The organism is Sphingobacterium sp. NPDC055431 (assembly GCF_053644255.1).
Map to the genome: position 1 here is coordinate 1 of NZ_JBSHLH010000003.1, position 57,671 is coordinate 57,671.

Consider the following 57,671-nt stretch of genomic DNA (forward strand, 5'->3'; position numbering starts at 1 on the left):
AGAAAATTCTGCAGAGCAAACAGTTTATAGAACCTTCATATTCTATAAAAATGATTTTATATAAAATTTACATACTCTAATATAAATTTTATGAAAACACTTATCACAGCACTAACCTTGGTTTTCATCCTCCATTCACCTTCCTTTTCCCAAGAAACCGATCCGAACAAACAACTGATCAAAACTTTCTATAAACAAATATTTGAAAGGCAAAAATCTCTAGAAGAGATCGTCGATAAGTATGTAGTTTATGTAGATTCCAACTATGATGATGCAATCAATTCAGTCAAATATTTCCAGAAAGGGACTCATGAATCCTATGTTGCTGCATTTAAGGAAAACATACTCAACGATAGTATTAAGTTGATTGGATATGAAGAGTTCAAGGAAGAAGATAAGGCAAAGTTTTTGAGATTTAATCCGAAACGTTATCCAGATATCTATAAATTGTCCTTTGCGGATTATCCGCCGATCTATGTCCTGGTAAAGGACCATCAAATTGAATCATTCTTTGGTTTTCAGAAAGCGCAGGACGATGATTATCTTTTTATCATCTATCACTAAAAGGCTGGAAATAGAGCTGTCCTTATAAATACCTTTATCATTAAACTTAGTCGTCCTCTTCATGGTTTCCCTGCCATTAACAAAAAAACTCCTTAGTTCAATTCCCAAGGAGTTTTAGAAAGCTTTAGATTTCCACTCAATATACCCTTCTTCTTTCCCTTAGCCCTTGATCATGGTCAGCATCATTTTGAATGCTGTCGTGGCATATACTTCGTGGGGGATATTTGCTGGTAGGATGATCATTTCGCCTTCCTTGACCACATGGGGTTCACGGGCGATATGGATCAGGGCTTCGCCATCCAATACCTGTAGTGCAGCATCAAAGGGAGCGGAATGTTCGCTGAGTTGTTCGTCTTTGTCAAATGCGAAAAGGGTAATATTGCCAGCCTTACTTTTGATAACCTGTTGGCTTACCACACTGTTTTTTGAATATTCTATTCTTTCTTTTAGTGAAAAAACAAAACCTGTTTCTATTGTTGCCATATTATTTTATGTTTTTCTTTTTTATAATAACCTTTCCAACAAAAGGATTCTTCTTGTTGGAAAGGCTGATAGATTGTATGATGCCTATACACTTAGCATCCTTGTTGTCTGTTGCATAAGGAGCACTTATTGATTTGTCCGATATAATTTAATGATCTTATCATTAAAAATCAATAAAATCATTAGGGTCTTTACCTACAGGAGACTTGGTGGGTTTGGTTATACTTTTATCCTGTACCCATACGGAAGCAATGACCATTACGACAGTTTCATTGGCCATGGCTTCTAATATTTGGATGGTTTTACCAGTTTTGACGTTATAGGTTGCAGACATTGAAAAACCCATGCCTGTTGGCTTTGTTGTGGTGCCTTCCTGTGTAATCTGGAACATATCCTCTAATTTGGCTGTTATGGTATAGAGATCGTTTTCTTTCTTCAGGCCGAAGTTTTCGAAGAAGTAGTAGCTTCCACCTACAGAAAAGTAGAGCTTGGCTTTTTTATCGATTACAAGGTTTGAAGCCATGTATTTATTCTCATTGTTGTCCCATTGAATTGATTTAAGGGATTCACTAAAGTCTTTTGCTGCTTTAAAATCAGGGTTTAAATTGGAACTATATTGTAGCTCTTTATAGCTACTATTATATTTCATGCTGGTCCGCAGTTCTTCTTTGAGCTCTGCTAGGATTTCTGCATCGGTTTTTGGTACCACCGGAGTTACTGTAACTTCATCTTTATTTTCGTTGCATGAAGCGATGCCCAAGGTCATCAGGGCAAAGGCTCCTATAAATAAACGGCTGCTAAATTGTCTTCTGTTCATGATCATTTAATTTTTGTTAATAATATTTTTAAAAGCGGTATCCAATTCCGATTGTCATTTGTGTTGGGTCAGGTTTTAGCTGACCGTTGAGTTTCCAGCCTACCGATTTTGTGAAATCAGGGTTGACCTTTGCTCGGTTTGCCAAGAAATGTTTGAGATCCAGTTGCAGAAACCAACTTTCATGGAGGTGATAGTCGAGACCCAGACCGAAGTGCAAGGCTGAACGGCTATGGTATTCCACAGCATCGGCTGCCCATCCTGGATCTTCTTGGTCAAATAATAAAAAGCTTCGTCCTGCGGCGAGGTATGGTTTTATTTTACTCCATCGATTGAAATGGTAGCGAATGGAAAGGCTTATCGGTGCCAACCAAACCCTACCTAAGGGAATCTCATCTCGCAATACCTTCATACTGGAGTAGTCGCCGTTTTTCATGGACATTCGATAGTGGCCAGCAGAGGTACTGACTTCGGTAGACCAAGAGGGGCTAAGGAACCAGGCAATGCCAAAGCCAGCGGTGGGAGAATTATTCAACTCATAGATTCCGCCGACTTTTTGCAGATGACTGCTTTCATTGGTCCTGGCATATCCGCCAAAGAGCTTTACGGTAAACCTTTTAAAACCCTCATCCTGTGCATAAAGAGCGTTGCTGGTAAACAGATGCACTACTATAACAAGTAGGGGAAGGGTCATATTTCGATTATTTCTGAGCATACCTATTCCTCTATGATCTGTTTGAAATTTTTCCAGCCCGCTGCATTTTTATAGACGATGGAAGTCCCTTTGGGGACGAAAAGTTTCACCTTTTCAAAATCAGGGCTTTTGTTGTATTCAGGTTTTCCCAATGGACTGATGAGGATATCGTTGAATAAGCTGCTTGCTGCTGGCGGTATGGCCCATGTAACATGCACTTCTTCAAGATTGCTCATTCCATTGATAAAGCCTAGACCCAGACTGGAAATGTTTTGATGGAACCATATTCGCTTGATGGTACTTTGGTAAAAGCAGCTTTCTCCGATTTTTGTGATCTGGTCGGGAATATGGAGTTCTTCCAATTGACTTCCACGCATGGCTCGCACACTTAATTCGGTCAGGCTTTGGGACCATTTGATTTTCTTTAGTTTGATTCCGGAAAGGAAACCCTCTCCAACTTGATTTACTCCATCAGGCATCAGCAATTCCTGTATTTTCGTACCTTCAAACGCTGCGGATCCAATGGATATCAAGCCTTCAGGCAGGTTTATGCTTTCCAGATCATTGCTTAGGAAAAAGCATTCATCGGGCACTGCCGTTACTTTTGCTGGGAAAGTAAAGCTGGTCAGATTGCTGTTCGCAAAACAGCCTCGCTCTATTGTTTCAACAGATTCGGGTAGTGAAAGTTCCTGATAAGGATAGTATCTGTAGGCAAATTCCCCGATTTCTTTTACCGTTTTGGGTAATTGATACCTTTCCTTTGCCATGTGCGGAATATCTATAGGAAACACCTGTCCAGTGCCTTGAAAATCTATCCTGAAACTAACGGCTTCGAAGGTCCTGTCACCAATGATTTCTACATCCTGCGGAATAATGATCTCCCGAACCCAGAAGGATTCAGACATGACATTATCGCCAGTGCTTTTGATCTTTTTTGGATAAACGAAATGTTCCAGGTTTTTCAGCTTGTGGAAAGGGGAGTTGATGAATTGGCCTTCAAAGACTTCGGCGTCTCGAAAATCCAATTCCCTTAGCTCGCCATCAAATGTCTCGGCTATGTAGCGCTTTATAATGCCTATATCTTTGTTGTTGATATGTCCTTTGAGGATAAGTTTCTTGATACCGGACCAGTCCATTTGGTCAGCTGCATGCTCGAAATCGCCAGCCTTTTTACCCTCGTAAACAAGGGTTTTGCTGTCATTTTCTGCGATAGTGAAAAAGGAAGGGTTTATTGGGAATTCTTCCTTGTTACAGGAAGCCAATAAAAGCATTGTGGTCAACAAAAAGCTTAGTATTCTGCGCATAGCCATTAGGAATTGGAATTACTATGGAATTAGATTTTTGTCAATACGATTTGAAAAGGGATTTGGAAACCTAATTTTATCCGAATGGAAAAGGCCTGGGCAGAGTTGCCAGTGGTGGTAATTATAGCCGCTGAACCATCAGAATCCTGACTCGGGTTGATAAAAGGAGGAATACTGCTGCCGGGGTTTCCGTTTCTTCTTGCCAATGCTTTTAGGGGATTTCCCTGGCTTATATTTCCTGTTGTTGGGTTGAACGTAAAGCTAACATCTTGCAAGGCTAAGGCCATGGGCATTTGATTTTTCCAATAATGCTTGGTGGAGGCATAGTCGAAATCGCCATAAGATGAAGGTGGATTTCCGGGGTTCAGACCACTGATATTACCGTTGGCATCGCAGAACTCAACTTTTGTTATTTCGGATGTTTTGGCGGATAATTTAATATAATGATACCCATCAGGGTTTAATAGCCCTTTTGCTAGGTTGGTGAATAAATCACCCATGGGGTCAAAGAATACTTTTACTTGGAATATGCCTGTTAGGGAGGTTGCTCCTGTAGATTGGTTTGCGCTCATAATGATGGATTTTTGAATGATAAATAAATATTTTTGATGTCGTATCAGCTATTATGTGAGCTTGTTATATGGGTTTAATTCAGTTTTTGGACAGATTTGATGATCACCACTACTGGTAGTGACACCGCGGGATCCAATTTAAGGTCATATTGCATCGCACCTGATCCGTTTGGGTTCTTATCGATTGTACCGGTCAGCTTGGACTTGCCATTGCTGTGCAAGCCTTTCTTTAGGGCTTCCTCAGGGATTTCAAATCCAGGATCTACATCGGGATCAGCCCCGCCAGCAGGAGGGTCTGCATCAAAGAAGCTTTTGCCCTCTACATTTTGTACCAACAGTCCTTTTGCAGTTTCTGAAATGGTAAAACTGGCATCTACACTCATCTCAAAGGGCATGGGATTAGCGCGGAAACCATTGAAACGGAGTCTCAATACTCCATTGCCTACATCGGAAACTATGCCATCGACGGTGCCGGTTGCAATGGGAATGGTCCCCATCATAGTTGGAATAACTTGAAATCGGTATTGACCTGTCAGACCATATTGTTTGATCAGGGTAGTGCCACCGGTATCTTCATCCTCCTTGCTACAAGAGAAGAGCATCAACCCGCTGAGCAAGAAGAACAAGAAGTAAGTTAGTTTTCTAATTATGCTAGTTGTAAACATGGATTTCTATTTATTTAGAGCCCGTTATATGGGCTTTTATGGGAATTGGCAGCATGAGGTCAAGCAAGACGCTTAGTTTCTTGCTGCTTTGGACGTAATAACCCTGTAGTTCGGCGTCATCACTTTGGGGCAAAGGCGTTCCGATAGCTTGGCCTGAAGCTTCTGCCGTTCGGATCTTTCCATCGGTACCCCTGAGCCAGATCGTGTCTTTGGTGCTGTTTAATTCCAATAGGACATTGATGTTGGCCGTCATTTTAAGCGGCATCATTTCGGTCTGGAAATTCCTATAACCAAATTCTAAAGCTCCGTTGGCTAGCCAACGCATATTAATGGGCCATTTTTGTTCTGTAAAAGTCAGCAATGGCTGCTTGCGGGTTGCATCGTCGTACATGATCATTTTAATCAGGACACTGTCGTTTTTATAGCCTGTATATGCTTCGAAGATTTCCTTTGCCAGGGCCTGCGTCCCATAGTCTTTGCTTAGATAATCAGATCTATCGGGCAATAAGCTAGGGTCGTTCAGGTCAGGCGATAAATAATCGTCGCCTGAACACCCGCAGAGCAGTACCAACATCAACCCTATGAAACCAAATGCCTTCATTTCTAGATCTTTTTTCGAGCAACAATGGCAACGGCATTGATGTCATTCTTATGCTTCTTGAATGTTTGGCGCATCTGAAGGATTCGTTTTCTTAGGTCGCCATGGGTCAATACATTGAAGATGATTTTCATGGTCCGGAATAGGCCTTCATCGGCTAGTACCCGCTTTGGCTCCAAGAGCGCCATGGCATTGCTGTCTACTTTGACAATTTCAAAGCCTTCATCGACCAGCAATTGGCTCCATTCAGAGATGGTCAATGGGCGCGCATGCACACGGATATTGGAGCTGAGGTCTTTGTACACGCTCTGTTTTATTTCTTCACTGATATTTTCTGGTTGAAGGCCCAGTTCATGGATACCGTAGTAGCCACCGGGTTTCAAAAGGCGTGAAGCTTCTTTTATGATCGCTTTTTTATGTTCCAGCGGTTGCATGGTCAACATCGCCTCACCGTAGACTTTTGATGCATAGCCCGAAGGGATCGTCGTATCGGAAGCATCTGCGACAATGAACTTAACCTTATCGTATTTTACGTTCTTACGGGCTAATTCTGCAGCTTGTTGATTGTTGTCCACCCCGGTATAGCTGTTTGGTTTTTTTGCACAGGCAATCGAAGCTGTAAAGCCGAGACCTGGAGCAAACTCCACGACATCGTCTGCGGAGTTGATGTCCATATTGTCCATCAGTTTTTTCGTAAGTTCACGACCACCGGGACGCAACACCTTCTTACCTACCTTGGCAAGTATCCAGTGTCCTTGTTTTTCATTTAATTTTTCTTCTATTGACATTTTTTGTATTGAGTTTTGAGAGCTTAGGATTATGAATCCTGCCCTCTTTGTTTTACTTCTATCTTAAAATTTATAAGTGAGTCCTGCATAAAAAGCCCTAGTCTGCCCCGGCATGAAAAACGCCACATTGTTCACCGTAAATTCGGGGAACGGAATAGGAGGGAGCAAGATCTGGTCGCTGATGATGTAGCTCGAAGCATAATATCTGTTCAGGATGTTCTTACCTTCTACGTAGAATGAAAAGTTTTTCCAGCCATCAACCCCCGCACGCATGCCAAGGATGGTAAACGGCTTCTGAAAGACTGAATTCGTATGGTCTATCGGACTTTTTAGGGGTTGGCTTTCGGCATTGAGCGAAACAAAGATCTTGCCCGGATTTTTATATTCAATGGCGGCGGTCAGGTAATGGGGTGGAACGCCAGCCAGTTTTTTGCCTTCGTAATCTCCCGCAGAAAAGAAAAAGTCACTGTAGGTGTACATCCCTTTCGCCGAAATTTGATCTTTTGGATAGAGGATTCCTTGGAAAGGAATGCCCATAGCTGCAAACTCAATCCCTTGATGTATCGTCTGGGGATAGTTCTTGGTTTGCTTCACCCCAAGCACAAAATCCTTCACTTCCAGCAATTCATTCTTTACCCAAGAACGGTACAGGGAGATATTCCAGCTGTATCGAGTGTTCTCATGCCTTGTGCCAATTTCTACAGTGGTAGAAGATTGTTTGTCCAATTTGATAGCAAAGAACTCTTTCGGGCTGGTATTGATGTTGGCTGTTACTTTTGTGCCGACCAGTTCATCGAAGGTTGGAGGCTCATAGCTTGTGCTGACATTGCCAAAAAACTGGATATCCTTGTTCCGACCGGCATTGTAAATTGCGCCAATCCTTGGATTGACAGATCTGAACTGCTGGTCTAGCGATTGGCTGTAGGAGTGGAAATAGCGGTACTTGTGCGATGAATGGCTGTACCAAGGACGTAATTCGGGATCTGGGAATACATCTTCGCTGTTCCGTTCGTTATTGACCGCTTGAATATTAGCAATCAGCTGGAAGCGTTCATTAAAACGATGTTGATATTCCGTGTAAAACGTGAGGTTTACTGCATTCAGCTTGTCCTTGCTGAACATGTAGGAATCCAATCCATTGACATTGATATGCCCTCTGCGGTCGATATTGCCATGGCTTTCTAGGAAACCGACCATGAGTCGGCCTTTATCCATCCTATGTTCGGCTTGAATGCTGATTCCTCCATCAGTTCCCGTTGATCTTTGGGTCGACAATACAATGGGAAATACAAAACGATCTTTGATGAGCTGGTAATAAGCCGAAACAGTAATATCGGTATTCGCTGATATGCGGAATGCAGTACGTTTGGCAATCCGTAATACTTCAGCGTCACGTCCCGGCTTGTCGCGTTCGATATTGGGCCCCATAAAATAGGGCAAGGCAATTCCTTTGGTGATTTGTGAAGGGTCCTCCAAAAGCATTTGAATGGTAAGAGGACCCGGTACATCGAAATTGATATATGAATAATTGAGTAAAATACGACTGTCAATATTGTTGGAAAAACGATGGCCGAAATTGCCGGCTACATTCATCTTTCTATTATTATTGTGCTGACGAAAACCATCTTGATGGCTCCCAGAGACTGAAAGGAAGGCGTCTGACTTTCCCCAATAGTTTCCTGCCATCAAATTGCCCTGCGTATAGCCGAAAGATCCGCCTTCGACTTTTGCCTGCAAGCCCGGAGCAAATCGACCGGTATGGGAATTGAAATTAACGGCACCTCCAAGCGTTGCTGCTCCATAGCGGAGGGCATTGGCGCCTTTGAAAGTTTCAATCGATTCGGTAATAGCTGGATCCATTACACCGATGATAAAGGAACCATCAGCAAAATTAATGGGGATGGCATCTTGCAATAGATATACACCCCGGCGTTGGGGATTGCTTTGGATGCCTGAACCACGTATGCTCAAGCGAGGTTGGTCATTGGCTCCAAAAAACTCTTGTATGACCACTCCTGGCTCATATTTCAAGGCATCCTTAATGGTTTCCAGACGCTGCACCTCAGGAGTCATCACAGCCACTGAAGTTCCCCCTGCAATCTGCTTATGTTCCAGTTTGATGGTTTTGAGTGATGGGGCAGCGGATAATATCTTTTGTCCCTTAATGTCTACTTCTTGGATCTCTATCCGTTTTTCTTTCAGATAGATGTCGTAAGAATGCTTGTTGTTTTCATTTCCAGCTATCCTAAAGATTCCTTCAAAAGATTGGTAGGATTGGTGGCTAAAAACGAGGGTATGGCTTCCTTCGGGCAGGCTGAGTTTGAAGGACCCTTGGGCGTCCGTTTTGGTCGAGATCTTATGGTCGGTTTTTAAAATGATACTTACATTAGGAATGGGTTCTTTGTCATTGGTCAGTACTTTTCCTTCGATCAAGAATTGCTTTTGAGAGATGGATATGTTTCCAAAAACTATTTGACATATTGTATTCATCATTACCAATAGAAAGCAGCACCTAAAAATTCCTAGCATATAAATTATTCCGACTCGTATCCTGATAATCTTCATTCAATTGTAATAAGCAACCGAACGCATGATGTTATTTAGATTTATACTAAATATAAATTATCTTTACAAAGATATCTAAAGTGAGATTTTTTGAGTGCCCAAAATGGAAGTAAAAGTGCCCAAAATAGAAGTTTTTAGTAACCGCTATTGCTGATGGAATTGATATGGACCAATCGGAAAGAGGCTGAAAAAGCCAGCATCGTTGTTAATGATGTTTACGACCTAGGGTCTGAGCTGAAAGAACTGCTATTGGGCAATGAGGAGCTTTCAGACGGCCTATTTAGGCTGTTCCATACGGATGGACTGATTCTTATAGATGTCCATTCTCATCTTTCTCAGCGGGCTACTGCAAACTTGTCTTTCAAGGATAATGTGTTGCTCATTGTTTTTCATCTTGAGGGCGATGTAAGGATCATGGACATGGTGAGCAGTCATGACTCTGGTCTAAAGTTACAAAGAGGGGAACATAAATTCGAGATTTTTAATACCAATAATTTAAAGATAATCTATGAGCCTGCTTTAATGCTTAATTCCTTTATCGTCGTTCTTTCTCCGGAGTTCAGCCATCGCATTATCCCTCATAACTACAGCAATCAGGATGATCTGATAAAGGCCGTTATGGAGGGGGAGAGAATTAGTTTAGCTTTAGATTTTGCGCCATTGAGCCTTGATATGAAACAGATAATCGAGAAGGTTCGTAATTGTAGTCGGAAGGGTTCTTTCCATCGTCTTTGCCTTGAAATAAAGATTGCCGAATTGCTGATGCTGCAATTGGAACAGCAAGCTAGTTTGCATTCAGAACAATTGGCAAGACCGGCCATGCATGATGCGGATTTTGAAAAAATAGAAGAAGCGAAAAACATTTTGGAGGATCAATATATCCAACCGCCAACCATAAAGGACTTAGCAGGGATGGTTGGTCTGAACGAGACAAAGCTCAAAACTAATTTTAAGAAGGCCTTTAACAGTACCATCCATGCCTATACACAACGGATAAGGATGCAAAAGGCGCATGAACTTCTTACCCAAAAGAATTTATTGTTGAAAGAAATTGCCATGCAAGTTGGCTATCAAAAGCCTTCCAATTTTACCAGTGCTTATAAGGAGTTTTTTGGAATACATCCGGGTGATGTTGCTCGAAATAGGAAAAGAAGGGAATATTAATGATCATCTGTTTTCTTATAGAAAACATAATATTGAGTATTGCTTTTCTTTTGAATTGAAATTTTAAATTGCAACTCAAATAAGGGGTATGAAAGAAATCTAGGTGCTCAAATCATTATTTAGAACTAGGTCCTTGTAAACGGCCCTGTTTGTCGGTTGTTCTTTGAAATTGTCGAAATTTCGCATTTATTGCTGTTGAATGTGGAAGTTTAATCTTCGTTACTTTTGGAGCCCAAAAGTACCAAACCGACGAAGGAGCTCAGGGATACCAAATACAACTCGAATCCGTAAATCCTTTGGTTCATTTAAGGATTATCGATCTCATTGTTACTTTTGAAGCGCAAAAGTAACCAAAACGCTTCGGCCCATTTAAGGTGGCTTTTCGCACTGTCCTTCGCACATGGATAGAATGCCTTGTTGTCGGGAATATCTTCCTTCAAAATTCTCCCCTTAGATGGAGAATTTTTTGAAAGCATTCCAAGGCCAATCCCATCGCACGAGGCATCGGCATTCTTTCCATCTTTCCGCCAAGGAAATGAGCCGGAGGCTAAAGTGCTTCCTCCGGAAGAATGAATGTTCCTTGATTTACTAACAATGCAGAATCTTAGCAAGAAAAGAACCCTAGAGGGGTTCAATTATTTTAGCAATCCCATCGCACAAGTCGACGGCATTCTATCCATTTTTCCGCCAAGGAAATGGACTGGGGGCTAAAGGGCTTCCTCCGGAAGGTGAAATGTTACTTAACTAACTTTCAATGCAGAATCTTAGCAAGAAAAGAACCCTAGAGGGGTTCAATTATTTTAGCAATCCCATCGCGCAAGGCATCGGCATTCTTTCCATCTTTCCGCCAAGGAAATGAGCCGGAGGCTAAAGTGCTTCCTCCGGAAGGTGAAATGTTACTTAACTAACTTACAATGCAGAATCTTAGCAAGAAAAGAACCCTAGAGGGGTTCAATTATTTTAGCAATCCCATCGTACAAGTCGACGGCATTCTTTCCATCTTTCCGCCACTGGAAATGAGCCGGAGGCTAAAGTGCTTCCTCCGGAAGAATGAATGTTCCTTGATTTACTAACAATGCAGAATCTTAGCAAGAAAAGAACCCTAGAGGGGTTCAATTATTTTAGCAATCCCATCGCACGAGGCATCGGCATTCTTTCCATCTTTCCACCAAGGAAATGAGCCGGAGGCTAAAGTGCTTCCTCCGGAAGAATGAATGTTCCTTGATTTACTAACAATGCAGAATCTTAGCAAGAAAAGAACCCTAGAGGGGTTCAATTATTTTAGCAATCCCATCGCACTGGGCATCGGCATTCTTTCCATCTTTCCGCCAAGGAAATGAGCCGGAGGCTAAAGGGCTTCCTCCGGAAGAATGAATGTTCCTTGATTTACGGAAAATGCAGAATCCTAGCTAGAAAAGAACCCTAGAGGGGTTCAATTATTTTAGCAATTCCATCGCACAAGTCGACGGCATTCTATCCATTTTTCCGCCAAGGAAATGAGCCGGAGGCTAAAGGACTTCCTGCGGAAGGTGAAATGTTTGTTTTGAGTAAGTCCCAGCGGGGGTGGAATCTTTATAGAAATTGAATCGCTTAACGGACAACACACAGCGTGGGTGAAATATTTTTCTGAAAATCCCTACTGAATTCATTTCAATTCTGAACGATTAAGAAGACTCTGTACGGATCCCCAACCACAGACTATTTCATGCTGCACCGAAGGTGCAGGAACTGTACGCCAATACAATCATTATTTGTATAGTTCCGAGACCCTTCCTTCCTTTGGATGAAACAGGAAAGGGATTTTTCTCTATATTTAAATTATGAAACCATTGTTGCTAGCTATTCTATTTATTTTCATTTCTTGCCAAACTAATTATGTTGGAAAGAAAGAACCAAAATCTTTATACATAAATACTACCATTCCAGCTAAGAGCTCTTTGGAGATTTCAACTGAAGATAAAAAATCATTTTCTATAGATGGGCAAAACATCTCGAATGATCCAATTACTGTGTCAATAGCTGCAATGGATTCCACTATGACAAAAAACAACAAATACTCGTTTAAAGTAGAGGATAATGGAATTGTATTATTAATAAATTCTTCAAATCAGGACGCTGCAATAAAGGTTAGGATCTATAATCATTCCTCAAAAGTACTACAGAAAGCTAGTGCCTTATAATGGAATCTGATGCAGATTGTTGAGTATTGGTATAATTTTTTCCTTTACATCAACAAGCTGGCACAAGTATCGAATAATTCAAGTACAAATATTAATCAAATATATCTACCTAATGACAAAAAATAAAAAACTACCCGAACTAAGCTTAGAAGAACTTTATTTAGAGAAAAAGAAACGCAAGGGGATGCTAACGGTGCTTGGAATTACCATGCTAATCGTATGTTTCGCACTTGTGGTTCTTGCTATCAAAAGTGGAAATTACGCACTCATTGCAGTTGCCTGCGGTAGTTTCATTACTCTATTGCCAAGTTTCACCTATTTAAGTCAACTCGAAACTGAGATTAAAACCCGAGAGCAAAAGTAATTCAACAGTCTGCTGTCTGTAAGTGCTTAGGAAATGAAAGGCATAAAAAGAAAAGAGCTGCCCATTACAGGCAGCCCTTCCTTATTAAACTCATAGGTAATCAACATTTTTCCGTTCCGCAGCACTCTATTTCCGATTTTATCCCCAAAGCCTTCAAGATGTTGTTCAGTAGGCACCATTGGGTAATGGAAAATTGCAATAGGTTTGCACCTACAAATACGGCGAGCCATATCCAATTGATATTGATAAAATAGGCTCCTAAGCTGGATATTAAAACCATCGCCCCAGCGATCATTTTAATGTAGCGTTCTCTAGTCATATTTGATGTTTAACTGGTTAATTTGATTTTTCAATAGAACTGATGGCGATATGCACTTTCGAGTGCAGGTCCATCGTCCGGTTTAACTCTTCCACGGCGGAGAAAATCTGATCAGATTGCTCATCCTGCACAAAGGCAAAGAATAACAAGGATTCGGTCTTGTTCATTTCTGAAGCGAACCAATTATCCTTCACAGCATCCTTTGTACTATCCCTATAACCTGTTACGGCGCTATAGGAATAGGTGATCACCTTATTTTCTGCCAGCAAATTTTTGACGCTGTATTGATAGCTATTTGCTGCTGTAATGATTAATAGTTTCATAATAATAGATCTTAAAAATTAATCCTTATTGTTAGCCCACTTCTTGCGTTCGACGATATAGTATACCAATGGCACGACGAACAAGGTCAGGATCGTGGATACGATGGCTCCACCCACCAGGGAGATGGCCAGACCTTGGAAAATAGGGTCGAAAAGAATAACCGATGCTCCGATAACAACCGCTCCAGTCGTCAAAAGGATAGGCGTGGTCCGAACAGCACCAGCATCAATGATGGCCTGTTTCAGTGGAATTCCATCCTTCAGCCTGATCTCGATAAAGTCGATCAGAAGTACGGAGTTCCTCACCATGACCCCAGCTAAAGCTATCATCCCAATAAATGAAGTAGCGGTGAAGAAGGCCCCCAGTAACCAGTGGCCGAGTACAATTCCGATCAGGGATAATGGGATGGCCACCATCATGACGATCGGTGTTTTGAAATCTTGGAACCAGCCTACGATCAGCATGTAGATAATGATGATCACGACCATGAAGGCAATTCCTAAGTCGCGGAACACCTCTAGGGTAATTTGCCATTCACCGTCCCATTTCACCGTAAAATTGCTGGTCTCCTCAGGTTGCCCCATGTACAGATCGGAGATTTCATATCCTGTAGGCAATTTCATTTCCTTCAAGGTTTTCTCCATACCCAAGATGGCATAGGCAGGGCTTTCCAGATCACCGGCCATATCTGCCAGGACATAGACCACGCGCTGCTGGTCCTTCCTGCTGATGGATTTTCTCAATGTATCCTGTTTTACTTGGACGATATCACGGACAGGGACCATATTGCCTTGCTGACCTTTGATCTTCAGGTTCTGTATATCCTCAATGTTCGTTTTGTCCTTATCATCTAAGGCCATCACGATGCCCACCGGATTAACCGACTTTTCATCGTATAGATTAGAAATAGGGTATTCACGCAATAGGTAAGTCAGGTTGCCGACCACTTGTTGTGGTGCAATACCATTCAACATGGCTTTCTCCTTGTCTACCTCTAATTTATATTCGGTCTGCACATCTTCAACTCCCCAGTCCACATCGACTACATCGTTGGTCTTTTTTAGGATTTCCTTGACCTGATAGGCCACTTTGATCTGCTCCTGATAGTCAGGGCCATAGACTTCTGCAACAATGGTGGAGAGTACCGGAGGACCTGGAGGAACCTCGACAATCTTCACATTGGCATGGTGCTTTTGTGCAATGGCCTGTATAGCTGGTCTAATGCGCTTGGCAATAGCATGGCTCTGCTCATCACGATCTGTTTTGTTCAACAAATTAACCTGGATATCCGCCATGTTACTTCCACCGCGCAGGTCATAATGGCGAACCAAGCCATTGAAGGTAATAGGAGCCGAAGTTCCAATGTAATTCTGATAGTTTACAACCTCAGGTACAGTAGTTAAATATTGCGAAATCTCCTTGGCAACAGCCGATGTCCTTTCTAATGTCGTACCTTCTGGCATATCGATCACTACCTGGAATTCATTCTTGTTGTCAAACGGAAGCATCTTTACTGCGACAGATTTAGTGAAGAACATCCCCACCGATCCAAACAGAAGTACTACAGTAAGCCCTAGTACTAACCAACGTTTCTTGGAGTTGTCGAGTAAGGGTTTTTCAAACTTGTTATAGATCTTATAGATCCAACTGGTCTGATGCCCCTGTTCCTCTTTTTCATGTTGTTTCTCTTTTTCATTCAATAAATGGTAGCCTAGGTAAGGCGTAATGGTCAAAGCAACAAATAGAGAAAGCAACATGGCAATGGATGCACCAATTGGCATAGGACTCATATAAGGGCCCATCATGCCTGAAACGAAGGCCATCGGTAGAATAGCCGCAATCACGGTAAAGGTTGCCAAGATGGTCGGGTTACCTACTTCATTGATCGCATAGATAGCGGCATCCTTGAATGGCAGTTTCCGCATCTTGAAATGCCTGTGCATATTTTCTGCAATGATAATACTATCATCCACTACGATACCGACGACAAAGACCAGCGCAAAAAGGGTAATCCGGTTCAAGGTGTAGCCCAGCATATAATAGCTAAAGAGTGTCAGAGCAAAGGTCAACGGTACAGAAAGGAACACAACCAATCCACCTCGCCAGCCCATAGCCAACATCACCAATGCTGTAACTGCGACAATAGCTACTCCAAGGTGGAACAGCAATTCATTTACTTTATGTGAAGCTGTTTCGCCATAGTTTCTGGTTACTTCTACTTTAACATCCTTAGGGATCAAGTTATCCTGTAATTTCTCAACACGCTGCAGGATCTGTTCTGAGATCTGCATCGCATCGGCACCCTGCACCTTTGCAATAGAAAGGGTGACAGCAGGGTATTCCGATGGATTGCTCTCGAAGTTCTCATTGTTCTTGCTGTATCCAAAGGACACATAGCTTTTGGCTGTTCCAGCAGCATCATTGATCTGTGCAACCTGTTTTAAGTAAACTGGCATCTGTTGGTGCACACCAACCACCAAGTTTTCCATATCTTCTTTTGTTGCCAAGAATTGTCCAGTAGTCAATAAAAACTCCTGATCGTGCTGAACAAAGCTACCAGATTGCATGCTGCCATTATTGGCCTGGATCATCTGCATGATATTCAAGGCATCAACACCATTTTCAGCCATCTTATCCTTGTCCAGGATTACCTTTAGCTCACGACTACGGCCACCAATCTCCTTAATGGTAGAGACGTCCTTGATCTTTTTGATTTCTGAGGATACCTCTTCGGCCATCTGACGGATCTGGAAGTCGTCATATCGATCGCTCCATAGGGTCAGTGCCAACATAGGCACATCGTTTATCGACCTTGTTTTTACTATAGGAGGATATACGCCCTGAGGGAATATATGCTGGTTTTTTATCAGCTCATCATAGAGTTTTACATAGGAACGTTCAATATCTTCGCCAACATAAAATTGGACGATGATCATCGCTTGGCCATTCATGGCAGTACTATGTAGGTGCTCTACACCTTTGATATTGGAAATGATTTTCTCCAAGGGTTCCAATACCCTTCTTTCAACCTCCTCTGGACTAGCTCCAGGATAACCGACCATAATGTCGGCCATCGGGACGTTGATTTGAGGTTCTTCCTCTCTAGGGATCAAGGAAGAACTATATACACCGATGATCATCAAACCGACCATCAACAGGATGGATAGTTTGGAGTTCAAGAACATCGAGGCTATTTTACCTGATATACCACTTTGCATTGCTCTGAATTTAAATTTTAAAGAATTCTGTCTGTTCTGATGGTCTATTTAGCCTTGATTTGAACGCCGTTGAATAGGCGACCATCTGCTTTTAGCACATACTTTTCATTCTCGGATAATCCGGAAAGGACCTCAACATCATTTCCAAAGGTCTTACCCAACCTTACCCATCTCAATAGAGCAATGTTCTGGTCATTTAGGACATAGATTCCTTTCAGTTGCCCTTCTTCAATGATTGCTTCCTTCGGGATAAGGGTCATGGTAGTTGCAGCATCAGCCGAAGCACTGCGTTCTATTGGGAATACCGCTTGGACAAACATGCCCGAAAGGATCTCAGCCGGTTCATCCAAGTTGATCTTAACGATGTATTGGCCACCCGTATTCTGAGCAGAACTACTCATTTCGGCTACTCTACCTTTAATGGTTTTTTGAGTGGATTTTATGGTTACATCGGCCTGCATGCCATTTTTAATATTCAAGATCTCACTCTCCGAGACCATGACTACGGCTTGGAGTTTGGATGCACCTTCCATACTGATTATCGGCATGCCGGGATTCGCCATATCACCTTTCTTCATGAATGTCCCGGTAATGACACCACTGAAGGGTGCCGTGATATTGGAATAGGAGAATTGAGCCATTACTTCATTACGCATCTGTTTGGCAGCTTCCAGTCCAGCCTTGGCCATTTCCATGCGGGTGCTCATATCATCCAGTTCCTTTTGGCTAGCGCTTTTTTGTGCAAATAAGGCCTGAAATCGTTCGTAATCTTTTCTGGCATTGTTGTAGCCGGCATTCGCTTGCGCAATTCCTGCCTCTGCCTGTGCTTTTTTAGCGCTCAGGTCATTGCTGCTGATTCGAGCCAATAGTTGCCCTTGAGAAACCTTTTGTCCGGTTTTAACGGTGATATCAGTTACGAATCCCATTAAACGGGTGCTTATCATGGCGCTGTTCTCTGCTTCAATTTTACCGCTGGCGGTTACATATTTTCCTTGGTTTGTTCCTGCAGTCTGTCCTATAGTTGCAGCAATGGCAGGAAGTTCTACCTTCTTTGGCTCTGTTTGATTAGAGCAGGAAGAAAGGGAACCCAAAAGGGCTAAAAAGCTTATAGATGTTAATATTGTCTTCATTTTATGAGTTAATTTGATGGTTGAGTTAAAAACTTGATTTGTATGATGGAAAGGTTGTATTCTTTGATCGCTTCCAGCAATTCCACCTGTTTCTCGAAATCCTTTGCTTGGGCAACCAATAGGTCAGAGGTTTTTTCCAGACCTTGGCTGTAGCGGTTTTCCAAAATCCTTAAGGATTCGGAAGCCTGCTTTTGTGCAGTCTCCGTCAATCGGATCTTGGCTTGGTTGGCTACTAGATCACGTTTAGCTTTCTGCAATTCCAATTCATGTTTTTCAACATAGACCAGCATTTCAGATTCAGCTTTGGCATAGGAGATCTGACTTTGTTTGATTTTATTCTGGGTTTCATTTCCATTGAATACATCCCAAGAGAGCGAGATTCCAGCTAGGTAGCCATTTGCACCGAAGCCAACAATCTTCTTGTCGTTGAAATTATATTCTCCAAAGGCATTGATCCTAGGCAGAAGTTTTTTCCTGTTCATATCAATCATCTGTCCCTGAGCCGCTAGACCAGAAACCATGGCCCTGATATCTGCTCTTTCCTGTGAGAATGTCAATTGATCAGTAGCTAAGCTCATGCTAGCTAGAGGCGTGTCAGGTATGTAGATTTCATTGGCCGGCTTGCCCATTAACCAGTTGAGGTAATCGGAAAGGTTAGAGATATGGTTATCGACTTCAATACCTTTGTTCTGAACCTCGGATAATCCTACCTGCACCAAATAGACATCTGAAGTCTTGGCATATCCTTGTTGCTCCATGTTTTTGGTATTTCGCAATACCTCTTCGTAAGCAATCTGTCCCTTTTCTACAGCCTTCTTAGCTTCATATAAGAACTGAAGGTTGCTATATGCTTTTTCGATTTCCACAATCAGCATCTCCTCCGCAAATTTCTTTTGGTATTGATTGGCTGCAATTTTTTCTTTCAATGCTTTTCTTGCCGAATAGACATCGAAATTCAAAAGGGGTTGTTGAACGGCTAGTTTGGTATTGAAATGAGCCATATCATCAGGGTTATTCAACAGGTCTGGATTGAAGTCTGCTGCGGTCACCGTTTTTTGTTGAAGCTTAAACCCGAAAGAATTCAAGGGGTCATTGGTAAAAAACGCCGTGTGGCTCACAGAAACCTTCGGGAGAAATCCAGATTTCGTTCCTTCCAGTTCTGCATTTGAGAAATCAATATCTTTTTGTTGTACCCGAAGCTGCGAATTATTCTGCTTCATTTGGCTGATCGCTTCTTCTAAGCTTAGTGGCTGCTGTGCCAATAAATATGAGCTCCATGAAGAAAGGATAATAATTAGTACTATAAATCTTTTATACATACCTGATCGTATTTAATTAATAATGCAAAATTCAGATATGGCGAAGTGATTCTAGGTTACAGTAGTTACACAAGGAAAAAAAATAATGATTATTTTTTAAAGGGATAAAATGTAGCTGAGTTTAAAGAAAATGGGCATTTTTGATTAATAGAGCGTCTTTTTGAAAGTTTAATTTGCAGACTTTTAAACAATTACATACTTTTGCCCATAATTCTTTGATTTAATCATCCATTAATCTAAAGAAATCATGACAGAGCACAACAACATATCATCCCTTTCGCTCATTGCCTAAAAAGGCAGTCAAATCCCTTATATTTTAATATATAGTGAGTATTGTTTATCAACAATGCTGCTGCCTTAATATCCTTGGGTTTTCTGAGCACTTTCAAAAGGGTATATCCTGATCAGGGACGAACAGAATCAGAAAATCAAATTCAAAAACATGTAATTCATTGCGATGAGCAATTTGGATTGGTCGTGCGGTATGAAATCTGCACGACGCAAAAAGCAACTTGTCAGGAAAGACCGAGACAGAAGGTTGATTGCATTGTGGCGGCATTATAGCAAACTCAGTAAATACAAATGGAGCTTGCCTTTCGTCGAACTTGAACAGCCTTATCAACGTGGTTGGAAGCGATATTTTGTGTTGCAGGATGATTTAAGGTATAATCCGAAAAAGGATTTCTACGAAGCTTTATTGGAAAAGATCAACACGGTGGAATACCATCATGATAAGGATTTTAAGTATAAGAAACGAAAAAGAAAGCGGTCAGGTTATGAATATAGAAGACAATACCTTCGTGAGTTCGCTTCATATGAATGGCTTGAAAATAAAATGAAGTTGACTGAAGAAGAGAAAGCCTATTTCATGGAAGTGGAAACCTACAATGTATATGCAAAACGGACGAGTATCAGCTATGTGTTTACCGAACCATGGCGCTATAAGTTGAAAGTTTCTCCACATTTTGTGACGCATGCAAGAAAGCTCGATGTTGAAGTAGAGCAAGAGTTGGCATTAGTCAATAATCATATCAACAGGAATTTTCTATGGCCTAGGATCGATCGCTTGACTTCCGGTAAAGGCTATCGAGGTAATCGCTTTCTTGACGAGAAAACGAAGTATAAAAACAAGATTAAAAACATTCCTAGGTACAGTTCCAAAGAACGATTCCTGGAATTAGATATTTAGAGCCAATGGGCAATTTAAGAACAAAAGATTTAAGTAAGATAGGTTATCACAATGATCAGCTGAGAAGCTTGGTCATTAACATAGCCAGCAAAAATTTCAAGCATCACAGTAAACAAGAATTGCTTGATTTGCTTGTGGATATAAAAAATGATCCAGAGGCATTTTTAGAAAACGAAGAGACTCGTAAAATAGCAGAAAAGGTTATCGGAAAAGTGAAGGAGGTAAATTTTAAAGCTTATGAACTAAGAGAAGAACCAAGCTCCTGCAAGGTTTATGGTAGTAAGGGGATTGAGTCTTCTGCCAAACAGCAGATGGAGATAGCCTGCATGTTGCCAGTAAGTGTACAGGCTGCATTAATGCCGGATGCCCACATGGGTTTTGGTTTACCGATAGGTGGGGTTTTGGCAACAGATCAAGCCATTATTCCATACGCTGTGGGGATGGATATTGGATGCCGAATGGCACTCTCCATTTTAGATGCTGCAGAAGGATTTAGCAAAAGAAATGAGTTCCAGATCATGCAAGCCATGAAAAACCATACTCATTTTGGTATGGAAGGAGGCTTGGCAATCAGGCAGGATCATGAAATCCTTGACCATCCGCTATTCAATGAAATTCCTATTCTCAAGCCTTTGCGAGGAAAGGCCGCCAGACAATTGGGGACTTCAGGCAATGGCAACCATTTTGTGGAGTTTGGAGAAATCGAGTTATTGGAAAATAATAGTCTTGGCCTGGAGCCCAAGGTCTACACCGCTTTGCTAACGCATTCTGGTAGCCGAGGGCTAGGAGCTGCAATTGCCAAACAGTACACCCATATCGCTATGGAAACCTGTAAATTGCCTCGGCATGCACAGCAATTAGCTTGGTTGGATATAGATACTGAAGCAGGACAGGAATATTGGCTAGCCATGAATTTAGCCGGTGATTACGCCAAAGCTTGTCATGATCGAATCCATAAAAACCTGTTATCTGCCTTGGGACTGAAGGCGATGGCATTGGTGGAGAACCATCATAATTTTGCTTGGAAGGATAGTCTTTCTAATGGAAAGGAGATCATAGTACATCGAAAAGGTGCAACTCCTGCCCATCAAGGAGAATTAGGAATCATCCCTGGAAGTATGACAACCGCGGCATATTTAGTTTCGGGCAGAGGAAATGAGCATGCCTTAAATTCGGCTTCCCATGGAGCTGGTCGTGCAATGAGTCGCCAAAAAGCAAAGGATAATATGACAAATTCTGCTATGAAGAAGCTGATCTTCAATGCAAATGTTAAACTGATCGGGGGATCGGTGGAAGAGAATCCTTTGGCTTATAAGGATATTGAACAGGTTATGCTGGCACAAAAGGAACTAGTCGATATTCAAGGTAAGTTTATACCAAAGATTGTAAGAATGCACAAGGAGTAAAGTTTTAAAAAATAATTAAGGCGGCAAGAAATTGCCGTCTTATTTTTATTCGTTTGTTTTTAAAGGAACTAGTCCTAAAATTAACTTATATTTAAGAAGTGAAAAACACATTAATATCTTTAGGATCCATCTTTATTGCTTTTTCAGTCGGTTTCCTACAAGGCTGTTCGGAATCGAAACAAAAGGATTTAATTGAAAAAAAACTAATCTCTTATCAAGGTAGAGATACCGTCACGATTGATTTGATGCTACATCAGAAGCGTTTTGTAGGGAAGTATACTGTTACTGGTCCTGGTGAATATCTCGTAACTGGGGAGGTCGAGGGCGAGATCAAAGCGGATACATTGTTGGGAAGCCTCTATTATACCCCGTTTGGTTGGCGTGATAAAAAACGTAAAGCCTTTGCATTACTGGCCAAAAACGATCAATATCTTTCGGGTAAAGGCACTGAATTGATCTATATGGGCATTCCTTATTTTGTGCCGAATACAGTTAGCTTCGGTCCTGAAAAAGGAGTCTATCAAGTTGTTAAGTAAATTATAATTCTATTTGCAACTTATTTAAAATCAATATACTACCTCAGATTGATCTTAAATTTTAGTAACTTGGGTTAATAAACTCATTAAGATTATTTTGCATTGCTATGTAATAAATTGCATTGCTATTCTGTCTTTGAATTATGACCAAGACTAACATTATTATCCTAATCAGCTTTATTGTATTAAAGTTTATCCTGCAATATTCTTTGGTTCACCCAATCTATGACCTCCAACGTGACGAGTTTTTACATTTAGATCAAGCCAATCATCTGGCATGGGGTTTCCATTCTGTACCACCGATGACTTCTTGGATTTCCCTAATCATAAAGTTCTTGGGCAATGGAGTCTTTTGGGTTCGGTTCTTTCCTGTACTTTTTGGAGCATTGACGGTATTGGTAGTTTGGAAGGCCATAGAAGAATTAAAAGGAAATCTATTTGCATTGTTATTGGGCGGTACTTGTGTCACCTTCTCCGTTTACCTGCGATTGAATAGCCTTTATCAGCCTAATTCATTGGATGTGCTCTGTTGGACCTTGATGTTCTATTTCTTGATCAAATACCTGAACAGATATGAAAGCAAATGGCTTTTTTACCTATGCCTATCCTTTGCTGCAGGATTCTTGAACAAATACAATATCCTATTTCTTGTGCTGGGATTGATACCAGCCTTTATGCTTGTGCCAGAAAGGAGAATCTTTGGGAACCGTATTTTATATTTCGGTATCCTTGTGGCATTCCTCTTGGTCCTTCCCAATATCATTTGGCAATACAGTAATGATCTCCCTGTCTTGCGCCATATGAAGGAATTGTCCGAAACCCAACTCGTTCATGTGGACAGGTGGGGCTTTATCCGTTCTCAATTGATGTTCTTTCCAGGTACCTTTCTGTTGTTTTTTATTGGGCTTTATGGCCTGATGAAATATCCAGCGTTTAAAAAATACAAGGTTTTCTTTTGGACCTTTTTCTTTGTCCTCGCCATATTCCTGTTCTTAAAGGCCAAGGATTATTATGCATTAGGACTTTATCCTATTTATTTTGCCTTTGGAGCAGTATACTTATCGAATTTATTAGAAAAGAAAGTTTGGACAAAAGTGTTAAAGCCAGTCATCTTAGTTTTATGTCTTGTGCTATTCCTTCCTTTGTTTTTTATTGCCTTTCCGAATAAAACCCCTGAATATATAGTGAAACATCCAGAATATTACAGAAAGTTTGGAATGTTGCGATGGGAAGATGGACAAGAGCATCAATTGCCACAGGATTTTGCCGATATGCTGGGCTGGTCTGAATTAGCTCGTAAAGTAGACTCTTTGTATAAAACAATGCCTGAACCTCAAAATACCCTAGTATTATGCGATAATTATGGACAGGCCGGAGCAATAAATTATTATTCAAGGTTAGGCATCAAAGCCGTTTCTTTTAATGCCGACTATCTGAATTGGTTTGATTTGGATATCCCTTATAGAAACATCATACGTGTTAAGAATGCTTCCGAAGTTGAGAAAGAGTTAGCCGAAACTGGGGCCTTCTTTGAGAGGTCACAATTAGCTGCTTCAATTGACAACCCCTATGCAAGGGAATATGGAACAGGCATCTTTTCTTTTATAGGTGCAAAGCTGAATGTAAATGAACGTATTAGGAACGAAATCGAAGAGGAAAATACTTATTGATCTCTTTGATATAAGTTTTGTAGAATTATATTTACCTATTTATTAACAATGTAATAATAATTTAATTCTATTTCTATTGGGTTATATCTTTGTTGGTTGTATGATTTCATATCAAGCAGGCTTGATGGTTATTGGATTTTTATGGTTAAAAAAAGTGTATTAGAAAAGCTTTCAGACAAGGAGCTTGAAGGATTTATCCAACCTGGCTCGAGAAAGGTTCCTGAGGCAAAAAAGATGGCTTATGAAATTTTGGTTGAAAGAGGACGCATGTTTTCAGAGGAGGAGAAAATCAAGGTTGAAAGTTTAATCGAAGAGCAGATCCAAACTGAATACCAAGAAGATCTAACCAGAAGAAAAGCAATGGATATGCAGTTGACAGATGATCAAAGTGCTGTGGCACTGTATACCAATTTTTTCATCTTCGTCATCAGTATAATATTTGGTGTTTTATATGGCTTTATTCTGGCAATGATAAATTATATAATCCTGAATAAGTATGGTTTAGCTTTTCTGTTATTGGCAATCGGTATTACTGCATTTTCTATTTCTAGTTATTTTATTGGCTTACTCATGACAAAGGTCTCTTTGTCAAATGATATTTTAGGTTTTATTGTTGGGGTTTTTGTTTCTGCCTTCGGTTTGGCTATCATTTCCTTGTTCAATAAGAACTTTATTCCGAAAGACCTCGAGTACAGGACAAGATCAATCCTCATTCCAACAATTATTTGTATTGGTCTTTATATTCTAATCAATTTCTATAAATAAGTAAGGCTTGGTTTATATGCAAAAAAGAGTGAACATGGGATATATCCTTAATGTTCACTCTTTTTTTATGCTTTTTATTTCTTTTTCAGCAAGATGGTGAAATGTCTCAAGATCTCTGACTCCCACACGATTTCTAGACCTGATTTAATATCTTCTCTTCTTTCAAAGATGTTTTTTAGGGCCGCTGCGACGTAATCCAGATGTTTGTAGCTATAGGTCCTTCTTGGTATTGCCAATCGAAGTAATTCTAACTTTGGAAAACGATCCTTTCTTGTTTCCGGGTCTCGATCTGCAAGCAAGGTCCCAATTTCAACTCCGCGAACACCGGATTCCTTATAGAGCTCGATCGCTAGAGTTTGGGCAGGATATTCCTCGCGAGGTACATGGGTCAGGAAGTTTAAGGCATCCACAAATACAGCATGCCCTCCAATAGGTTTTTGGATCGGGATTCCGTATTCAATAAGTTTATTGCCTAGATACTCTACTTGGTCGATCCTAGCTTTTAAATAGGGGAGCTCGGTCGATTCCAAAAGCCCTTGTGCCAACGCTGCCAAGTCTCTTCCTGCAAGACCTCCGTAAGTGATAAATCCTTCGTAGATAATTCCCATATTGCCACAGGCACGGTAAAGCTGTTCGTTTCGCATCCCTAAAAGCCCACCTATATTCACCAAACCATCTTTTTTGGCAGACATCGTAAATCCATCCCCATAGGAGAACATTTCTTTCACGATTTCCTTGATAGTTCTGTCTTTGTATTCAGCTTCGCGCTCCTTGATGAAATATGCATTTTCGGCAAATCTAGCTGCATCAAAGAATACCGGGATTCCATATTGCTCAGATAGGGCCTTGACATCCTTAATGTTTTGCATAGATACCGGTTGACCCCCAGAAGAGTTACAGGTAACCGTAATCATGCAGAACGGAATGTTTTCTTTAGGATGGGCCTTATAGACTTCTTCGAGTTTTTGGAGGTCTATATTGCCTTTGAAAGGATGTAGATTATTGATGTCAAATGCTTCATCAATGGTGCAGTCAATTGCATGAGCCTTGCGGAATTCGATATGTCCTTTAGTCGTGTCGAAATGAGAGTTTCCAGGTACCACATTGTTTTCTTTCACGAGGATGCTGAAAAGTACATTCTCGGCAGCTCTTCCTTGGTGTGTTGGCAAGAAATAGGGAAATCCAAGTGTATGCCGTACGACTTCACGGAGCTTCAGATAGGATTGAGATCCAGCGTAGCTTTCATCACCCATCATGATTTCTGCCCATTGTCGGTCAGACATTGCTCCCGTTCCGGAGTCCGTTAATAGATCAATAAAAACACGGTCGCTTGCTAAGTTAAATAGATTGTTTCCTTCCTCTTCGATCCACTGTTCACGTTGTTCTCGGCTAGACATAAAGATTTCTTCAACCATCTTTACTTTATAGGGCTCTGCCCATGGTAGTTCCATAAAATTTATATTTGGTTCACTGTTGTTAAAGTTAAAAAATTAATCTAGGATATTTTAAGATTGCCACTCCCATGTTATGGAACAATTTTGTTATCAATGGATAAATATGAAATGGGTAGGGATTATTGTTGTTGATTTTATATAAATTAGATGGGAAATATTCGTCTCATAGACCATCACCTAAACTTTAGAAAACATGAAATCATTCTTGTTCAGTATTTTCATAATAGTTTGTACCACCCCATTATTTGCGCAAAAGCCATTAAAGTTGGCGGTAGCTGGATTGAGCCATGGACATGTGGATTGGGTATTCAATCGAAAGGATAAGCAGGATATGAAGGTTGTTGGGATCTATGAAACCAATCCGGAATTGGTTGAGCGATATATCAAACGTTATCAATTGGATAGATCCTTGTTCTTTACGAATTTGGACGAGATGTTGAACAAGGTCAAACCGGATGCGGTTTCGGCTTTTGGAGCGATCTCAGAGCATATCACGGTAGTAAGGGTCTGTGCACCCAAAAAAGTCCATGTTATGGTAGAGAAGCCTTTAGCGACCAACCTTGCCGATGCCAAAGAAATTGAAACCTTGGCAAAGGATAACAATATCCATGTCCTGACCAATTTTGAAACTTCTTGGTATGAAAGTAATCAAAGGATTAAAGGTCTTTTGACTGAAGGGAAATTAGGAGAGATCAGGAAAGTCATGGTTAATGATGGTCATCAGGGACCTAAAGAGATAGGAGTAAGCAAGGAGTTCTTCGAGATATTGACTGACCCTGCGAAAAATGGGGCAGGAGCCTTGGTTGATTTTGGTTGCTATGGTGCCAACTTGATGACTTGGTTGATGAATGGCGAAAGACCTACCTCAGTGACTGCGGTAGTGCAACAGAATAAGCCCGAGATATATAGAGAGGTAGATGATGAGGCAACCATCATTCTGCAATATCCCGAAGCCCAATGTGTCATTCAAGGATCTTGGAATTGGACCTATTCACGTAAGGATATGGAGGTTTATGGAAATAAAGGCTATGCCATAGCCACCGATGCAAAAACCTTAAAAACGCGCTTGCAAGAAAATCAACCTGAGGAGATAGAGAAATTAGATGCTCGACCAGCTCCATTCAATGACCCATTCTCCCTGCTTGCGGCAGTGGTGAACGATTCAGTTGTTTTGAATCCATTGGATCAATATGGTCTGCAAGTCAATGTTACCGCTGTTGAGATCTTGGATGCAGCAATGAAATCTGCGAAGGAGAAACGGACCATTGTTTTAGGGGATAAATAAGTGGGGAAGATATTGATGTTATTATTTTCAATTGCATTTGTAAACAGTTCTTTCAACTTTTCCCTTTTCCTTTCGTTTTGAGGAACGAAATATCTTCGAAGAATACATGCGAATCATTATTATTCAATGAAGATTGCATTGGCGTACAGTTCCTCTACCTTCGGTACAGAATGACAAGACCTGTTGGTGGAGAACCGTACAGATTCTTCAAAATCGTTCAGAATCACAATGTGCTAAGTGAATTTCGAACAAGGTTAATATGAAAATGTAAGATAAATCTCTAAGAGTTTCCTGTCAGGTAAATGGACAGTAAAGGTGGTCGTAATTCTTCCAACCACCTTTATAGAAATCCATTTTTTTCTTCGCTATGGCTGAGTTGGCTGATCTGTTGGTGTCTCATCCTTGACTTCATCCTTACCGGAAAACCACCATATTGCAGCTCCTACGAGTACGAATGCTATTTTAATTAACCATGCTGTTCCTTCTCCCCAATTGTAGATCCAAAGCAGGATGCGAGGTACTGCATTGAAGAAATTCATAATGATGGCCAATATGCCATAAATAAATAAAATTGAACCGATATTTTTCATGCTATTTTGATTTTGTTTATGATTGAAATTTGAACCTTTTAAGGCATATTAACCCGTGTGATTAAAGGTTAATCAAATGTAGGGATGTTTCATTTTTCGGAACATCCCTGAAATCAGGTATTTATCCAGTTGGGGTGGGGTCTTTCTGTTCTGTAACCTTTTCGTGTCACCCTGACCGTTTCCGGAAGGGTCTCGGAACTATACATTCATCATTTGAAATGGGTTCCTCATCTTACGTTAACAGAATGACAAACACCTCAAAAAAAATCAAAAAATAGATTCTTTGTTTCACTCTGAATCCCTCTTTAGCGCTTTTTCTTCTGAACTATTTTGAAGAATCACTACGGTTCTCCTCCAACAGGTCCTGCCACGCTGCACCTAAGGTGCAGGAACTGTACGCCATTGAAATCCTTATTGATTTATTAAAACAAAATGACTGTTAAGTTCCGAGATGTTTCGTGCCTCAACATGTCATCAAGGCAAAAAGTGCACAAACCTTTCGCCAATGCAAACCTTTATGATTAAAACTTGATTTTCGTATTATTCTGAGATCCTTTCTGCGTCAGGATTACAATGTGATAGTAAGAGAAATGCAGGAATCGTTCGCCCCCACGATCCTTATTAAGCATGTGTTATTTTGATGTTTGTCAATTATTTCTTAACTTATTTATAGACGGCTTAGGCTTAAATCTGATCCAATCGAAGTATTTGGACTATTTACAGAGCATAAAAGAAAGGAGTTTGGCTTTGAGTTTAAAGATAAAAAGGATAGATAGCATTCTTGAGACTATTAAGAAAAGTGAGATAGAAATAGTGAAGGACTATTATAGCAACGTGGATATCAACAAGCCCGATCGATTCAACCGGACCTTGTTGATGAATTCTATTTTGTACGGTGAAATGGAATTGGCTAAATGGGCCATTAACCGACATGCCGATGTCAACCATCAGGATAAAAAGGGTTTAAGTGCTTTGCATATCGCAGTTGAAAGAAATCAATACCAGTTAGTTTCCTTCATGTTGCAAAAGCGGGTAGCCGTTGATCTTCAGGATCATTTTGGAAATACCGCACTTTGGCGTGCGATGATGGACAATGTTGATGTCAATATTATTTACATTTTATTCCAATATCAAGCTGACCCAGACCTTAAGAATAATTATGGGATTTCGGCACGCGATCTCCTCAGTGAAGAGAATCGGAATTGGGAAATCCTCCATAAGATTTTTAATGAAGTCAGTCCAGCTAATTAAGGATTTAAAGCGTTACCGATTTATAAAAAGATTACCCTTTACGTGATCATGCCATTTCTTGATCACGGCACAGGTCTCGTATGCCTCCTGACGGACAAATTGTTGCAGAAGGGTTTCTAGGGTTAGGATGAATTCCTCGAGATGGATAAAATTGCCTTCTTCATCGCGATAGTCGGTAAGGATATCCAGTAGAAAACAATGGGTTTCGAACTCACGGAACTTGTTCTGATAGTTCTGATCTGCCCTCAACCAAAGTTTTTCCAATTGAAATCCCGACTTGATATGCATATGACAGGCGTCCTCATATTCTGACCGGTGCGTCTTGAGTTCCTTTTTCATTTTTTCGACACTGATTTGCAAATTATCATACATGGATGATAAATGAATCTGTACCTCTCGTTGTTTTGAAATAAGTGGCATAATGATGGAATTTGGATGCTCGCAAAATTTTCAACAAGTGTAACCCCAATTTTGTTTTAATAATTTATTGATTTATTGTGAATTAAAAAATCAACAGCTAATTACAGCAGCAAAAAGAATATATTTGAATATATGAACGAAGCTAGGATAAATGGAATTCAATTGGAGATATGCTCCAATTCGATATACTCGGCAAAGCAAGCCCAGGCCGGTGGTGCAAGTAGGGTAGAGCTGTGCCAAAATCTGGAAAATGGCGGTACAACGCCTTCATATGGGCAGATCAAATTGACCAGGGAGTCCCTAAAAATTGGAGTCCATGTATTGATCAGGCCGCGGTCAGGTGATTTTCTCTATACAGAGGAAGAGTTTCAGGAAATTGTTGAGGACCTCCGTTACTGTAAGGAGGTCGGTTGTGATGGGGTTGTTGTCGGGGTATTAAGGGCAGATGGTTCTGTAGACTTGGAAAGGATGAAGGTTTTAGTGGAGGAGGCCAAACCCATGTGTGTCGTGTTCCATAGGGCTTTCGACCGTTGCAAGGATCCTAAACAAGCATTGGAAGATATCATTGCCTTGGGCTGTGACCGAATATTGACTTCTGGCCTGCAAAATACAGCATGGCAAGGACGGGACCTTTTAAAAGAGTTGATAGTACAGGCTGCTGGCCGGATAGAGATTATGCCGGGGTCGGGGGTTGATGCAGGCAATGTGAAGGAAATATTGAAATACACAAAGGCGAATAGTATACATTCTTCAGCAAAGGTCGTGGTAAGATCAAAGATGGAATATAGATCGGACACGGTAACAGGGATGGACGAGGATGAAATCTATAGTTCGAAAGAGAAGGTCGAGCAGATCGTAGAGCAAATAAAAAGCCTGTAGAATGTCTACAGGCTTTTTAATATAATGTTTTCTAAACTTATTTAGCGTCTGCTGAAAGTTTATCTAAGATATCATTATTCTTAGTGATTTGGCTGTTCTTCGGCATTTTGCTTTTTGAACCTGGTTCAATATTACGGCCAAGTTTTAAAAACTGTACTTCAACGCGTGCAACAGTTTTATTTCTTCTATCTTTTCTTTTTAAACGTGTAACTCCCATTGTGATCAAATATTTTTAATTGTTATTAACGAGGTCGGAAGCGGATTCGAACCGCTGTAGGAGGTTTTGCAGACCTCAGCCTAGCCACTCGGCCATCCGACCCTTTTACCCTTACAGGCATGCAAAAATAGGATTAAATTTTAAAATAAAAAAACCTTTTTCGCTTTTTGTTTTTCTAATTGCTTTTAGCCCCCTTAAAGCCTTGATTTTGAATTTAATGCTTAAAAATTAGCTTTGGAGGAAATGGATGTTTCATAAATTTTTTAAAATTAATAGTTTGATTATTAATTATTTGCGCGAAATAAATTTGCTAAAATAGAGTTTGGTCTAAACTTTGCAAGACTTGGGTGTCTCTCGATAACATGTGTTAGGAGGAGCATAACAAAAAGATAAAATAATAAGACTATGAAAAAATTATTACTTTCATTTGGTGCTGCATTTTTATTAGCAGCTGGAGCTCAAGCTCAAACTAGTTATGGTTTAAAAGCTGGTGTGAACTTAGGTAAATTCTCTAATCAATCTGATCTAGCGAAAGACTACCAATCTAATAATGTTTCATTCTATGTAACTGGTTTTGCTGATCTACCTGTAGCTCCTCAGTTCTCCATTCAACCAGGAGTTTCCCTACAAGGAAAAGGAAATAAATACAAATTTGATGGTGATGGACTGGATGGTTCTTCAACTACGAATTTAATGTCAGTTGAGATTCCAGTAAATGCAGTTTACTATATTCCTGCAGGTTCAGGTAATGTATTCTTAGGTGCTGGTCCTTATGTAGGATTCAACGTTTCTGGAAAAGCTAAAAACAAAGGTAATTTAGGTGATTTTGGTGCTGAAGGAGAACGTGATCTGAAATTCTCTGGTGATAACAAAGACATGAACCTAATTGATGCTGGTGCTAACTTTATGGCTGGTTACAAATTCAACAACGGTTTATTGGTTAACGCTGGATATGGTTTAGGATTAACTAATCTTAACCCTAATTCGAATGGAGATAAATTCTCTACTCGTACATTATCATTTGGATTAGGTTTCCAATTCTAGTCGAAATTGAAAAGGCTTAACAGCCTTAGTGAATAAATTATTGGGCAGTCCTGTTGGGCTGCCTTTTTTTGTTGTATCATTTGGGTTGATATTTAATTTAAAATGGAGCCTATTATTTTGGTTTAAATTCTTGTATGAAGAAAATAATGTAATTGTGAAATAATGTTAATTAACTAAACGATAACAATTAACTTGGTCGATGCTGTTTAGTTTTGGTTCATAAACTAAAAATATTAAGTATGAAAACATTTTTATCCTTACTTGGCATCGCTGGATTGTCAATCTGTGCAGCAAATGCCCAAACTTCCTATGGCCTTAAGGCCGGAATGAACCTTGGGAAAATCACGAGCTATGATTCCCAAAAATTTAATCCTTCCTATTTTGTGACAGGTTTCGCAGATATACCGTTATCTGGTAGATTTTCTATCCAACCCGGGATTTCCCTACAAAGCAAAGGGACTAAATTTGTAGACGCCATTCCCAATTGGGATCAAACCGCAACTGACCTCAATACCTCTAGTCTCAATGTGATGTCCATCGAAATCCCAGTCAATGCAGTTTATTACATTCCTGTTGGGACTGGCGATGTTTTCCTTTCTGCAGGTCCTTATTTAGGCTATAACCTCAGTGGAAAATTGAAAAATTCAACGCGTAATTCAAAGACAGCCAGTTCACGGGATGTAGAGTTCAGCGGAAATAATAAAATGATGAATCGTTGGGACGCTGGGGTAAATTTTGCAGTAGGGTATAAGCTTTCCAATGGATTCTTGATCCAAACTGGCTATGGACTAGGTTTGAGCAACCTGAATGCAGCAAGTAAATCCAAAGATTTCTCAGGCAGAACGTTGAACTTTGGTGTAGGATTTCAGTTTTAGCTTTCATAGTATTGAGATTTGAGATTTGAGATGTGAGATATTAAGGGTAAAATCCTTTTGCTTATTAGCTATTGTTTTGTTGTATGCTATGCTTCAGATTGGTGTCTAAAAATTCTTTCAAATTTCTCATGTCTCATATCTCAAATCTTGAAAAAAACAAAAGCCCATTTTTCAATGGGCTTTCTTGTTTTTTTCAAAAGAAATCTATCACACTTTGATTTCAACTTCAACACCTGAAGGTAATTCTAATTTCATCAACGCATCAACTGTTTTTGAGTTAGATGAGTAGATGTCTAACAATCTCTTGTAAGAACATAATTGGAATTGCTCACGTGCTTTTTTGTTAACGTGTGGAGAACGTAAAACGGTATAGATTTTTTTCTCAGTAGGCAATGGAATAGGACCACTAACAACTGCACCTGTAGGTTTTACTGTTTTTACGATTTTCTCAGCTGACTTGTCAACCAAGTTGTAATCGTATGATTTCAATTTGATTCTGATTCTTTGGCTCATTATATGAATTTGTTTTTAAGATGACCCCTGGTTAGAGCTATTTGCAACCAGGGATCGGTTTGTTTTTATTCGTATGAATTAGTCTTCGATACCTTTAACTTTTCCTTTAGACTTCGCGATTACGTCATCTTGAACGTTACGAGGTGCATCAGAATAGTGATCGAATTCCATTGTAGAAGTAGCACGTCCTGAAGTGATGGTACGTAATTGCGTTACATATCCGAACATTTCAGAAAGAGGTACTAATGCTTTGATTACTTGAGCACCATTACGTGAATCCAAACCTTGCATTTGACCACGACGACGGTTCAAGTCACCCATTACATCACCCATGTTTTCTTCTGGAGTCAATACTTCCACTTTCATGATAGGCTCCATCAATACTGGAGAACATTTAGGAAGTGCTTGACGGTAGGCCATCTTCGCTGCTAATTCGAAAGATAGAGAGTCTGAATCGACTGCGTGGAATGAACCATCAATCAAACGAACTTTCATACCTGACAATTGGTAACCAGCTAAAACACCATTTTTCATGGAAACTTCAAATCCTTTTTGAACTGAAGGGATATATTCCTTAGGAATAGAACCACCAACGATCTCATTAACGAATTGAAGAGGGTTTTTAACTACATCCCAATCCTCATCTGCAGGAGAGATAACAACTTTGATATCCGCGAATTTACCACGACCACCTGATTGTTTTTTGTAAACTTCACGGTGTTCAGTAGTTCCGTTGATAGACTCTTTGTAAGCTACTTGAGGAGCACCTTGGTTAACCTCTACTTTGAACTCACGTCTCAAACGGTCGATCAAGATATCTAAGTGAAGCTCACCCATACCTGAAATAACTGTTTGACCAGTATCTTCATCAGTTTTAACTACGAAGGTTGGATCCTCTTCCGCTAATTTGTTAAGTCCGATACCTAATTTATCAACGTCAGCTTGAGTTTTAGGCTCGATCGCCAAACCAATAACTGGCTCAGGGAATACCATAGACTCAAGAACGATTGGGTTTTTCTCATCACAAAGGGTGTCACCAGTTTTGATATCTTTGAAACCAACAACAGCACCGATATCACCAGCTCCGATTCTTTCGATCGGGTTTTGTTTGTTCGCGTGCATCTGGAAGATACGAGAGATACGCTCTTTGTTTCCTGAACGAGTGTTCAATACATAAGAACCAGCATCTAAGAATCCTGAATATACACGAGTGAAACACAAACGACCTACGAATGGGTCAGTAGCGATTTTGAAACCTAATGCAGCGAATGGTTCAGCTTCAGAAGGTTTACGGGTAATCTCTTCACCAGTACGTGGGTCAGTACCTTTAACAGCTTCTTGATCCAATGGAGAAGGCAATAACTCCATAACGAAGTCAAGCATTGTTTGAACACCTTTGTTTTTGAAAGATGAACCACAAACCATAGGAACGATAGCGTTATCCAATACTGCTTTACGTAAAGCGTCTAAGATTTCACGTTCTGTTAATGAATCTGGATCATCGAAGAATTTCTCCATCAATGACTCATCATATCCAGCAACAGCTTCTAATAATTTTTCACGGTATTCAGCAACCTCTTCAAGCATATCGTCAGGGATTGGAACTTCAGTAAAGGTCATACCTTTATCAGCTTCATTCCAAACGATACCACGGTTGTTGATCAAGTCAACAACACCAGTGAAGTTGTCTTCAGCACCGATAGGCAATTGAAGCGCTACAGCTTCAGAACCTAACATATCTTTAACTTGCTTAACTACTTTTAAGAAGTCAGCACCAGAACGGTCCATTTTATTGACGAAACCAATACGAGGAACTTTGTATCCGTCAGCTAAACGCCAGTTAGTCTCTGATTGAGGCTCAACACCATCAACAGCAGAAAACAAGAATACTAATCCGTCTAATACACGTAATGAACGGTTTACTTCTACAGTAAAGTCAACGTGTCCCGGTGTATCAATTACGTTTACTTGGTATTTTTTGTTACGGTAGTTCCAGAATACTGTTACAGCAGCAGAGGTAATGGTGATACCACGCTCTTGCTCTTGTGCCATCCAGTCAGTTGTAGCAGAACCTTCGTGAGTTTCTCCTAACTTGTGGTTAACACCTGAGTAGAATAAAATACGCTCTGTAGTTGTAGTTTTACCAGCATCGATGTGTGCAGCGATACCAATATTTCTTACTAATTTTAAATCTTTTGCCATGTTTTTTATTGCAGTTTGCCTATTGGCTGATTGTTATTTCCTTTGAAATAAATACACCGACTTTGATAATTGAAAATTCCATTATCTAAAGTCGGTGTAAACATATTTGATTCTTTTTGTTCAAAATTAGAATCTGAAGTGTGAGAACGCTTTGTTAGCTTCCGCCATCTTGTGCGTATCTTCTTTCTTCTTAACAGCAGCACCTTCACCTTTAGAAGCTGAAATGATCTCTCCTGCCAATTTCTCAAACATAGTTTTTTCACCACGTTTGCGAGCATAAGAAATTAACCATTTCATACCTAAAGCGATCTTGCGCTCAGGACGAACTTCCATAGGTACTTGGAAGTTTGCACCACCAACACGACGAGATTTAACCTCTACGGCTGGCATTACATTGTTAAGAGCTTTTTTCCAAGTCTCAAGACCATTCTCTTGAGTCTTTTGCTCTACTAATTCAACTGCATCGTAAAAAATTGAATAGGCGATAGATTTCTTACCGTCTACCATCATGTTGTTTACGAAACGAGTTACCTGAACATCGTTAAACTTTGGATCAGGTAAAATGATTCTCTTTTTTGGTTTTGCTTTTCTCATTTTCTTTTCCTCCGTTTATTTTTTCTTACCTTTTGCTGGTGCAGCAGCTGCTTGTCCTGGTTTAGGACGTTTTGTTCCGTATTTAGAACGACGTTGGTTACGACCGGCAACACCTGAAGTGTCTAAAGCACCACGAATGATGTGGTAACGAACTCCTGGTAAATCTTTAACACGACCGCCACGAATTAATACGATCGAGTGCTCTTGTAAGTTGTGGCCTTCTCCTGGGATGTAAGCATTCACCTCTTTACCGTTTGTTAAACGAACACGAGCTACTTTACGCATTGCTGAGTTTGGTTTTTTAGGGGTAGTAGTGTATACACGTGTACACACACCTCTTCGCTGTGGACATGAGTCCAACGCTGGTGACTTACTCTTGTCTACCAGAGCTACTCTACCTTTTCTAACTAGTTGTTGAATAGTAGGCATTTACCTGTTTTTCTTTTTTGTTTTTGTTAAAAAATGTTTTTAAGTCCGCAAAGATATAAAGAATAATCTAAACTGTAAAGAGTTGTGTGCTAAGTTTTTTGAAATAAATGCCTATTTGTCAAAAATTTATTGTTAAATCTCCGTAACCCCGTCTGAGCCAAATAAAAATGCCCTTTAGAAAACTAAAGGGCAAGTATTTTATTTTGATAGGATATTCCTAAGGTCTAGCTCAATAACGTGAAGTCAATCTGTCTTTTTTCAAGATCCACTTTCTTGACCTTGATCTGAACCTCATCCCCCAATTGGTAGACTTTTTTCTTTCGCTGACCAATGATGGCGAAATTCTTTTCGTCCAAGGTGTAAAAATCGTCAGTGATATCTCTCAAACGTACCATCCCTTCGCATTTGTTCTCTTCGATCTCTACGTACATACCCCACTCGGTCACGCCAGAGACGATTCCGGTGTATTCTATGCCGATCTGATCCTGTAAGAACTCGGCTTGTTTGTACTTGATGGAAGCTCTCTCTGCCTCTGCAGCTTTCTTTTCCATTTGCGAGGAATGTTCAGACATTTTTTCATAATGTTCCGCATTCACGTTTTTACCACCGTCCAGATAGAATTGAAGCAGTCTGTGTACCATCACGTCTGGATATCGACGGATAGGGGAGGTAAAGTGGGTGTAATAATCAAATGCCAGCCCGTAGTGAGAAGTCTTCTTGGTGGTGTAGATGGCCTTCGCCATCGATCGGATCGCCAATGAGGTCAGAAGGTTCTGTTCTTTGGAGCCTTCGATTTTTGTCAACAGCGCGTTTAAGGACTTTGCGGTCTCTTTGTCGGTCTTGATGCTCAGGCGGTGCCCAAACCTAGAGGCAAACAGAGAAAAGCTGGTCAGGGTCTCCGGATTGGGTACATCGTGGAATCTGTAAACGAAAGGAAGCTTGTTCTTTCCTTTTCCCATTCTCCCGATGAATTCAGCGACCTTGCGGTTGGCCAACAACATGAAGTCTTCGATCAACTTGTGGGCTTCTTTTCTCACTTTGGTGTAAACGCCAAGAGGTTTTCCGTTTTCGTCGAGATTGAATTTTACCTCTTCGGATTCAAAGCTGATCGCTCCAGCCTTAAATTTACGGTCTCGTAGGATAAAGGCGAGTTCGTTCAGCTTTATGATTGCTCCTGATAATTCGTCTTCTTTTCCTTCGATGATCTCTTGCGCTTCTTCATAACTGAATCTTCTGTCTGAATGTATAACTGTTCTTCCGAACCATTGGTCGATCACATTTGCTTTCTCGTCCATTTCAAATACGGCTGAGAAACATAGCTTGTCCTCATTAGGGCGCAATGAACAAAGGTTGTTAGAAAGTCTCTCTGGAAGCATAGGGATTACGCGGTCAACCAAGTAAACCGAAGTTCCGCGTTCAAATGCTTCTTTGTCCAAAGTGGAGTCAGGAGTCACGTAGTGCGAAACGTCAGCGATGTGTATGCCGACCTCATAGTTTCCGTTTTCCAGTTTCTTGAATGAAATCGCATCGTCAAAATCTTTTGCATCCGCAGGGTCGATCGTAAAGGTGGTCGTCGACCTGAAGTCGTGACGCTTTGAGATTTCCTCTGCAGAGATGGAGTCCGAAATTGAATTCGCTGCGTCTTCTACTGCTTTAGGGAATTCGAGCGGGAATCCAAAGTCGGCTAAGATCGCGTTCATCTCGGTGTTGTTCTCGCCTTTTTTACCAAGGACGCTTTTTACAATACCGATAGGGTTTTTTGCATTCTTTGGCCACTCCAAAATAGACACCAAAACTTTCTCTCCGTTTTTCGCCCCGTTCAGGTTGTCCAGTGGGATGAAAATATCGTGCAGCATTTTTCGGTCGTCCGGTTGGAAGAAGGCATAGGATTTTGAAATGTCTATGGTACCGGTAAAGTCTGTCTTTGCACGTTGCAAGATTTCCACCACTTCGCCTTCTCGTTTTCTTCCTTTCTTCCTTTCGTAGACATGGACTTTCACGATGTCATTGTGCAGTGCTTGTCTCAGTTTTCGAGGGGCTACATAGATGTCGCTTTCACTGTCGTCATCAGGTACGATATAGGCTGATCCATCGGCAGTCATGTCAACCTTTCCAGTGACATAAACATGCAGTTGTTTAAGTTGGAATTTTCCTCTCTCAGGTTGGTGGAAAAGACCTAGTCTTGAACCATCCGAAAGGATGTCTGAAATGGTGGCTTTCGAGTCGCTGTCGGTTATGTTAAGTTTGGCAGCTACTTGCTTATAGTTAAGTGAGGTGTTTCCGGATTTTTCAAAAATGTCTACGATCAGTTGGGTTAAAACTTCTTTGTAAGGATTCTCTTTTTTTGATTTCATAGTCTGTCGTTTTGTCTGTTCCTTCCGTTGAAAATCTTTAAGGGAAGGAGAGGGGAGAGGGTGGAACTAAATGGTTTGCCAGTCAGTATTTTTTGTACTCCTCTGAAACCCGAATCTAATATACTGAAAACTGTCGGTTATTGGTTCATAGGGTTGAAAATGGCTGTTTGATTTTTGATCCCATTTGTAGATTAATTTAATGTGTATTTTAGCTATAATAAATATCTGATAAATAACATGATAAATGAATTTTGCTAAAATATATTTGACGAGTTGTATTCGTAAGTTGTTGTTTATTAGGTGTAAATGGGTTTTGGAGGGTAAAACCTTGTTTTATGCTAAAATGAATGTATTAAACTGTTATAGAGTTTTTGAATACGTAAGTTCTTATAAAATAAACATCTATAAAATTAAATACTAAATATTAGCAAGATGTAAAAAAGTGATTTAGCTTAAGGTTTTGGGGCAAAAAAAATACTCTTGAAATTTCATAGGGTCATGAAATTTCAAGAGCAATTTATAAAAAAATCATGAATATTTACGAGGATTTCTCGTTACAAATGTCGCAGATTCCTACAGCGTTTATGGCAATGGAGTGTAAAGAAAAATCAGTAGGAAGGTTGATTTTGGGTAAGGCAATCTCCTCCAGACAGTAGACAGAATTGCAGACTGAACAGATGAAATGAACGTGCTGATCATGGTGATGGTCCGCTGAGCACTTCGTCGAACAGAAGGCATAAGTCGCAGTTCCATTCAGGTCGAAAACCTTATGGAGGATACCCTTTTCTTCAAAGCTTGCCAAGATTCTATAGAGGGTTACACGGTCTATTTCAGACCCTAAAATCTTCTCCAATTCGGGTTGTGAAATTGCTGAAAGTTTGGTGGAAATAATATCCAAAACCCTTAGTCTCGGTTGGGTGATTTTAAGTTGATTTGCCTTTAATACCTGGCTGAATTCTTCTAATTTTTCCGGATCCAATTCCGTGCTCATATCCGCTTTCATGGTATAAATTTACACAATTAAATTGGGTATAAAAAAAGCCCCCAATTTCACATTGGAGGCCTTATATTTTATCAGCAAATAGTAGACTATTTACCTGCTGCTTTTGCGTGGTCAGCTAAGAATTGAGCCAATCCGCTATCAGTTAATGGATGCTTCAATAAAGCTAAAATAGCTGATAAAGGACCAGTCATAACGTCTGCACCGATCTTAGCACAACCTAAAATATGTGCACTATGGCGAACTGATGCCGCTAAAATCTGTGTTTCAAATCCGTAATTATCGTAGATTTCACGGATTTCTTCGATTAATCCTAAGCCATCAACAGAAATATCATCTAGACGACCAATGAATGGAGATACATAAGTAGCGCCTGCTTTAGCCGCCAATAGCGCCTGACCAGCAGAGAAAACTAACGTACAGTTGGTTTTGATGCCTTTTTTACTGAAATATTTAATCGCTTTAATACCGTCTTTGATCATCGGAACTTTAACAACAATCTTGCTGTCTAACGCTGCTAATGCCTCGCCTTCCTTGATCATGCCTTCGTAATCTGTAGAAATTACCTCTGCACTTACGTCTCCATCAACGATATCGCAAATAGCTTTGTAGTGATTGATTACATTTTCTTCCCCAGAAATACCTTCTTTAGCCATTAAGCTAGGGTTGGTGGTTACTCCGTCTAAAACGCCAAGATCTTGAGCTTCTTTGATTTGTTCAAGGTTTGCGGTATCAATAAAAAATTTCATGATAGTATTTGAATTAATTTGTTTTGTAGAACTTTTGATTATCCTTTAGGATAGGCAAAGGTAATTATATTGTTTCAAGATTTGAAGTTATTGGCTTCATATCCAAGATATTTATTACGTTTCAACGCATTTTTAATATCAAATGCAACAATTTCCAGCCTTCTCCTGTTAATATTGGAAAGCTATTGTAATAATTCATTCACTTGCAATAGGTATTTCCGTTTTGGGTTTCAATCCTTTATCTTTAAAAAGCTGTAACAACAATACGCATTTCATGCAAATATTTAGATCTCTCCAATACCCCAACTATCGATTACATGTTATAGGGCAATCAATTTCCCTTTTAGGTACTTGGATGCAACGGATAGCCATCAGCTGGCTGGTCTATCAACTGACAAATTCCGTCTTTTGGCTAGGTTTTGTTTCCTTTATTTCCTTACTTCCATCGCTTGTTTTATCTCCCTTTATTGGTGCTTTCGTCGATAGACATAAAAAATATAAACTTGTTCTGATTACCCAGATCGGCCTGATGGTTCAAGCCGGCTTATTAGCCTTATTGGTTTATTTAAAGCTGGAATCCGTACTGTATTTGTCCATTTTAGGCTTTATTCAAGGCGTTGTGAATGCATTTGATGTATTGGGAAGACAGGCTTTGCTGGTGAATTTGGTCGATAACCGTAAGGATTTGCCCAATGCTATTGCCTTAAACAGTTCAATATTCAATGCCGCGAGGATGGTCGGGCCAGCAATAGGAGGGATTTTACTCTCAACTTATGGAGAATTAGCTTGTTTTACACTGAATTTTTTGAGTTTTATCCCGGTAATTATCTGTCTATTGCTGATGAAAGTTACGGAACACGTCATTGTAATTCCAAATGAAACCTCCTTCCAAGGCCTCGTACATGGTTTTAATTATCTCAAGAGATCGCCGCATATTGCTTCTTTGATCGTGATTTTAAGCATATCTAGCTTATTGGTTATTCCATATACCTCACTTTTACCTGCAGTGGCGAGGGAATTATTTCAGGGAAATGAACGTACTTTCTCCTGGTTTGAAAGTGCTGCTGGATTAGGAGCTATGATCGGAGCGATCAATATGGCAAGGTTAAAAACTGGGGAAAACCTCAGGTATAGGATTATGTTTGCAGCCTTTTTTATGGGTATTTCTTTGGTCTTATTGGCTTTTGCCCATTATCTACCGTCTGCATTACTGTTCACAGGGGCGGTTTCATTTTCCATGATGATGCAGAATTCATCCATAAATACCTATATACAAACCCACGCAATGCCTGCATACAGAGCTAGGGCCATGTCTTATTATGTGATGGCATTTCAAGGGATCTTCCCTGTCGGAAGTTTATTGACAGGGGCTATAGCTGAAATTGTAGGTATTAAAAACACCCTTTATATTATGGGTGGATGTGGAATTCTATTGGCCATAGGGTTCTATATTTACCTAAGGCTTCATATTCAACGCCGGTTGTTTAAGTTCAATTTACGCTGATTTAAGGTCAATATATTCTTTTTGTAGTCTATTTTAGCTCCATATAATTTTAAGATATCGCCTCCTAAAACTCCGATTACCGGATCTAAACCTATCTGACTATAGGCATAATTAATGGAACTCAGGTCTAAAACAGCCGCTGTAAAGTTTTTGGTGGACCAATCTGCCATTTTTATTTGGGGAATGGTGATCATGAAACTCTGCATATTGTTGGTTCCAAGTCCAGTGGATAAGATATCGGTGTTAAGGAACTCCTCCTCGTTTATTCCTGAATTCAAAAGGGTTTCCTTGTCCAACACGGTTTTTGAAGCACCTGTGTCGATGACCATTTTAAAATTCTTGTCAAAAATCTCGATCTCTGTAATAATATGAAAGCCATCGGCTTGCAGGCCGATGACTTCAAATGGAATATTTTGCATTTAAATGAAATTCTGAAATAATATTGAGTTATTTTTTGAGTACCCCTTCGGCATAAAGAACATCGTTCATTTTGCGTACAGCCTCTGCACTTGCCTTAAACAGTTCTTCTTCCTCTGCGGATAAATTCATCGGCACTATTCTGTCCCAACCTTTATTATTGATGATAACGGGAACACCGATATTGATGTCTTCCTGTCCATATTCTCCCTCTAGGTATACGGAAGCCGTGAATAATTTATTCTGGTTGTGGACTATACTCTCAACCATCGCTGCTGCTGCTGCGCCTGGTGCATACCAAGCAGAAGTACCGATTAAAGCAGTTAATGTTGCGCCTCCAACCATGGTTTTCTTCACGATTTCTTGCTCTTCTTCCTCAGTTAGGAAATCGGCAACCGGTACGCTGTTCCAAGTCGCATGTTTGATCAGTGGAATCATCGTGGTATCGCCATGACCACCAATTACGATGGCATTCAGGTCATTGGCTGATGCATTTAATTTATCACTGATTTGATATTTAAAGCGTGCAGAATCCAATGCGCCGCCCATACCGATGATTCGGTTTTTAGGCAATCCACTAGATTTTAAAGCTAAATAAGTCATTGTATCCATTGGATTGGAAACAATCAGTATGATGATATCTGGAGAATGTTTGATTAGATTTTCAACTACAGTCTTTACGATATTTGCGTTCGTACCGATCAATTCCTCTCTGGTCATACCTGGTTTCCTAGGAATTCCAGAAGTAATCACGGCCACTGCTGAACCTGCTGTTGCTAAATAATCATTGGTAACACCTTTTATCTTTGAATCAAATCCTAAAAGGGCAGAAGTTTGCATCATGTCTTGGGCTTTCCCCTCTGCAAATCCTTCTTTAATGTCTAACAAGATGATTTCTTCTGCTACATTTTTTCTTACCAGATTATCAGCGGTCGTTGCTCCAACTGCCCCTGCTCCAACTACGGTTATTTTCATATAGTTAAGGGTTATGTTTATTTCCACTAAATCTAACAAAAATAATCGTCAATCGCAGGCTAAATAGCGTCAATTTAATGTAAATCAATAATTACAATGCAATTTACCCGAAAGGGAATCAGAAAAAATCAAAGGGATAAACCAGCCTAATTTTTATTAAAAGTGGATAATTCAGGCAAAATAAAAGAGCTGGTTATTAAACAGCTCTTTTTTCTAGAATGGATAACCTATCGCTAGGTTAAACACCAGATTATCTCTTCTCCAATCTCTGTCCCGTATGTCGATATATTTAAATACCCAACGGTCATCTTTAGGACGATATGGAACTCTAAATGGAATGGCAAAGTCTGTACGGATAATCAAGAAATCTAAATCTAACCTTAATCCTAAACCACCACCAACAGCTAACTCACTTAAGAAAGCCTTACTGAAACGACCTCCAGGTTTATTTTCATCTTTGTTTTGCAACCATACGTTACCCGCATCGATAAAAGCGGCCCAATGTAGCATTCCTGCAATCTTGGCTCTATATTCCGTGTTCAATTCTAGTTTATAGTCACCAGTTTGGTCAGCAAAAAAGTTTTCCTCTCCCAAGTTTTCCGGTAGGGATGAACCCGGTCCGACCGCACGTGCCCTGAAAGCCCTTAAACCATTGGGACCTCCAGTGAAATATTGCTTTAAATAAGGTAGAGAACGCGAGTTTCCGTAGGAATAACTCGTTCCGATCATTATCCTGGATGCCAAGGTTGAAGTAGGAGTAATCTTTAAATAATGCCTTAAATCAGCCTCTGCTTTAATAAATTGCGAATATGGAGTGCCAAATAGTTCCTTGATTTTTCCTTCATTATAGTTCGCCCCTTGAATCAGACCCAGGATATTTCCTGAGGTGTTCAACCCTGCTTTAGCATAGAAAGTATGCTTTTTGTTTTCCATCGTATTCGTAAAAGTGTACACGTAATTTGGACCAAAGGAGAATTGCGGGTCAACAATATGACGTAGGGTAGGAACGGTGTCCATCTGTGCCCTATATTCATCTGAAATACCACGAGGTTGAACATAGATGATCTCGGCAAGCGTTAGATTATGGTCTTTCTGCTGGTTTTCCTTCCATGCATAACCATAGTTTAAGGTCATTGAATTCAAGGTGTAGGCGGTCCTACGGTTCAGGAATTCATAACCCGCTTTTAAGAATGTCTTAGGGATATATTGTTTCCCTGGAGTCCATTTATAAGGAGAAAGCAAGCGCGGCCAGGTAATCCCTACTTCGGCACCATAACGGATATAGGAAGAATTTAAGTTTACATTTCCACCTGTTTGGGTCTCATACCCCCCAAAAACAGATACGGTTAAGTTCTCGAATCCTTTAAAAGCATTCTTTAGGGTCCAGTTGGCAGTTACTTCCGTACCATTATAAACGGCGGCAGTTTTACCCACCAGCTCCAAACGAATGGATTTTTTCTCCATTGGTGTCAAATAATAGTACACATCCAAATGATCGGTAGAATCAGGGCTATCCACAAATTCATTCTTTACGAATTTGAAAGTATTCAGGTTCACCAAATGATTGATGGTCATGTTATGGTTCCAACGGTTGTACATCTGTTCTGGTTCCAAAAAGAGGTGGTTGGCCAAAACTTTTTTACGGTATTTGTTCTGCGGGTCTATGATATAGAACTTATCATCATATTTCTCCACGCTCCTGGGAACCCTTCTTCTATTGGATCCAGCAGTTTCTTTATAATCTGCAAAAACATATACATTACCAATATGTTGCGGCTCCTTTGCTTGTCTAGGAGTTTCCGGTTTTACGGTCATGAACATGTCGACTTTATTGTCTCCAATTGTACTGTCCACTTCAACCAATAAATTATCGGGACTAAAATAATAATAACCCTGTTCCTTCAATTTATTGTCAATCCGGTCTCTTTCGTTCAAGATAACATCCAGGTTATAGTTGTTTCCAGGCTGCAACAAGGTCTGGTCTTTGGTACCGATGATGGATTTTCCCAAACGGCTATTGCTATCCACGTCAAATTTAACCTCATTGATCCTGTAGATCGGTCCTGGAAAGGCATCATATTGAATAGTGGCCATTTTACCATCGATAAGCGTGTCTGAGGTCACTCTCGCGGTAAAGAAACCCAGGTTTTCCATCTTATTCCTTAGCAGGTTTTCGTTGTATTCACGATTAACATCACTTAATAGGACAGGGGCTTCACCTTGTTTTTTCAACCAACGTCTCACGAAGTTATTGCTGGTATCTGGGCCGCCACCCATATTCCAAAGGCCAACCTTAAAGTAAACCCCTAATAGTTTACTGTTTGGCTTGGGCAATAAAGAGTTTTCCAAGAAAGTCTCAAAACCTTCTTTTCGCTCTTTAGGAATGGTATCATTATGGATGACAACATCACCTTCCTTATAGAATTTGTCCCCTTCAGCAATGTATTTTGTAGGATTACAGCTTGCGACAAGCAATAGTCCAAAGGAGTATGCAAATAGGTGCTTAATTTTCATTATTACCCCCTTCCTCTTCTTCATTTTTAATGGCAGACTTATTTGGTTCAATGGTATTTGTTGAAGTATCTCTATGTGTGCTATCTATAGGAAGGCCAGTGCTATCCGGCTGTGTTTTCAACTCTTCCTGTTTTCTCTCTTTTTCCCGTTCTTCCATGCGTTTTCTGAATTCAGGGCTATGGATCATCAAACTATCACGGATGACCATGCGAACAGAATCACGGTACACCGAATCAGTTTCCATCCTTTCCACATCAAATCTTCTTCTGAACCCACGGCTGTCGGTATTATAATATTCCTGTAGCGCTTTGGAATTCATAAACAATTCCCTGAATCTGTTGTAGCTCATATTGATGATAAAACCTATACCAGTCTCAACAAATTGCCCTTGTAGGGTGGCCTGATATTGATTTTTGCGGTAAACTCTCGCAAAGTAACGTCCATCTTTCGATAATTGATAATCTAGGGAAATATCACCTGCAATATTCGAAGCTTTTTCGCCTGGACGTGTATTTCCTTCTACCTCAAAGTTAGAACCTATCGTGATTTTCAAACGATCATCAAATAGCATCTTAGAGATACCAACATTGAGGTCGGTCCTTGTTTCCGCATTTCCGGTCAAGTAATCCTCTTCAGAATTCAAGTTGAAATCAAGCTCCACGCCCTTGATCAGGTCAGAGGCCAAATTGTTCAATTGACCCGTCAAGAATGAACTTACCGTACTTCTCACCATCGCTTCTGTTCCTCCTCCAGACAAACTTTCAAATGGATTAGCCGACATAAATCGACCCAAAGCAATCAAGGAGAAAACCTGTTTGTTTAATTCTGCAGGATCCTCACGCATATTTGAAAGGGCAATATTTACCTTACTTACCACATCTTGGGAAACTATGGCATTCTTTTCATCCAAATCGATATCGAAATTGATCTGCGGTTTAAACAGTTCGCCGGTCAATTTCAATAATACATTGAATGGAACCCTTTGTTTATAAAGGTTTTGGCTCTCAGAACCAATTTGGTTCTGTACCAATTCCAGTGTAGCGAATTTACCGGAGTAAAGAGCTGTAATGTCTAATCTGGCATCCAATGGATCTCCATTCCATGTAATGGTACTTCCTTTTTGGAAACTGAAATCCTTTGAAATAGGGCCGAAGGAGAAGGTATAGTCACCTTTTTCCACCGTAAAGGTTCCAGACATGGTGATTTTCTCATTGGCATCAATACTGGTATTGATTTCTGCAACCCCTTGAATATTTAATGCATCTTGCGTTCCTTCATCCAAGATTACCTTGAATTTTGCATCAGGGTCTGTGCTCAGGTTCAAGGCGATATCATATCCTGATAATTGACTTGATACCGTAGTCAAGGAATCGAGTTGAGCAAATACATTGGCTCTTGCAGTATCACTCTTATCCACGAATTTTACGACACCTTCGCGTTGAGCCACACCTGGATCGTCATTAGGCACAATAAAGTTGAAATCCGTCCGGTCATTGGCCTTGACATTACCGTCGATTCTTGGTTTATCCAAATCGCCTGTAATACGCAGGTTTGAAGTCACATACATCTTTCCAAAGAATAGATCATTGTCCAGACGTGTAGAGTTCATGACCTCGAAATCATCGGTAGTCAAGTTCAGGTTAAAGATAAAATCTGTATAGGTTGTCGTTTTGATAGTACCATTTAAGCGAGCAACATTGTTCTTGGAATCTACCAAATTAAACTGACGGAATGAAATCCCTTGATCATTAAAATAGATCTTTTGGTTATCCGCGCGCATATTGGAGTTCAACATAGATGCATTGATTATGGCATCATGGAAAGTCAGCTCACCATTGATCCTTGGCGCAGAAGTAGTTCCGGTTATTTTCAGCGCACCTGATAAATCCCCTTGAGCATCCCTCAGATTACCCAAACTGAAGGCTTGGATAGTTTGCATGCGCATTGGGTTAAGGTTCAGTGTAGCATCGATCTGCATATCTCCTTCTGGAGGAGAGATAACATCACCCACCAAATGAACGTCATTTCCGTTTTCCGTAATTCTGACATCGGCTGAATACGTATTTTCTTTGATGTTGTTCACCTTTAAGGCGACATTACCAATGGTATCTGTGCCAAAGAAGAATTTATCGATTGTCAAGTCGGAAACAAATACTGGAGAAGACTCAAACCTAGATACCGTTGCGTTTCCATTGATACCTCCACCAACTTTTAGCGTTTCAGATTGAAGCATCTCGGTGATGGTTTCAATTCTAAAATTGTTGAAGCTAAGGTCAATAGGGGCGTTGTAAGTGGAATCCTGCGATTGAATACGCAATTCCTGACCTTCATTGGACAGAACAAAGCCAGAAGCGCGAACACCTCTCTGTCCAAAACTGATAACATTGTTCGGTTCGATATCCCAGTCCTCATAGTTCAACATCAGTCCATCTTCTTTCAGGGAAAGATTATAGCTATTGTTGCCAACCAACATGGTCGCACCTAAATGATACTGTTCCTTATCTTCCTTGTCTTTGATCCACAGACCGAAATCAACATTGTTTTCTACCACACTACCACTGATAACCGTATTTCTAAGCTCAATATTGCTAACTAAGATATGGCCAATCAAGGCATTGTAATATAAAGTGCTGTCGGCTGTAATGATATCCACACCCACATTTTCTATCTCAGTACCGGCATAAGTGACCTTCGGTGCCAAGAGCTTGGCCATCAATGTCCGGTCTGTACTGTTGAAAGTTCCATCTAAGGTTACATCCTGAAGTTCTTCCAATTCAGGAAGGAAATCCCTAACGATCCTAGAACGATATAAGCGTGCTGAAAATTCAAATTGCTGTGGTGAATATTCATATTTCTGATGTATCCCCGAAGGATTATAGTAAGTCTGTATAATATCTGAAATGGAAGATCCCAGTTCAGTCAGTTTATAACTGCCCGTCAAATGGGCACTCATAAACTCTGAGTTTAATATCAAAGTATTTTTACCGGTATCAGCCTGGGCCGTCAGTGAAATCGTATCCAATGCATAGCGGTCCTTCTCATAGGCAATCGAAGAATTGGTTACCAATAATGCCCCGTTCAGATTATCCAAATCTAGGCTTTCAAAATCGGCCACAATCTTTCCATGGTATCGGACATCTTGATCCATTAATTTCAAATTCTTGAAATTAATGCTGTCAATCATCATTTCAGCATATAGTTTCGGAAATTGACCTCGCATATCTGCTTGTATATTGGCATCGAGATCAATGTTAGGGTCGGGACTGTTTATAGTACCTGCAATATCCCCTGAGCGCGCCGTGAGGTCAAAATCAATGTCCTTATAGCTATAGCCCATCGCATCAAATCGGTTCAGCGTACCTAATATATCGGCCTGCATGGTCTTTGGATCAAGGCCTGTTCCATTTACTTGGGCTTGTGCAGATACATAGCCTAAAACAGAATCCTGTTTCAGGAATTCGCCCAGGTTAAAATTGTCAACCGTCACAAAGGCATTATAGGTAGTATCTCTACCCATGTTCAACTTTCCATTAACCGTGGCATTTCCTTGCTCCGTAATCAATTTCATGTCGGTGTCAAAACCGTTCATGCCTCCTTTAAAGGTACCTGTCAAACTGATGTTCCTAGGTAATTGTATGCTATCAGGCAATAGGGAAGGAGCGATTAATTGATTGAGGTCGTTTCGGCCGGTAACCAATTTTTTCAGGTTCAGGTCAAGATACATTTTATCTACATCCGGAAGCCCCTTAATATGGGCGGTAGCTATTACATGGGTATTGTTCAAAGTTTTGAACTCAAAACGAGGAATGCGAAGGTCGTTCAATTTACCCATCACTTTACCATCAATATAAAAGCGCTTGTTCATTAAAGGCTTCATAACTTCCTCTTTTTCAAGGTCAGGAGCTAATAACCTAATGTCTTTCATATCAATATGACTCTTTTTGATATTGGCATTGATACTCATGGTCGCTGGATTGTTTGAAACAGCATCCAATGATGGATATGAAATGACAATTTCATCCTGAATCAGGGTATTTGGGGTTTCAAGCAATAGATCCTTGATGGTTGCTCCGGTATTGGTATAGACGAAATCACCCTTCAACATTTTTAGGTCAAAACCAGAATGGTCCTTTACCGTGAATCCTTTTAAATCACCTGAAATAGAGTCAGATGAATAATAGAGCCCATCTAATGCTCCGGCAATATCGGTAAGCTTAAGGTTAAAATAATCAATTCCCTTGGTCCTGGCTTCATTGTCATCCTTGAACCAGAAATTCGTCTTTTCAATGGCCAGTTTATCAACAGATACCTTCCAGTTGACTGAGGAGGTTGTGGTATCAGCCTTATCGTCAAAAGTGTGTTCTGTTGTTGTTTTTCCAAATAGAACCTCAGAATCGGATTGCGAAAGCTTGATTTCTTTCAGCTTTACGATTTCTTTGTTCAGGTCAATCTGATCAATATTACCAGCAAGGTTCTTAATGTCGAATTTGCTCTGCATATTGATCGCCTTATCATCATATCGGATAAAGATATTCTTCAGGTCTACCGTCTTGATATCTATATTTGGAAGTAGGGAGCTTTGTTCTACACTCTGATCGGTAATACCAAAATCTGATGCTTTAACGGAATCTTGCGAGCTGATTACTGCCCATTGCTTGATATCAGCAGATAAACCATCGATTTTTACATTTGGCATGCCAAATGCCATATTATTCGTCAGGTCAAATTTAGATACCCGAGTATCAAACTTATTTAAGTAAATATCTGCAGAAGTACCGATCACATCATCCTTATAGACAAATTTAATCCTTTCAAAAAGGACTTTGTCAATATCAAAGGTTAGGGCAGAAGAAGAGTCAGCGGTAGGTGTACTTTCCTTTTCTGAAGAAAACGCAGCTACAATATAATCAAAGTTAAAAGTACTATCAGGAAGCTTTCTGTTGATTTTGGCAGTAATCCCTTTTAACTGAAGTTCGTTGATTTCAACAGTGTTCTTTAATAATTTGAACATATTGATGTCGACCATCAGGGATTCTCCCGCGATGAGCGTGTCCTTCGATTCATCCGCAAAAAAGACATCGTTCAACTCCAGCTTTTTAGGGAAGTTGATATAGATATGGCCAATATCTACCTGAGTTCCAAGCTTGTTCTCTAAATAATTCGAAACCTTGCCAACCACATAGTTTTGAACTGAGGGAAGACGGATCAGAAAAATTAGAAGTAAAATTAAAGCTATTATGGACCCTATGATCCACAAGACCGTTTTTAATACAATTCGACCAAATCTATTCAAAGCCTGAAAAATATCCTTTTATAATTAATATTGTATCTCTTACTAACACCTATTAGCTGCATTTGTTTAATAATAAATCATTTTAATTGCAGCATAATTTTCCTGCAAATATATAGTTTGAAAAGGAAAATACCCTAGATTTCTTTATTGTCTTTCGGTGAATTAAAGCAAGGAATGTGCTGTATATTCTATTAATAATCAATTTGTTTACACTAAGTATTTTCATTTATGAATATTGAAATAACATTAAACTATTGTTTAAAAATTTTGAATTATTGATGTCTTATATTTCAGATTCCAAGTTCTATAATAAAAATAGCTTAGCCACTTTTGTAAAATTATAATATCGCTGTAGCGTTTCTCCTTCCATTTGTGAAACCTGTGCAATTTTTTCTTTTTACAGGGTTCATCAAGTGAATAAAAAGAAAGAATTCTTATATTTATATACCTACATCAATCTAAATTTTAAACATGAAAAGAAAAAACTTTATCACAACAATTCTAGTCGGAGCAAGTTCAGGAGCATTATTGAATTCTTGCGCAAATGAAGCATCTAATGCCAACAAAAGTTCAAATGCAGACTCTACTTCAGCGGCTACCACTTCAACGGCAGCAGCTACGCAACAGGATGAGCTGGGGTCGGGACTGATTGTACATAATGTGTATTTTTGGCTTAAAGAAGGGATCACTGCTGAGGAGGAGAAAGATTTCATGAACTTTTTTGAAGAACTAAAGAAAGTTCCAGGACCTAAAGCCTTGAGGTTCGGAAAACCTGCGCCTACAACAGCTCGCGATGTCGTAGACAACTCCTTTTCCTACTATTTATTGGTGACTTTCAATACCATGGATGATATCAATACGTACGAACATCACCCAATACATCTTGGAGCGGTTGATAAATTCAGTAAATATTGGACCAAAGTTCAGGTAAAGGATGCTATCCTGATGTAATCTTGACCGATAAAAATATAAAAGAGGCCGCTGGATTTCCCAACGGCCTCTTTCGTTCAGTAAAAAATCTAAGAAATTAGTGGACTTCAATATCCGTACTTTGTGTGTTTTCTTCTGTTTTTGCGGCCTCATTAGGGTCTTTATCTTCTGGTTTATCACTGCGTTCTACAGTAATTTTGCATTCAGTTAACAAAGCTGCTATCGCGCCTACTGCTGCAAAGATCGGAGCCAATACAACTCCAATTACACCTAAGGTTACTGGAAAGCTCATAATGTCTTTTCCGTGCTTATCAGCAATGCTGATCTTCGTAACGTTTCCTTCAGCGATTAAATCCTTGATTCTTTTTAATAAGTTCTCCCCAGTTACTGAGAATGTTTCTTTAATTGACATAGTTGTTCGTTTTTATTTGATATACAATTTGTTGCTAAGTTATTTTTGTTACTCAAAGATAAGACTTGTACAACTTTCTCTACTACGAGATTAGGTCAATCAATATATATTTTCGGTAATTGCCAATAAATAATCGGTGAAAATTCCATTCTTGGACTTACTTGCTTATTTCCTGGATGATGACCACAATCCCCATCAATAAAACAAACCAACCGAATGCAGGTTTCAATTTTTTTCCATCAATCTTTTGGCTCAGTTTTGAACCGATCAATATGCCTGCAATAGCAATTCCGGAAATGGTTAATAGGAAAGTCCAATTGATCAAATGGAAGTCTAATTTTCCAATGAAACCAAAAAGTGAATTCGCCGCAATGATCAATAGGGAAGTGCCTACAGCTTTTTTCATCGGCATTTGATTAAAGATGATCAATGCTGGAATAATCAAAAAACCTCCTCCAGCACCAACTAATCCGCTGATAAACCCTACAGCAGAACCTTGAAACAGCAATGGCAGGATACTTCGTCGACTTAATTTCTTAGACTCCTCTTCCTGGTTTCCTTTTATCATTTTCAACGCCGCAAACAACATCAGGACAGCAAATAGGAGCATGATTCCCATATTTTTGCTTACTGCAAAGCTGCCAACCTGAAACAAATGATTTGGGATAGACTCTATGACATATAACCGGGTCAAAAACACCGTAATAATGGAAGGTAGACCAAAATATAATGCCGTTTGAAAATCAACTAAATTATTTCGGAAATAGGGAATTGCTCCAACTGCAGAGGTAGATCCCACAATAAATAGGGAATAAGAAGTGGCCAATAATGGATCTATATGAAAAAGGTAAACCAAAACAGGTACAGTTAAAATACTGCCTCCACCACCAATCAATCCAAGGGAAATTCCAATTCCAATCGACGCAAAATATCCTAAATACTCCATAAATAAATTTTTCTTCCGCAAAGTTCAGGGAAAGATTTTTTGGAGTTAGTTACATTAGTTACATAGCTATGAAGCAGTTTTGCTCAGGATATGAGTAACTTTGGTTACTGAAAGACTTTTTTAAAGACCGTACTTTTGCACAAAATTTATTTAACGACTATGGATTTATTAATGGGGCCTTGGCCCTGGTACGTCGGCGGCTCATTGGTCGCCCTTATTATGCTGGCTTTAATTTTACTAGGTAGAACTTTTGGATTTTCATCCAATTTCAGAAACATCTGCGCCGTCTTAGGGGCAGGCAATTCCTGTAGCTTTTTTAAATTTGATTGGAAAAAACAGATCTGGAACCTGTTGTTCCTGCTAGGATCTGTGATTGGTGGCTTTCTTGCCGCACATTTTCTTTCCGACAATCAAATTCCTCAAATTTCCGAACAGACAGTTTCTGATCTGAAGGAATTAGGAATTGAAAGCGCCGGAAAAGCCTACTCCCCAACAGAAATCTTCGAAACCATAAGCGCTAAAAACATTGCCATCCTTGCAATTGGTGGTTTGCTGATCGGTTTCGGAACTCGATATGCTGGTGGATGTACTTCTGGACATGCAATCTCTGGATTGAGTGACTTACAATGGCCTTCACTGATTGCTGTTGTCGGATTTTTTATCGGTGGACTTGCCATGGTTCATTTATTCTTCCCCCTTATTTTTTAAGACATGAAAAAATTGATTTATATATTATTAGGCGTGGCTTTTGGTATTGTCATGTATAAAGCTGAAGCGGCATCATGGTTTCGCATCTATGAAATGTTCAGCTTTCAATCCTTTCACATGTTTGGATTTATGGCAACTGCTTTATTGATTGGCGTTCCTGCAGTACAATATTTGAAACGCAAAAAAGTGAAAAATGTCAATGGCGATGCAGTTTGCATTTCTCCGAAGGCTAAATCAATCCCTAGGTACCTCATTGGAGGAATTCTGTTTGGACTTGGATGGGCATTGGTGGGTGCATGTCCTGGGCCAGTTTTTGTGTTGATCGGTTCAGGTTTGTACAGCATGTTGATCGTTGCGGGTTTTGCAATCCTGGGAACCTATCTATATGGTCTTGTGAAAGATAAATTGCCTCATTAACAAATTGATGTGTAACAAAAGTAGCGGATACTGATTATTGATAGACCTAACTTTGTTGTATAAAATTTGTGATATGATAAAATTATTGACAGTACCAGAGTTTAAGGCTCAAATAAAAAATAATGACGTTCAACTCATCGATGTGAGAACTGAAATGGAATATTCATTAGGTAAGATTGATGGCTCTACGTTGATTAATGTCCAATCTTCTGATTTTATGGATCAGGCTAAAGAATACATTGATTTTAAAAAGCCAATCTTTATCTATTGCCGTTCTGGAGCTCGATCACATATGGCAGCCAAGATCTTGGAAAACATGGGGGCAAAAGAAATTTTCGATCTACAAGGAGGATTTTTATCTTGGAGCCAAAACAATAAGTAAGAAACATTAACTTAACAGAATTATAAATTTAATATTTTAAAGGAATACTATGTTTTTTCAACAAGTTTATGATAAAACCTTAGCTCAAGCCAGTTTTTTTATTGGCTGCCAAGCTAAAAATGAAGCAATTGTAATTGATGCAAAAAGGGATATAGATACCTATTTGGAAATTGCAAAGCAAAATAACATGAAGATTACGCACATTGCTGAAACACATATTCATGCTGATTTCCTTGCTGGTTCTCGCGAACTGGCAGAAGTAACCGGTGCTAAATTATATCTTTCTGATGAAGGTGGTGAGAATTGGCAATATGAATTCCCTCATGAAGGGCTGAAAGAAGGCGATGTCATCAAAGTGGGTAACCTAAGTTTAGAGGTTATGCATACCCCAGGTCATACACCTGAAAGCATCAGCTTTTTGTTAAGGGATCATCCTGCTTCCGAAGAGCCTGTAATGATTTTTACCGGAGACTTCGTCTTCGTAGGTGATATCGGTAGACCTGACCTGTTGGAGGAAGCTGCTGGTCTGGTTGGTACCAAGGAAATTGGCGCCCAGCAAATGTTTGAATCATTGAAAAAGTTTGCTGCTTTACCTGATTACGTGCAAGTATGGCCAGGCCATGGTGCCGGATCAGCTTGTGGTAAAGCCTTAGGTGCGGTTCCCAGCAGTACTGTGGGCTATGAAAAAATCAGAAACTGGGCTTTCCAATTCGGAGATGACTACGAAGGATTTAAGAACTACCTATTGAGTGACCAACCTGAAGCCCCTGTTTACTTTGCCATGATGAAGAAATTGAACAAGGTAGACAGACCTCTGTTGGTTGAAGTTCCTGAGCATCCTACCTTATCGGTAGAAGAAGTTGAAAAAATGGAAGATATCACCTTAATCGATACTCGCCATAAAACCGAATTTGCAAAAGGACACTTAAAGGACTCCATCAATATTCAAAACAATAATTCCTTGGCAAATTGGGCCGGATGGATGATTGACTATGATGAAAACATGGTCATGATAGCTGACGAAGGCAACCAAGAAGAGATTACAAGAAAATTGATGCGAATCGGTTTAGATAACATCAAAGGTTTTGTGACTGACTTGGAAACAGCAGAACTGGAAAAAACCAAGCTTGTCGATGCGGATACGGTTGAAGCGATGAAAGATAATGCCGACACGGTATTACTGGACGTACGCGGTTCCTCTGAATTCAAAGCTGAACATATCCCTGGAGCAGAACATCGTTTTGTGGGCTCTTTTAGAAAGAAATTGCCTACAGATATCAAAGATAAAAAGATCATTATTCAATGTCAATCTGGAGACAGAGCTACTATTGCAGCTTCTTACCTAGAAAAAAATGGTTTCGATCAAGTTTATAATTACGCCGGTAGTTTTATTGACTGGAAAAACCAAGGTAAAGAAACAACAAAATAGTATATTTGAGTATGAGTCTAATAGAAAACGCTTATACCGGAATATTAGAACCCGCCTTAATTGAAGAAATTGAGGCGGTTGCTACTTTAAAGACCTTTCAGTCTGGTGATATTATCATTGATATCGGTCAATATATCCGTTCCATGCCATTGCTGTTGACAGGTGCGATTAAGATCATGAGGGAGGATGAAAAGGAAGGGGAGCTGTTACTTTATTATTTAGCAAAGGGTGAAACTTGCACCATGTCGATTGCCTGTTGTTTAGGTAACAAAAAAAGTGAAATCAGGGCTCAAGCTGAAATGGAAACAGCGGTAGCCATGATCCCTAATCAATACCTCAATGAATGGCTTGTCAAATATAGTTCTTGGAGAAGCTTTATCCTCAATAGTTACTCCTCCAGAATGAATGAAATGCTTGGTGCTATCGATAACCTGGCATTTTCTAAAATGGAAGATCGCATCATGAACTATCTAAAAGAGAAAGTAAAACTTACTGAAGATAGAATTCTAACAGTTACTCACCAGGATATAGCTTTAGACCTAAATACTTCACGTGTGGTGGTCTCAAGGATCCTTAAGAAGCTGGAAAATGAAGATAAGATCGTGTTACTTCGGAATGAAATAAGGGTGTTAGTATAAAAGCTAGCGCTCTATTAAGAATAATAATAGGGACAAGTGATAATAGGAAATGTTTTTATGTTTGAATACCTTTTTCAACGTAGAGATTGCCTTAGATCTTGAAAAATAAACATTACTGGCAGTTGTCCCTAATTCCTCACAGATCTCTGCCGTTTCCTTACCCTCCAATACCGATAACTGAATTATTTTTCCCTGCTGTTTCGGTAATTTCTCAATCTCTTTTACAATCAATTCAATCAACTCGGTATAGATGATCTTGCTCAGGATGCTTTCCTCACCTGATTCTAAGTCAATCAACCATTCTTCATCATGCTGAAGTTGATTTCTTTTCAATTTCAAATGGTCCAAACATTCGTTCCTTGTAACAAGGTAGAGGAAGGATTTAATGCTTTCCTCGGCATGAAAGTTCTCCTTCTTTTCCCATAACTTAAAAAATGCCTCAGAAACAATCTCTCTAGCAATGTCCCTGTCCTTGATAATTTTGAAGGCATAGAAGTGCAAGGCATGGCTGTATTGATCCATGAAGTAGCATAAAGAAGATTCTTTACCCTGCTGTAAGCCATTGACTTCCTTGTCAAAATTATTCATGTTGTGATTTGATAGGCAATATTAAAATGGT

The 57,671-nt window shown here is 39.9% G+C and carries 53 protein-coding genes and 1 tRNA gene; 21 read left to right on the forward strand and 33 right to left on the reverse strand.

What is annotated here, in order from left to right; genetic code table 11:
- Positions 1 to 90: 90 nt before the first annotated feature.
- Complete coding sequence (locus ACWIB3_RS04560; RefSeq protein WP_454291015.1) at positions 91 to 564, forward strand: hypothetical protein; 474 nt, start codon at positions 91 to 93, stop codon at positions 562 to 564.
- A 159-nt stretch (positions 565 to 723) separates the two neighbouring features.
- On the opposite strand, the gene ACWIB3_RS04565 is transcribed toward ACWIB3_RS04560, so the two are convergent.
- The 9 genes from ACWIB3_RS04565 to ACWIB3_RS04605 all read right to left on the reverse strand — a co-directional run bounded on the left by ACWIB3_RS04565 (position 724) and on the right by ACWIB3_RS04605 (position 8,975).
- Positions 724 to 1,047: a cupin domain-containing protein gene (locus ACWIB3_RS04565; protein WP_093094949.1), complete on the reverse strand. Its 324-nt coding sequence runs from the start codon at positions 1,045 to 1,047 to the stop codon at positions 724 to 726.
- Between the two features lie 163 nt (positions 1,048 to 1,210).
- A complete protein-coding gene (locus ACWIB3_RS04570) occupies positions 1,211 to 1,864 on the reverse strand; it encodes a hypothetical protein (protein WP_454291016.1) in 654 nt (217 codons plus the stop codon).
- Positions 1,865 to 1,892: 28 nt separating this feature from the next.
- Entirely contained in the window at positions 1,893 to 2,576 is a 684-nt protein-coding gene (locus ACWIB3_RS04575) for an OmpW/AlkL family protein (protein WP_454291017.1), read from the reverse strand.
- A 2-nt stretch (positions 2,577 to 2,578) separates the two neighbouring features.
- On the reverse strand, positions 2,579 to 3,859 hold the full coding sequence (locus ACWIB3_RS04580; protein WP_454291018.1) for a leucine-rich repeat domain-containing protein: 1,281 nt from the start codon (positions 3,857 to 3,859) through the stop codon (positions 2,579 to 2,581).
- A 29-nt stretch (positions 3,860 to 3,888) separates the two neighbouring features.
- Positions 3,889 to 4,431 carry a hypothetical protein gene (locus tag ACWIB3_RS04585; RefSeq protein ID WP_454291019.1) on the reverse strand — a complete coding sequence of 181 codons (543 nt, stop codon included), beginning with the start codon at positions 4,429 to 4,431 and terminating at the stop codon, positions 3,889 to 3,891.
- 74 nt (positions 4,432 to 4,505) lie between these two features.
- Positions 4,506 to 5,096 (reverse strand): hypothetical protein, encoded by a 591-nt coding sequence (locus tag ACWIB3_RS04590; RefSeq protein WP_454291020.1) that lies wholly within the window; start codon positions 5,094 to 5,096, stop codon positions 4,506 to 4,508.
- Between the two features lie 10 nt (positions 5,097 to 5,106).
- Positions 5,107 to 5,697 carry a hypothetical protein gene (locus ACWIB3_RS04595; RefSeq protein WP_454291021.1) on the reverse strand — a complete coding sequence of 197 codons (591 nt, stop codon included), beginning with the start codon at positions 5,695 to 5,697 and terminating at the stop codon, positions 5,107 to 5,109.
- A 2-nt stretch (positions 5,698 to 5,699) separates the two neighbouring features.
- Entirely contained in the window at positions 5,700 to 6,482 is a 783-nt protein-coding gene (locus ACWIB3_RS04600; protein ID WP_185218695.1) for a class I SAM-dependent methyltransferase, read from the reverse strand.
- 63 nt (positions 6,483 to 6,545) lie between these two features.
- Positions 6,546 to 8,975 carry a TonB-dependent receptor domain-containing protein gene (locus ACWIB3_RS04605; RefSeq protein WP_454291022.1) on the reverse strand — a complete coding sequence of 810 codons (2,430 nt, stop codon included), beginning with the start codon at positions 8,973 to 8,975 and terminating at the stop codon, positions 6,546 to 6,548.
- A 225-nt stretch (positions 8,976 to 9,200) separates the two neighbouring features.
- Between ACWIB3_RS04605 and ACWIB3_RS04610 the strand changes: the two genes are divergently transcribed.
- The 3 genes from ACWIB3_RS04610 (at position 9,201) to ACWIB3_RS04620 (ending at position 12,755) form a co-directional block, all read left to right on the forward strand.
- Positions 9,201 to 10,211, forward strand: a complete 1,011-nt coding sequence (locus ACWIB3_RS04610) for a helix-turn-helix transcriptional regulator (protein ID WP_454291023.1) — start codon at positions 9,201 to 9,203, stop codon at positions 10,209 to 10,211.
- A 1,820-nt stretch (positions 10,212 to 12,031) separates the two neighbouring features.
- Positions 12,032 to 12,391, forward strand: coding sequence for a hypothetical protein (locus tag ACWIB3_RS04615; RefSeq protein ID WP_454291024.1), 360 nt, complete (start codon positions 12,032 to 12,034; stop codon positions 12,389 to 12,391).
- Positions 12,392 to 12,503: 112 nt separating this feature from the next.
- Entirely contained in the window at positions 12,504 to 12,755 is a 252-nt protein-coding gene (locus ACWIB3_RS04620) for a hypothetical protein (RefSeq protein ID WP_185217275.1), read from the forward strand.
- A 100-nt stretch (positions 12,756 to 12,855) separates the two neighbouring features.
- Here ACWIB3_RS04620 and ACWIB3_RS04625 read toward each other — a convergent pair whose 3' ends face one another.
- From ACWIB3_RS04625 to ACWIB3_RS04645, 5 genes are read right to left on the reverse strand one after another with little or no spacing between them, the layout of a single operon-like run.
- Positions 12,856 to 13,074 (reverse strand): YgaP family membrane protein, encoded by a 219-nt coding sequence (locus ACWIB3_RS04625; RefSeq protein ID WP_185213565.1) that lies wholly within the window; start codon positions 13,072 to 13,074, stop codon positions 12,856 to 12,858.
- A 17-nt stretch (positions 13,075 to 13,091) separates the two neighbouring features.
- Positions 13,092 to 13,397 (reverse strand): hypothetical protein, encoded by a 306-nt coding sequence (locus ACWIB3_RS04630; RefSeq protein ID WP_185213566.1) that lies wholly within the window; start codon positions 13,395 to 13,397, stop codon positions 13,092 to 13,094.
- A gap of 18 nt (positions 13,398 to 13,415) precedes the next feature.
- Positions 13,416 to 16,616 carry an efflux RND transporter permease subunit gene (locus ACWIB3_RS04635; RefSeq protein WP_454291025.1) on the reverse strand — a complete coding sequence of 1,067 codons (3,201 nt, stop codon included), beginning with the start codon at positions 16,614 to 16,616 and terminating at the stop codon, positions 13,416 to 13,418.
- A gap of 44 nt (positions 16,617 to 16,660) precedes the next feature.
- Positions 16,661 to 17,746: an efflux RND transporter periplasmic adaptor subunit gene (locus ACWIB3_RS04640; RefSeq protein WP_454291026.1), complete on the reverse strand. Its 1,086-nt coding sequence runs from the start codon at positions 17,744 to 17,746 to the stop codon at positions 16,661 to 16,663.
- A gap of 8 nt (positions 17,747 to 17,754) precedes the next feature.
- Positions 17,755 to 19,065 carry a TolC family protein gene (locus ACWIB3_RS04645; protein WP_454291027.1) on the reverse strand — a complete coding sequence of 437 codons (1,311 nt, stop codon included), beginning with the start codon at positions 19,063 to 19,065 and terminating at the stop codon, positions 17,755 to 17,757.
- A gap of 484 nt (positions 19,066 to 19,549) precedes the next feature.
- On the opposite strand from ACWIB3_RS04645, the gene ACWIB3_RS04650 reads away from it, so the two are divergent.
- From ACWIB3_RS04650 to ACWIB3_RS04670, 5 genes are all read left to right on the forward strand, one after another.
- On the forward strand, positions 19,550 to 20,254 hold the full coding sequence (locus ACWIB3_RS04650; protein WP_454291028.1) for a hypothetical protein: 705 nt from the start codon (positions 19,550 to 19,552) through the stop codon (positions 20,252 to 20,254).
- A 5-nt stretch (positions 20,255 to 20,259) separates the two neighbouring features.
- The gene (locus ACWIB3_RS04655) at positions 20,260 to 21,660 is read left to right on the forward strand and encodes an RtcB family protein (protein WP_454291029.1); all 1,401 of its coding nucleotides are present in this window, start codon (positions 20,260 to 20,262) and stop codon (positions 21,658 to 21,660) included.
- 98 nt (positions 21,661 to 21,758) lie between these two features.
- On the forward strand, positions 21,759 to 22,196 hold the full coding sequence (locus ACWIB3_RS04660) for a hypothetical protein (protein WP_454291030.1): 438 nt from the start codon (positions 21,759 to 21,761) through the stop codon (positions 22,194 to 22,196).
- A gap of 143 nt (positions 22,197 to 22,339) precedes the next feature.
- Complete coding sequence (locus ACWIB3_RS04665) at positions 22,340 to 23,866, forward strand: glycosyltransferase family 39 protein (RefSeq protein ID WP_454291031.1); 1,527 nt, start codon at positions 22,340 to 22,342, stop codon at positions 23,864 to 23,866.
- 141 nt (positions 23,867 to 24,007) lie between these two features.
- On the forward strand, positions 24,008 to 24,631 hold the full coding sequence (locus ACWIB3_RS04670; RefSeq protein WP_454291032.1) for a hypothetical protein: 624 nt from the start codon (positions 24,008 to 24,010) through the stop codon (positions 24,629 to 24,631).
- Between the two features lie 74 nt (positions 24,632 to 24,705).
- On the opposite strand, the gene ACWIB3_RS04675 is transcribed toward ACWIB3_RS04670, so the two are convergent.
- The gene (locus ACWIB3_RS04675) at positions 24,706 to 26,082 is read right to left on the reverse strand and encodes a tryptophanase (protein ID WP_185213575.1); all 1,377 of its coding nucleotides are present in this window, start codon (positions 26,080 to 26,082) and stop codon (positions 24,706 to 24,708) included.
- 196 nt (positions 26,083 to 26,278) lie between these two features.
- Between ACWIB3_RS04675 and ACWIB3_RS04680 the strand changes: the two genes are divergently transcribed.
- Complete coding sequence (locus ACWIB3_RS04680; RefSeq protein ID WP_454291033.1) at positions 26,279 to 27,370, forward strand: Gfo/Idh/MocA family protein; 1,092 nt, start codon at positions 26,279 to 26,281, stop codon at positions 27,368 to 27,370.
- A gap of 365 nt (positions 27,371 to 27,735) precedes the next feature.
- On the opposite strand, the gene ACWIB3_RS04685 is transcribed toward ACWIB3_RS04680, so the two are convergent.
- Positions 27,736 to 27,960, reverse strand: coding sequence for a hypothetical protein (locus tag ACWIB3_RS04685; protein ID WP_185217264.1), 225 nt, complete (start codon positions 27,958 to 27,960; stop codon positions 27,736 to 27,738).
- 708 nt (positions 27,961 to 28,668) lie between these two features.
- Between ACWIB3_RS04685 and ACWIB3_RS04690 the strand changes: the two genes are divergently transcribed.
- Positions 28,669 to 29,211 carry an ankyrin repeat domain-containing protein gene (locus tag ACWIB3_RS04690; RefSeq protein ID WP_454291034.1) on the forward strand — a complete coding sequence of 181 codons (543 nt, stop codon included), beginning with the start codon at positions 28,669 to 28,671 and terminating at the stop codon, positions 29,209 to 29,211.
- A gap of 12 nt (positions 29,212 to 29,223) precedes the next feature.
- Here ACWIB3_RS04690 and ACWIB3_RS04695 read toward each other — a convergent pair whose 3' ends face one another.
- On the reverse strand, positions 29,224 to 29,631 hold the full coding sequence (locus ACWIB3_RS04695; protein WP_313258953.1) for a hypothetical protein: 408 nt from the start codon (positions 29,629 to 29,631) through the stop codon (positions 29,224 to 29,226).
- Between the two features lie 132 nt (positions 29,632 to 29,763).
- Between ACWIB3_RS04695 and ACWIB3_RS04700 the strand changes: the two genes are divergently transcribed.
- Positions 29,764 to 30,510 carry a copper homeostasis protein CutC gene (locus ACWIB3_RS04700; RefSeq protein WP_454291035.1) on the forward strand — a complete coding sequence of 249 codons (747 nt, stop codon included), beginning with the start codon at positions 29,764 to 29,766 and terminating at the stop codon, positions 30,508 to 30,510.
- Positions 30,511 to 30,547: 37 nt separating this feature from the next.
- Here ACWIB3_RS04700 and ACWIB3_RS04705 read toward each other — a convergent pair whose 3' ends face one another.
- Positions 30,548 to 30,727, reverse strand: coding sequence for a spore protein (locus ACWIB3_RS04705; protein WP_185213581.1), 180 nt, complete (start codon positions 30,725 to 30,727; stop codon positions 30,548 to 30,550).
- Between the two features lie 31 nt (positions 30,728 to 30,758).
- Positions 30,759 to 30,829 (reverse strand) — tRNA-Cys (locus ACWIB3_RS04710).
- A gap of 303 nt (positions 30,830 to 31,132) precedes the next feature.
- Between ACWIB3_RS04710 and ACWIB3_RS04715 the strand changes: the two genes are divergently transcribed.
- Positions 31,133 to 31,771, forward strand: coding sequence for a porin family protein (locus ACWIB3_RS04715; RefSeq protein WP_185213582.1), 639 nt, complete (start codon positions 31,133 to 31,135; stop codon positions 31,769 to 31,771).
- Positions 31,772 to 32,010: 239 nt separating this feature from the next.
- Positions 32,011 to 32,646, forward strand: a complete 636-nt coding sequence (locus ACWIB3_RS04720; protein ID WP_454291036.1) for a porin family protein — start codon at positions 32,011 to 32,013, stop codon at positions 32,644 to 32,646.
- A 207-nt stretch (positions 32,647 to 32,853) separates the two neighbouring features.
- Here ACWIB3_RS04720 and rpsJ read toward each other — a convergent pair whose 3' ends face one another.
- From rpsJ to fsa, 7 genes are all read right to left on the reverse strand, one after another.
- The gene (gene rpsJ, locus ACWIB3_RS04725; RefSeq protein ID WP_013667229.1) at positions 32,854 to 33,159 is read right to left on the reverse strand and encodes a 30S ribosomal protein S10; all 306 of its coding nucleotides are present in this window, start codon (positions 33,157 to 33,159) and stop codon (positions 32,854 to 32,856) included.
- Between the two features lie 78 nt (positions 33,160 to 33,237).
- The gene (gene fusA / locus ACWIB3_RS04730) at positions 33,238 to 35,361 is read right to left on the reverse strand and encodes an elongation factor G (RefSeq protein ID WP_313258946.1); all 2,124 of its coding nucleotides are present in this window, start codon (positions 35,359 to 35,361) and stop codon (positions 33,238 to 33,240) included.
- A 126-nt stretch (positions 35,362 to 35,487) separates the two neighbouring features.
- Positions 35,488 to 35,955, reverse strand: coding sequence for a 30S ribosomal protein S7 (rpsG, locus tag ACWIB3_RS04735; RefSeq protein WP_093095001.1), 468 nt, complete (start codon positions 35,953 to 35,955; stop codon positions 35,488 to 35,490).
- 15 nt (positions 35,956 to 35,970) lie between these two features.
- Positions 35,971 to 36,384, reverse strand: coding sequence for a 30S ribosomal protein S12 (rpsL, locus tag ACWIB3_RS04740; RefSeq protein WP_002993550.1), 414 nt, complete (start codon positions 36,382 to 36,384; stop codon positions 35,971 to 35,973).
- A 224-nt stretch (positions 36,385 to 36,608) separates the two neighbouring features.
- Positions 36,609 to 38,738, reverse strand: a complete 2,130-nt coding sequence (gene rnr / locus ACWIB3_RS04745; protein ID WP_454291037.1) for a ribonuclease R — start codon at positions 38,736 to 38,738, stop codon at positions 36,609 to 36,611.
- Between the two features lie 538 nt (positions 38,739 to 39,276).
- Positions 39,277 to 39,741, reverse strand: coding sequence for a Fur family transcriptional regulator (locus ACWIB3_RS04750; RefSeq protein ID WP_185213585.1), 465 nt, complete (start codon positions 39,739 to 39,741; stop codon positions 39,277 to 39,279).
- A gap of 86 nt (positions 39,742 to 39,827) precedes the next feature.
- Positions 39,828 to 40,487 carry a fructose-6-phosphate aldolase gene (gene fsa, locus ACWIB3_RS04755; RefSeq protein ID WP_185213586.1) on the reverse strand — a complete coding sequence of 220 codons (660 nt, stop codon included), beginning with the start codon at positions 40,485 to 40,487 and terminating at the stop codon, positions 39,828 to 39,830.
- 274 nt (positions 40,488 to 40,761) lie between these two features.
- Between fsa and ACWIB3_RS04760 the strand changes: the two genes are divergently transcribed.
- Positions 40,762 to 41,991: an MFS transporter gene (locus tag ACWIB3_RS04760; RefSeq protein WP_185213587.1), complete on the forward strand. Its 1,230-nt coding sequence runs from the start codon at positions 40,762 to 40,764 to the stop codon at positions 41,989 to 41,991.
- Here ACWIB3_RS04760 and ACWIB3_RS04765 read toward each other — a convergent pair.
- The 4 genes from ACWIB3_RS04765 to ACWIB3_RS04780 all read right to left on the reverse strand — a co-directional run bounded on the left by ACWIB3_RS04765 (position 41,958) and on the right by ACWIB3_RS04780 (position 51,190).
- Complete coding sequence (locus ACWIB3_RS04765; protein ID WP_185213588.1) at positions 41,958 to 42,410, reverse strand: retropepsin-like aspartic protease; 453 nt, start codon at positions 42,408 to 42,410, stop codon at positions 41,958 to 41,960. The genes ACWIB3_RS04760 and ACWIB3_RS04765 overlap by 34 nt on opposite strands.
- Before the next feature lie 28 nt (positions 42,411 to 42,438).
- Entirely contained in the window at positions 42,439 to 43,383 is a 945-nt protein-coding gene (locus ACWIB3_RS04770) for a malate dehydrogenase (RefSeq protein ID WP_185213589.1), read from the reverse strand.
- A 213-nt stretch (positions 43,384 to 43,596) separates the two neighbouring features.
- Entirely contained in the window at positions 43,597 to 45,897 is a 2,301-nt protein-coding gene (gene tamL, locus ACWIB3_RS04775; RefSeq protein ID WP_454291038.1) for a translocation and assembly module lipoprotein TamL, read from the reverse strand.
- Entirely contained in the window at positions 45,887 to 51,190 is a 5,304-nt protein-coding gene (locus ACWIB3_RS04780; protein WP_454291039.1) for a translocation/assembly module TamB domain-containing protein, read from the reverse strand. The genes tamL and ACWIB3_RS04780 overlap by 11 nt, the downstream gene beginning before the upstream one ends.
- A 471-nt stretch (positions 51,191 to 51,661) precedes the next feature.
- Here ACWIB3_RS04780 and ACWIB3_RS04785 point away from each other — a divergent pair, with 471 nt between their 5' ends.
- On the forward strand, positions 51,662 to 52,141 hold the full coding sequence (locus tag ACWIB3_RS04785; protein ID WP_454291040.1) for a Dabb family protein: 480 nt from the start codon (positions 51,662 to 51,664) through the stop codon (positions 52,139 to 52,141).
- Between the two features lie 76 nt (positions 52,142 to 52,217).
- Here the strand turns inward: ACWIB3_RS04785 and ACWIB3_RS04790 are convergent, their stop codons facing one another.
- A complete protein-coding gene (locus ACWIB3_RS04790) occupies positions 52,218 to 52,532 on the reverse strand; it encodes a DUF4342 domain-containing protein (RefSeq protein WP_185213593.1) in 315 nt (104 codons plus the stop codon).
- 157 nt (positions 52,533 to 52,689) lie between these two features.
- Positions 52,690 to 53,478 (reverse strand): sulfite exporter TauE/SafE family protein, encoded by a 789-nt coding sequence (locus tag ACWIB3_RS04795; RefSeq protein WP_454291041.1) that lies wholly within the window; start codon positions 53,476 to 53,478, stop codon positions 52,690 to 52,692.
- Between the two features lie 159 nt (positions 53,479 to 53,637).
- Between ACWIB3_RS04795 and ACWIB3_RS04800 the strand changes: the two genes are divergently transcribed.
- The 5 genes from ACWIB3_RS04800 to ACWIB3_RS04820 all read left to right on the forward strand — a co-directional run bounded on the left by ACWIB3_RS04800 (position 53,638) and on the right by ACWIB3_RS04820 (position 57,052).
- Complete coding sequence (locus tag ACWIB3_RS04800) at positions 53,638 to 54,186, forward strand: YeeE/YedE family protein (RefSeq protein ID WP_454291042.1); 549 nt, start codon at positions 53,638 to 53,640, stop codon at positions 54,184 to 54,186.
- A 3-nt stretch (positions 54,187 to 54,189) separates the two neighbouring features.
- Positions 54,190 to 54,603 (forward strand): DUF6691 family protein, encoded by a 414-nt coding sequence (locus ACWIB3_RS04805; protein ID WP_185213596.1) that lies wholly within the window; start codon positions 54,190 to 54,192, stop codon positions 54,601 to 54,603.
- 73 nt (positions 54,604 to 54,676) lie between these two features.
- Positions 54,677 to 54,985, forward strand: a complete 309-nt coding sequence (locus tag ACWIB3_RS04810) for a rhodanese-like domain-containing protein (protein WP_185213597.1) — start codon at positions 54,677 to 54,679, stop codon at positions 54,983 to 54,985.
- A 49-nt stretch (positions 54,986 to 55,034) separates the two neighbouring features.
- Complete coding sequence (locus ACWIB3_RS04815; RefSeq protein WP_454291043.1) at positions 55,035 to 56,414, forward strand: MBL fold metallo-hydrolase; 1,380 nt, start codon at positions 55,035 to 55,037, stop codon at positions 56,412 to 56,414.
- A gap of 11 nt (positions 56,415 to 56,425) precedes the next feature.
- Complete coding sequence (locus ACWIB3_RS04820) at positions 56,426 to 57,052, forward strand: Crp/Fnr family transcriptional regulator (RefSeq protein ID WP_185217252.1); 627 nt, start codon at positions 56,426 to 56,428, stop codon at positions 57,050 to 57,052.
- 3 nt (positions 57,053 to 57,055) lie between these two features.
- On the opposite strand, the gene ACWIB3_RS04825 is transcribed toward ACWIB3_RS04820, so the two are convergent.
- On the reverse strand, positions 57,056 to 57,640 hold the full coding sequence (locus ACWIB3_RS04825; protein WP_454291044.1) for an RNA polymerase sigma factor: 585 nt from the start codon (positions 57,638 to 57,640) through the stop codon (positions 57,056 to 57,058).
- Positions 57,641 to 57,671: the final 31 nt, after the last annotated feature.

Excerpts from the sequence above, each read along its gene's own strand:
- ACWIB3_RS04560 (WP_454291015.1), top strand. The coding sequence starts at position 91 with ATGAAAACACTTATCACAGCACTAACCTTGGTTTTCATCCTCCATTCA.
- ACWIB3_RS04565 (WP_093094949.1), bottom strand. The coding sequence starts at position 1,047 with ATGGCAACAATAGAAACAGGTTTTGTTTTTTCACTAAAAGAAAGAATA.
- ACWIB3_RS04570 (WP_454291016.1), bottom strand. The coding sequence starts at position 1,864 with ATGAACAGAAGACAATTTAGCAGCCGTTTATTTATAGGAGCCTTTGCC.
- ACWIB3_RS04575 (WP_454291017.1), bottom strand. The coding sequence starts at position 2,576 with ATGCTCAGAAATAATCGAAATATGACCCTTCCCCTACTTGTTATAGTA.
- ACWIB3_RS04580 (WP_454291018.1), bottom strand. The coding sequence starts at position 3,859 with ATGCGCAGAATACTAAGCTTTTTGTTGACCACAATGCTTTTATTGGCT.
- ACWIB3_RS04585 (WP_454291019.1), bottom strand. The coding sequence starts at position 4,431 with ATGAGCGCAAACCAATCTACAGGAGCAACCTCCCTAACAGGCATATTC.
- ACWIB3_RS04590 (WP_454291020.1), bottom strand. The coding sequence starts at position 5,096 with ATGTTTACAACTAGCATAATTAGAAAACTAACTTACTTCTTGTTCTTC.
- ACWIB3_RS04595 (WP_454291021.1), bottom strand. The coding sequence starts at position 5,697 with ATGAAGGCATTTGGTTTCATAGGGTTGATGTTGGTACTGCTCTGCGGG.
- ACWIB3_RS04600 (WP_185218695.1), bottom strand. The coding sequence starts at position 6,482 with ATGTCAATAGAAGAAAAATTAAATGAAAAACAAGGACACTGGATACTT.
- ACWIB3_RS04605 (WP_454291022.1), bottom strand. The coding sequence starts at position 8,975 with ATGATGAATACAATATGTCAAATAGTTTTTGGAAACATATCCATCTCT.
- ACWIB3_RS04610 (WP_454291023.1), top strand. The coding sequence starts at position 9,201 with ATGGAATTGATATGGACCAATCGGAAAGAGGCTGAAAAAGCCAGCATC.
- ACWIB3_RS04615 (WP_454291024.1), top strand. The coding sequence starts at position 12,032 with ATGAAACCATTGTTGCTAGCTATTCTATTTATTTTCATTTCTTGCCAA.
- ACWIB3_RS04620 (WP_185217275.1), top strand. The coding sequence starts at position 12,504 with ATGACAAAAAATAAAAAACTACCCGAACTAAGCTTAGAAGAACTTTAT.
- ACWIB3_RS04625 (WP_185213565.1), bottom strand. The coding sequence starts at position 13,074 with ATGACTAGAGAACGCTACATTAAAATGATCGCTGGGGCGATGGTTTTA.
- ACWIB3_RS04630 (WP_185213566.1), bottom strand. The coding sequence starts at position 13,397 with ATGAAACTATTAATCATTACAGCAGCAAATAGCTATCAATACAGCGTC.
- ACWIB3_RS04635 (WP_454291025.1), bottom strand. The coding sequence starts at position 16,616 with ATGCAAAGTGGTATATCAGGTAAAATAGCCTCGATGTTCTTGAACTCC.
- ACWIB3_RS04640 (WP_454291026.1), bottom strand. The coding sequence starts at position 17,746 with ATGAAGACAATATTAACATCTATAAGCTTTTTAGCCCTTTTGGGTTCC.
- ACWIB3_RS04645 (WP_454291027.1), bottom strand. The coding sequence starts at position 19,065 with ATGTATAAAAGATTTATAGTACTAATTATTATCCTTTCTTCATGGAGC.
- ACWIB3_RS04650 (WP_454291028.1), top strand. The coding sequence starts at position 19,550 with ATGAAATCTGCACGACGCAAAAAGCAACTTGTCAGGAAAGACCGAGAC.
- ACWIB3_RS04655 (WP_454291029.1), top strand. The coding sequence starts at position 20,260 with ATGGGCAATTTAAGAACAAAAGATTTAAGTAAGATAGGTTATCACAAT.
- ACWIB3_RS04665 (WP_454291031.1), top strand. The coding sequence starts at position 22,340 with ATGACCAAGACTAACATTATTATCCTAATCAGCTTTATTGTATTAAAG.
- ACWIB3_RS04670 (WP_454291032.1), top strand. The coding sequence starts at position 24,008 with ATGGTTAAAAAAAGTGTATTAGAAAAGCTTTCAGACAAGGAGCTTGAA.
- ACWIB3_RS04675 (WP_185213575.1), bottom strand. The coding sequence starts at position 26,082 with ATGGAACTACCATGGGCAGAGCCCTATAAAGTAAAGATGGTTGAAGAA.
- ACWIB3_RS04680 (WP_454291033.1), top strand. The coding sequence starts at position 26,279 with ATGAAATCATTCTTGTTCAGTATTTTCATAATAGTTTGTACCACCCCA.
- ACWIB3_RS04685 (WP_185217264.1), bottom strand. The coding sequence starts at position 27,960 with ATGAAAAATATCGGTTCAATTTTATTTATTTATGGCATATTGGCCATC.
- ACWIB3_RS04695 (WP_313258953.1), bottom strand. The coding sequence starts at position 29,631 with ATGCCACTTATTTCAAAACAACGAGAGGTACAGATTCATTTATCATCC.
- ACWIB3_RS04700 (WP_454291035.1), top strand. The coding sequence starts at position 29,764 with ATGAACGAAGCTAGGATAAATGGAATTCAATTGGAGATATGCTCCAAT.
- ACWIB3_RS04705 (WP_185213581.1), bottom strand. The coding sequence starts at position 30,727 with ATGGGAGTTACACGTTTAAAAAGAAAAGATAGAAGAAATAAAACTGTT.
- ACWIB3_RS04715 (WP_185213582.1), top strand. The coding sequence starts at position 31,133 with ATGAAAAAATTATTACTTTCATTTGGTGCTGCATTTTTATTAGCAGCT.
- ACWIB3_RS04720 (WP_454291036.1), top strand. The coding sequence starts at position 32,011 with ATGAAAACATTTTTATCCTTACTTGGCATCGCTGGATTGTCAATCTGT.
- rpsJ (WP_013667229.1), bottom strand. The coding sequence starts at position 33,159 with ATGAGCCAAAGAATCAGAATCAAATTGAAATCATACGATTACAACTTG.
- fusA (WP_313258946.1), bottom strand. The coding sequence starts at position 35,361 with ATGGCAAAAGATTTAAAATTAGTAAGAAATATTGGTATCGCTGCACAC.
- rpsG (WP_093095001.1), bottom strand. The coding sequence starts at position 35,955 with ATGAGAAAAGCAAAACCAAAAAAGAGAATCATTTTACCTGATCCAAAG.
- rpsL (WP_002993550.1), bottom strand. The coding sequence starts at position 36,384 with ATGCCTACTATTCAACAACTAGTTAGAAAAGGTAGAGTAGCTCTGGTA.
- rnr (WP_454291037.1), bottom strand. The coding sequence starts at position 38,738 with ATGAAATCAAAAAAAGAGAATCCTTACAAAGAAGTTTTAACCCAACTG.
- ACWIB3_RS04750 (WP_185213585.1), bottom strand. The coding sequence starts at position 39,741 with ATGAAAGCGGATATGAGCACGGAATTGGATCCGGAAAAATTAGAAGAA.
- fsa (WP_185213586.1), bottom strand. The coding sequence starts at position 40,487 with ATGAAATTTTTTATTGATACCGCAAACCTTGAACAAATCAAAGAAGCT.
- ACWIB3_RS04760 (WP_185213587.1), top strand. The coding sequence starts at position 40,762 with ATGCAAATATTTAGATCTCTCCAATACCCCAACTATCGATTACATGTT.
- ACWIB3_RS04765 (WP_185213588.1), bottom strand. The coding sequence starts at position 42,410 with ATGCAAAATATTCCATTTGAAGTCATCGGCCTGCAAGCCGATGGCTTT.
- ACWIB3_RS04770 (WP_185213589.1), bottom strand. The coding sequence starts at position 43,383 with ATGAAAATAACCGTAGTTGGAGCAGGGGCAGTTGGAGCAACGACCGCT.
- tamL (WP_454291038.1), bottom strand. The coding sequence starts at position 45,897 with ATGAAAATTAAGCACCTATTTGCATACTCCTTTGGACTATTGCTTGTC.
- ACWIB3_RS04785 (WP_454291040.1), top strand. The coding sequence starts at position 51,662 with ATGAAAAGAAAAAACTTTATCACAACAATTCTAGTCGGAGCAAGTTCA.
- ACWIB3_RS04790 (WP_185213593.1), bottom strand. The coding sequence starts at position 52,532 with ATGTCAATTAAAGAAACATTCTCAGTAACTGGGGAGAACTTATTAAAA.
- ACWIB3_RS04795 (WP_454291041.1), bottom strand. The coding sequence starts at position 53,478 with ATGGAGTATTTAGGATATTTTGCGTCGATTGGAATTGGAATTTCCCTT.
- ACWIB3_RS04800 (WP_454291042.1), top strand. The coding sequence starts at position 53,638 with ATGGATTTATTAATGGGGCCTTGGCCCTGGTACGTCGGCGGCTCATTG.
- ACWIB3_RS04805 (WP_185213596.1), top strand. The coding sequence starts at position 54,190 with ATGAAAAAATTGATTTATATATTATTAGGCGTGGCTTTTGGTATTGTC.
- ACWIB3_RS04810 (WP_185213597.1), top strand. The coding sequence starts at position 54,677 with ATGATAAAATTATTGACAGTACCAGAGTTTAAGGCTCAAATAAAAAAT.
- ACWIB3_RS04815 (WP_454291043.1), top strand. The coding sequence starts at position 55,035 with ATGTTTTTTCAACAAGTTTATGATAAAACCTTAGCTCAAGCCAGTTTT.
- ACWIB3_RS04820 (WP_185217252.1), top strand. The coding sequence starts at position 56,426 with ATGAGTCTAATAGAAAACGCTTATACCGGAATATTAGAACCCGCCTTA.
- ACWIB3_RS04825 (WP_454291044.1), bottom strand. The coding sequence starts at position 57,640 with ATGAATAATTTTGACAAGGAAGTCAATGGCTTACAGCAGGGTAAAGAA.